We start from the raw sequence: 57,671 nt of genomic DNA, 5'->3' as shown, positions 1-57,671 counted from the left end.
CCATTGTAAAAAGAGAAACAAATACCTGGAAATGGCCAACAGCGCAATTAGTATTTATGAGTGTATTTGCGTATATTGTTGCTTTAATAGCCTATCAAACTTTAAAATAATATGGATTTATTACAACACATATTAGTATACATCACCTTAGCTTTTGCTGTAGCATATATGGTAAAGAAATTTTTCTTGCCAAAGCGTTTATTCGTCTCCAAGAAAGGAAACGCCGCTACTAAAGCCTGTGGATCTGGAAATTGTGGATGCCACTAGGTTAAAATAAAATTCTCATTAGCACTATTACTACCATATTCTAAAATCATAAAATAAAGTTAAGTCTTATACTACAGACAACTATTTCTATAATGATACCGTCTTTTAGTTAAATGATATAATAGCTTAGAAAATTGTTTTCAGCTACTTCTTATCAATTTAAACCGTTAAAATATTAATAAATAAGTCTTAAGAGAATCAAAAAAATAGTGCATCATTATAACACTATTATTTGTTTTGCTTTAAACAAACTAACATTTCTAAAATGATTAAAAAAACTACCTTACTTAGCTTTACTTTTTTAGGATTTCTTTTTACTACTGGCTATGGGCAAACCATAAGCGCAAGAATTATAGATAGCACTTCTAAACAACCTGTACCCTTTGCCACCATACTACTAGCTAAAGAAAATGGAGTAATCTCTAATGATGAAGGCAAATTTACGTTGATTATAGAAAAAGAAAATACTAAAACAGATTCGATACACATTTCTTGTATTGGGTATAAAACCAAAGGCATTGCTATTGCACAATTTAAAGACAGCCTTATTTATCTAGCACCGCAGCCAATTGAATTAAATTCTGTTATTGTTTCTAACAAAAACTATAGTGCTGAGGAGATTATAGCTTTAGTAAAAGAAAATATGGCTAAAAATTACAATAATAGCCTTACTAAAAAACGAATGTTTTTTAGAGAAAGCTCTTATCAGAATATGAATAAGATTAAGTATTCTAAATTAAAATCTTCAATAGCTGCTTTTAATGGTTCTTTTTTAGATAGTGTTATTAGTTCTGTACCAAAATCTGGAGATCATTATACCGAAGTATTATTAGATCTATATGGAAATCTTGAACCCGAACCACAAAAAATTAAACTCATTAAAGCCTCTGAATTATATGATAAAAGCACAGAATTAGATTTTGAGGATTTAGAAGAAAAATTTAATGACATTATAAAAAAGAACGTAAAAACAGATTCGTACTTTAAAATAAAGTCTGGTTTATTTGGTACAAAAGTAGATTCGGATGAGATTTTTGAAAAAGAAGTAGATTCCTCTGATGTTGCTGCATTAAACAAAGAGCTAGAAAAGAAAAAAGAGCGAAAAGAAAATTGGCAAAAAAACTTCGCAAAATATAGAAAGCAACGTGTATCTGGCTTATTTAAAGAGTTGTTTTTAAATGAAAAAAGCAAGCTTAATTTTATACGAAAATCTGGCAAGTATGTATTTTCAGTACGCAACTTAACCTATCTAGGAAATGATGCGGTATATATTCTTGACTTTGTTCCAGATGGTGGTGCAGATTATGAAGGTACGCTTTATGTAAATGCAGATGATTTTGCTATTATGAGAGTAGACTATGATAATGTAAAATCTGTAAAATCTTTTAAGCTACTAGGCGTTTCTATGAACCAATACAGAGCAAAAGGAAAAATAATTTTCTATAAAGATCCTATAAGCGGTTTATACAACCTCAGGTATTTAGAAAAAGAAGAAGGAACGGCTATAGGCGTAAAAAGGCCTTTAAAAATTATTGAAAAAAATAAAAATGTAAAAGGAAGACGCAAACAAAACCAATTATCCTTAAAGATGGATTTGGCTTTTTCATCATCAAGTAAATTAGAAATTGTAGTGTACAATACAGAGAACATCAATACTACTGACTTTGATGCCTTTGCTGAAAAAAACAATGTATTGCCAAAATATATGCCCAATTACGATCCTGAGTTCTGGAAAGGCCATCAAATTATAGAACCCAATAAAGCTATAAAAGAGTTTACATCTACAGAAGAGATTGTTTTTACAGAAGACTAGTACGATTTTCTAAACAATATGTAAACCGCAGCAATACCTGATATTGCTGCGGTTTTTTTATGATAAAACAGCATACTTTAAAATATTTTTAATTACTAGTGTAACCTTTTGTAATTTTCTGACTATATACTAATAAACACCAACTAAAACAGTTTTGAAAACACTAACTGATGAACATGTAATGCAAGAGGTTGCCAATGGCAAATTAGATATGCTGAAGATTCTTTTTGAGCGGCATCATAAACATATCTTTAATTTTTTGTACAAAATGAGTGGCGACAAAGTATTGAGTGAGGACCTCACACAAGATGTTTTCTATAAAGTAATGAAGTATAGAACATCTTATAACAATGGTAAATTTATAGCTTGGTTATTTACTATTGCAAGAAATTGTTTGCATACACATTACAGAAGAAATAAAGAAGACCATGATGGGCTAGATACCATAAGTCATACATTAACAGCTCAGCAAGAAGAAGAACAGGAGAACCATTCTCATCTAAAAATAGCATTAGATAAATTAGAAGCATCGGATAGAGAATTGTTAATCTTAAACCGATTTCAAGAAATTAAATATGCAGAATTGGCAGAAATTAAAGAGAGTACGCCAGGCGCTATAAAAACAAAAGTAAATAGAGCTTTAAAAAAATTAAGAACTGTTTATTTTGAAACTATATAATGATGGAGAAAAATCATATTACAGAATTATTACCAGAATACTTAGATAATCTCTTAGCACAATCAGATAGAGAACGTGTAAAATTACATCTAGAAGAGTGCGATAGCTGTGCAAAAGAATTGGAAGAATTAAGCAACATTTTTACTGCTTTTAAAACAGAAAAAGAGCTTGTACCACCTGATCATATCCGTACTAATTTCTTTGAACAAATTGAAATAGAAAAATTAAATACTACCGGAGTAATTCCGCTAAATAATGATTTAGATAAAAGAAAAAAATCATGGATAAACCCCTTTATGAAAATAGCTGCCAGCATTGCTTTAGTCATCAGTGGGTTTGCATTAGGAAAATACCAACAAGAACAAAAAGGAAATGATGCAATAGCGCTTTTACAAGAAGAAACGCAGCAGATAAAGCAAACGGCAATGCTGTCCTTAATAGGAAACAAATCGGCAAGTAAACGTATAGAAGGCGTAAATTATATTGATGAGTTTTCTAATCCAGATAAAGCTATTGTAAGCGCTTTAATAGACAGGATGCTTTATGACGAAAATAATAATGTACGCTTAACAGCAGTAGAGGCCTTATCTAATTTTACCAATTCTGAAGAAGTAAAAAACGCTTTCATTAAGGCTTTAAAAACAGAAAAAGCGCCAGCCATACAAATTATTATTATTCAGGTTTTAGTCAAAATCCAAGAGAAAAAAGCAATCCTACCATTGCAAAATTTAATGGAACAAAACGACACCCAACCTTTTATAAAAGAACAAATTAAATCATCAATAACAACAATTATATAAACATCAAAAAACGAAAAAATTATGAGAAAAATAATACTATTAACGCTATTACTAGCTGCTACCAATGCCATTAATGCGCAAGATTACACGCAATCTTTAAGTGGAATAGAATGGGTTAAAATAGAATCTAAAACTGATATTATTGTAAAAACCCATGATAAAAAAGAAATTTTAATTAAAGCGAATGCAAATAGTACCAGACTTACCGAAAAAGCAAAAGGTTTAAAGCTTGTTGGTGAAGGAGGAACTGCCAATACAGATATTGGCTTCTATGTAATAAAAGAAGGAAATAATTTAATTGTTAGAAATTTAAGAAAGTCTAAAAAAGCAATTATTTATTTGCCCGCTTCGCAAAATATATCTGCAAAAACAACTTGGAGTGGCGATATTAAAATATATGATTTTAAAAGCGAAATTGAAGCTACAGCAGAATTAAATGGCAGTATTGAAATAGAAGATGTTAATGGCCCGGTTACAGCAAGCAGCCTAAACGGGCAAATAAACGTGATCTTTACAAAAGTAAATCAAAAATCTCCCATAACGATATATTCTACTAATGGAGAACTAGATGTAAGCCTACCCAAAAGTACAGCTGCCGATTTACAACTGTATTCTACCAATGGAGAGATCTATACCAATTTTGAAATAAATACGCCAAGCAAGGACGGTATGAAATCCGTTTCATCTAAAAAAACAAGTGGAATCATTAATAATGGAGGCGTAAAAATTAAACTAAAAACTACAAATGGAAATATCTATTTAAGAGAAAAATAAGCAATTACACAATCAAAAATCAATAAAACAAACAGTCATGAAAAACCTAAAAGTTAGTCTTTTATTAGGCTTTATTTGCCTAAACATAAATGCCCAAAAAGTAATTGAAAAAAATATTCCCTACAAAAACCAACGTATTACAGTAGAAGTAAAATTTGCATCAAACATAGCCGTTAAAACATGGAATAAGTCTACCGTATATTTTAAAGTCGATGTTAGGACTAAAGAGGGGAAATATCTTGATGCCTATCAGTTAAACATTGAAGAAAACAGCAATAGGATTACTATTAATTCTGAGGTAGAAGGAGTATTTAAAAAATTTCAGGACGAATGGAATAAAAACCATCCTAATAAGAAAAAAAGATATTATAATACTGGCGATACCTATGAATTTAATTATGTAATCTACATTCCTAAAAATGCTGAATTTAAAATAAATAGTATTAACGGAGATTTAGAATCTGAATATATAGCGGGTAATTTTACCGCAGATTTAATTAATGGAGATATTGATATTGCTACCTATGAAGGTACTTTAAATCTGAAAACTATAAATGGCGAAATAGATCTTACTGTACGCAATACAAGCCTAAAAGCAGAAACCATACATGGCGATATCTATGCTGACGAAAAATTGAATTTTAGCGCTAAAAAACGTCATGTAGGGCAAGAAATATACGGAAGCACCAAAAATGCTACAAACAGCCTAAATTTAAATACTATTAATGGCAATATGTATTTAAGAATCTAATGATACTTAAAGAAACTCGTTGTGCGTTTAAGATTTTTAATGGTCCTAAAATGTCGGTTCGAGTGCTTTTAAAGTACGAAAAAAGTGTATCGAGAACTGTTTTGGAACTAAAACTCTTATTCTCGATACAATTTTTACTCATTTCATTCCTAAAAATTAATCGAATTGACAGCATTTTGTTCTAAATGAATAACGAGTTAAAAGAACTCTTTTCTTAGCCCTTTGCACCTATGTGCAAAGGGCTATTTTAAGTTTAAAATATACCAATTAAACAAACTCTTTGATAAAAGAGAACATTAAAAGCCCCCAACCAATTACTAAAAACAAACCTCCAATTGGTGTTATAGGCCCTAAAATTTTTATTTTCTTTCCTTTAGAAGCACTTAAACACAAACCATAGATACTAAATGAAAATAGAAAAATACCTATGATAAAACAGTAGCCAATATAGCTTTCATAGGAGGTTTCAAAATTGAGGTTAAAGCCTAAAACAATTAGTAAAATAGCATGATACATTTGGTATTTTACCCCAGTTTCAAAACTTTTTAATAAGTCTTCCGTAAAGGTCTTTTTAAGTGCATGTGCCCCAAAAGCACCAAAAATCACGGCCAACATACCGTATAAACCACCCATAAACTGTACCCACAAGACCATATTTTTTTTGCTAAAGATAATTAATCTATATTCCTCATGTTAGATATGATTTTAAAAAAATAGAATTATTGACATCTACAATGTATTACAGAAAATACCTTTATATGCATTGTTTTTTCTTACAGAAAATACGTACTTTGGATGCGTAAAATTAACTGCACTTATATATGTGTTAGCAACAACCCGAAATGAAAGAAATATGTGCTTTATATAAAACAGAGGAACCTTTAAGAGAAAGTCATATATATCCTAAATTTTCAATAAAACACAATTCTAAAACAGGCTCTAAATACTTAAGAAAGTTTGAAAAACCGAATAAAAGATTACAAGATGGAATTAAGTTTAAATTATTAGGAGCAAAAGCAGAGCAAGAGTTCGGAGACAGAGAAAAATGGTTTGCTGAAAATATTTTCAGAAAGTATCTTAAGGAAAAAGGTAGTTTAGAATATAATGAGAATTTATATTATTTTATTGTTTCGTTTTTATGGCGAATTATCCATTTAGAATTGTACTCAAATAAAGATTTTGATAATAGATGGTTCTATGATTTAATTAAATCTGCTGAATCTGATTGGAGAAGTTTTTTGGTTAATCCTAAAATTAAAAACAAATACAATAAAGTATATTTATTATTAACAGATAGAGTAATAAACCCTCCTGAACATTTAAAACAAGTTGATTTTTATCTGACAAGATGTTTTGATGCAACGATTATTAGTAACAAAAATCAAAGTTTTGTCGCTGTATATGGAAAATTCAACAGATTTATAATGTTTAGTATTTTAAAAAATGAAGGACATCAAGAAGAACTTTCTGATTTAAAAATTATAAATGGAAAAGGTGTCTTAAAGATTCCTCAAGATTGTTTTTGTTTTCCTTTTAATTCATTTATAACAAATAGAATAGAAGGAATGAATAAATTCGATTCACCAAATGAAAAACAAATGGAGAAAATTGAAAAAGAAGTACTAAATGATTTAGACAACTTCATAAAATCTGATTCATATGAATCGATTAACAATGAATACAAAAAAGGCAGTTGCTAATAAGGGCTATAATTAATACGGGCTTGGTGTTTAATCCAAAGTTTAGTGTATTTTTATAAAGTCCGCCAAATCTTTTGATTTGGCTTTTAAAATGAAAAATAAAATAAAAAGTTTTGGCTAAGTGCTTAATCCGAAATTAATCGCTAATCAATTCCCGTACTAATCATAGCCAGAGCCGTTGTAGCAGATTATGACAAAAATAAATAAAAATGTATATAAATTGTTTTTGAAGTACGGAAGCGAATGTCATTGAACTAGTGATTCTCGAGTTTCTAGGCCTAAAGAAACATCAGCTGAAACAGACGAAATGTTTACTATTTTGGAAGCAGTAGATCATAGGTTAGAAATGATCGCAACTGGAAACTATAGCTCGGAAATGGTGAGCTCTTTCCAAAAAGAAATTGAAAAGCTTAAGACAAAAATATCGGAAGAAGATAAGTTAAGCTATACTAAAGATCTTCTTATTAATAAGAATCTAGGATAAGTGTTAAACACTACTGTATTAAGATTGCTGCTAAAAACCTAGTTACAAGCACCAAAATACCACTTAAATTCTAATATTAACCGTAGCTGTATTTTATTTAGGACATGACATAAATTCTTCAATTAACGGTAGCAATACTAGTTAATTGATAAATAATAATTTGGATTAATTTTATTTATCCTTAAAATCTATCCAATTTATTGTTTTAGAAATTTTTATCTTTTCACTCTCTAAATAGGATTACGTTTAACTCTCTGGTTGAATGATATTTTACAAACGTTGCCTTTCTACTAATTAAATATCAACAACCATTGTTTGTCTCAACTAACTAATTTTGTTTATATTTAAACCAATCAGTGACCAATAGTAAACCATGAAAAATAGCATAAGTCTACTAATTACCTTTTATTTTCTTTATATCAATTCTATTTGCGCACAGGATACCAAATTAATAGACAGTTTAAAGGCATCAATACAAAAAACAGATAACGTTGTTGAAAAGATAGATGATTTTATTGCTCTAGGAGAAGCTTATAATAAGATTCAAAACAGAAACTTAGATAGTGCTCAATATTATGTAGAACAGGCAATAAAGTATAGTGAAAAACACAAAAAACCTCTTAAAAGAATAGATGCTCAGTATGTATTAGGTTTGGTTAAAATTAATATGAGAAACTTTGAAGAAGGCACTTCTCATATGGAAGAAGTCCTCTCTAAATCAAAAGAGCTATCTTATGAAATTGGAATACGTAAGGGAAATCAGGGTATTGGACGTACTTTTGCGGCAAAAGCGGAACCAAAAAAAGGGATACCCTATTTTGAACGCGCCTATGAGTTAGCCAATAAAAATAGAGAAGAACAGGGTATAATTGTAGACGTGGCAGTTGCGTTAAGCTTGCAGTACAAAATTATAAATGAATACAATAAAGCCTCTGAACTTCTCGAAAATGTAGCTGGACTTGTAGATAGGGAGTCCATTTCTACAGATACCAAGTGTATTTTTTATATGAATGCAGCTTTAATTAATTACGATCTAGAACGTACTAAGAAAGCTTTAGAACAATTTATTAAAGCGTTAGATTTTGCAGAAAAAAGTGGCCATATTATATACGAAGTACTAGCCTGTGCAAATATTGGAAACATCTACACCTCAACAATAGAAAATAGAGATTATAACAAAGCTTTGCCTTATAATTTACGAGCTATGAATCTTGTGGACGCAGACCCTTCTATGGCAGGATTCAAAGGTCCTATTTTAAATTACTTAGCATTAAATTATTATTGTTTAAAAGAATACGACAAAGCAATATCTTATTATGAAAAAGCTATAGAATTTTTGCAAAATGGTGATTCCAGAAGATATGGAGAAGCACTTCTTAACTTGGGTTATGCCCAATATGAAACAAAACAAATAGCTCTGGCAAATACTAATTTTAAAAATGCTTCACAACAATTTTTAAAGGCTATTAAGTTCGAAAAAAATAAAAGGGAAAACAGTTCAAAAGAAGATATTAGTTCTTCATACAAAAAACTATCCGAAATTGATTCTATTCAAGGGAGATTTGAAAAAAGTCTGGCATATTATAAACTACACACTGTTTATAAAGATAGCTTAGACGCTGAGACTAATATAAAGATTACAGAACGCCTAGAGTTTGAGCAGCAAAATGCAGAGAAAAATACAGAAATTTCGCAATTAGCATTAGAAAATACTAAACAAAGAAGCCAACGCCAAATCCTACTGATTGGATTAATTTTTATTGGTATACTCTTAGCTGTACTTTTTAGTAGATTTCAATTAAAGAAAAAGGCCTATAAAATCATTAAAGAAAAAAATGAAGAGAATATCTTATTGATGAGGGAAATTCATCATAGAGTAAAAAATAATCTTCAGATCATCTTGAGTCTCCTAGGCACTCAAATAGACAATCATAAAACTAACAAAGAATTGAAAAATGTTTTGGTAGAGAGTCAAAACAAAATACTGTCTATGTCTATTATTCATCAAAACTTATATCAAGAAAATAACTTTACAAAAGTGCAGGTAAATCCTTATATCAAGGAGCTTGTTAATAATCTACAAAAGAGCTTTAATGATTCATTAAAATTTGAAATGGATATTGATCAAAAAGAAATTAAAATTGGCCTGGCCATACCCCTTGGGCTTATTGTAAATGAACTCATTACTAATTGTTACAAATATGCCTTTTCTGATCATCAAAAAGATAACAACAATGTTAAAATTAGTTTTAAAGAAACCGATGATCCTAGTAAATTTCAACTTTTAATTCAAGATAACGGCAAGGGTTTACCCAAAAATTTTGATTTAAATATGCCCTCTTCTTTTGGGATGCAGTTAGTACAAGGCCTAGTTAAACAATTACATGGAAATATAGAGGTATTACAGCAAGAAGGAACTGCATTTAAAATTTATTTGAAAGAACCTTTGGCAGCCTAATAATTTGAATTTTCATCCACTACTGTATAAGATAATTTAAGAAATGTATTGCGTTAAAATCAAAATTTAATATAAATATATAAAGAAACGTTGTACAACATTTTGAAAAAATTAATTTACATATTGACTTTTGTGGTTTTCGGGATGGTTAATTCTCAAGGAAACAAAGATTCCGATTGCGCTTTAAAAACTGAAAATGAAAAGTGGAAACTAGAATTTTCAAGAGTAGACTCCAAATCTGAACAGATTGAACTAATAAAACAAAAGCTAATTTCAGATCCTATATATAGAGAAATAAAACCTGTTATTAAAACCGAACATGGTCCTATAAATGCCCACGAGGACAAAAACAGAAATTATTGTGGATGTAAAATTTTATTTTTGTTAGTTCCTATAAGAAAAGGCAGATTTTATGAACTCAATTTAAATTCTAGACCGCATCTTTTAGAAATAATAAAAAGCTTCAATAAAGAAAATATAAATCGGGTTTTCTGTGTTTTAGAAAACAATAATAATGCGCTTGGACCATCAGGTAAATGTGGTATGATAAAACTAACTACTACAGACGAAGAATTAATCAAGCGAATAAAAAACGTTTGGTAACAAAACCCATAAACATTATGAACTAAGGTCAGCATATCAACACTTTTTCATTAACTTGCTTCCATACAAGAGTAATAACACATTTTACAAAATCGCCAACCAATAATTTTTAAGCATTGAAAAATAAAATTCTGAATTACATAGCTTGTGGAATAATCACTCTGAATTTAGTCAATTGTGGAAATAAAACTGAATCAAAATCGGAAATAAAAACCGATAACAAAATTGAAAGTCAATCAAAATTTGTTTCCTCAAGTACAGATAAAAAAGTTGAAATGGTTTTGGAAAACGATGTGGAATTTTTAGTTGTTGGAAAACCGACTAAAGCAAATTTTGAAACAGAAAATATAGACGACAAAAAGCTTATGATTTTTGGACCTGGAATTATGGTACATCAAACCGATAAAGATGGTTTCCGATATACAATAACACCAATTAAAAATACTCTTGTGAATGGTAATTTGGAAATTCAAGTAACTGAACGAATTGAAAATGGAGAGGATTTTACTCATAAATTTTTAGTTCCTGTAAAATTGCAAACGGAATAAAAACTAATGGAACACCTTTTATAGCTCATTGCAGCTGAATTCCCTATCGGAATTCATTACAATTACTTATTTTCTAGTCACGGCGGAATAACACTATGTGGGAATCCCACAGCTAATCATACACAAATACTTTTGCAACTATGATAAGAACTCTATCAATAATTTTGATTTTTTCGCTTCTAAGCTTATCATGTAAACAGTATAAAAATTTCCAAGAAATCACCAATATCAGTGTTGAAACTCATCCTTTAAGGAATATTACTCATGAAATAGACACATTGAATATAAGGGTAAAGAGGGTTTTAAGTAATCTAGGAAATAAAGAGAAGAAGGATTTCATAAACAAAATTAAAAAATCTAAAATTGAAAGAATTAAGGACATCAAAGCAGACACCTCACAAATAACAAGGATATTCTTATCAGGAAACGAAAATCATGTAGTTTTCTATGGGAAAAACAAAACAGATCTAAATAATCTAAGCGCTAAGTATAAAAAAGTGGATTTTTATTTTGAATCCATGGATAGTATTTATCAAAAAATTGAAGTAGGATTATTAGATCGGAATACAGGTAATCAAAAGGTTAAAATTATTTATCCAGATTTAAAAAGGTTTGCAATTTTAGATTTGGATACTAAATATTCTTCAATCCATATTTATGCATCATCAATCAGACCAAAATTAAAGTTGCAGAATAACTCGCTTAAGGAAGAAGTTATAAATAGCGCTCTTTCTACTCCTCCTGATACTATTGAAATACTACGTGAGGAAGGAATCCATATTTATTATGAAATCCCTAAAAGAAATAATAATAAGTAATACAAACTATAAAAAAATATGAGCTTCGGACTTAATTGAAAAGTTTTGAGTAAGGTCAGCATATCAACACTTTTTCATTAACTTGCTTCCATACAAGAGTAATAACACATTTTACAAAATCGCCAACCAATAATTTTTAAGCATTGAAAAATAAAGTTTACCATTTTATCAATAAAAATACCATATTCCTCAAATTCATATATGGTTTAATCATACTAAATGTTCTTGCGATCATTTTAATTTCTTACAAAGAAATAAGGGCAGATTATGGTGAATTTTTGGAGTATTTTGAGATTTTCTCGGTTATCATCTTCTCCATAGAATATATCTTAAGATTCTGGACTGCGGACTTAGCCTATAAAAAAGGGAATGCCTTCTCAAAAAAAATTAAGTTTTCAACCTCAACATATGGACTCATAGATTTGTTGGCCATACTCCCCTTTTATTTGCCATTATTCTTCCCTTTTGATTTAAGGGTTCTACGAATGCTACGTCTTTTTAGATTATTGCGGATTTTTAAATTAGGGCGACTTTCTAAATCCATGAAAACCATCACAAGTATTTTAAAAGATACCAAAGCAGAATTGTCTATTACAATATTTGTGGCCTTTGTGCTGCTCATCTTATCTTCTACACTAATGTATCATTTTGAAAATGAAGCGCAGCCCGAAAAGTTTGAAAACATTGGACAAGCCTTATGGTGGTCTGTTGCAACCTTAACAACTGTAGGTTATGGAGACGTTTATCCAGTAACTGGGATTGGAAAAATTTTAAGTGCCATCATTGCACTAATCGGAATTGGCTTTGTAGCGCTACCAACCGGAATCTTAAGTTCTGCCTTTATTAATAAAGTGCAGACCGATAAAAAAAGAAAAACCGATAAATTAGAGCAATGCAAATGCCCAAATTGCGGGGCTATGCATGCAAAAAACGTGAATTAAAATATAGTGATTAGTACGAGTGTATTCGTATTTTTTGATTTGACTTATTAATAAGAAAAGATTACATATATCTTTAGACTATAAAACATTTGATTATGCGTGTTTAGTCATTTAATTTAAGTGTTAATCTTTAGTTTTTTTGGACGAGACAGCCGTAAAAACAATCTAAATGAATACCATTTCTACACAGTATTTAACTCTTTTACCAAATATTAAGGACTTTAAAAAGTTATGTAAATCATTAGCTGCTTTAGACGCAATTATTTCTCCTGATTGGGAATCTCGATATTATTCTTACCAAAAAGAATGGGGTGAAAATGAAGAATTTTTTGGGATGCGAGATGGTTCTGGAGATGAAATGAACATCCTATTCTCTCCAAATGGTTGTGTAATAAATGGATTTGCACACGAAAGTGAAATGTGCGATTGGAAAGAGGTTAAGATTAAAGAACAAAAATCTTTTTTAAAGAAACTATTTGGAAACCATAAAAAGAAAACTAAATTAGTTCATAATACTGTTCAAGGAGTTGTAGATAGTTTACCTCTTGAGTTTCATGATTTTATTTTTGGAGAACCAGTTAAAAGTATAGGAACAACATTTTGTATTTGGCGAAAAATGAGCGATTCTAAATGGAATATTGGACAACTAAAATATCCCAATAATGATTATTCAGATGGCTCGTCTGATTTAATGTACATATTTGATAATAATCCAAATACCTATAAAATTTGGGCAGAAGCATATTTTGATGATACATTTGAAAATCGAACTTTAGATATAAAGTTGGTTGAATACGTTTATGAGGGTAATTTAATTACAAAAGAAATTGTTAGGAAAATAAATCCTGAACTTCAAGATTTGGAGCAACTTAAAACTGATTTAAATGAAATTGGATTTGAGTATCATATTTAGTAAATGTCAATAGCAAATAAAAACTTAATAAATATTAAAAATGAAACATATCAGTCAATTAATCAGAGAAACTATTACCGTAATAATTGGGATTTTAATTGCTTTATTTATCAATAATTGGAATGAAGATAAAAAGGATAAAAAGTATTTGGACCAAATATTTATCTCTATCGAAAAAGAATTAGAAGAAAGCATTGTAGATATAAAAAATGTAATTCCTAAACAACTTGCATCTTTAGATAGCATACAAACTCACTTTAATAATAAAGAAGCTTCTATATATGATATCATTATAAAGTCTAATGGGATTCATTTTCCAATTATAAAAACAAATTCGTGGAATGCTATTGCCAATTCTAAAATTGAATTAATAGCATATGAAAAACTATCTACTTTAGCTGATATTGAAGAAAGAAAAGAAAATCTTATGATAAGAATTGAAAGACAAATGGATTTTATATTCCAAAACATGGAAAAAACTGATGCAGAAAAGAAGAAGGTTCTTATGATGATAATTACAGATATAGTTAATGCAGAAAAAAGATTACTAACTACAATTGAAGAGTTTTTGAAAAACGAAACAGTTATTAATTAAGAGTATTAAAACCTTGTACGCACTATAAGAAATTAACCTTAGGATAGTTGAAGTATAAAAACAAAACCTTTATTTTTTAGCGAGATTAGTTTTTCAATATTGAGTTTCACTAATAAAACTGCTACTAGATGCCTATTTTAAAGTATCCTTCATTATAACACAAAATGTATAACGAATGAATTATAAGTTTAAATTAGCAAAAGGTAAAGGCTTATTGGTCTTTAATAGGTATCGTTACAGATTAGTTTCATTAATCCAAAAAACCTATGCTGTATTAGTTGTTATTTTGCTTACTACCATAAATACCTATGCTCAGGATGGGCACAAATTATGGTTACGTAATACAAAAGCGGCGGCTATTGAAGTTAAAGCTTCTATAGCAACACCAACCATAGAAATTGCAAAGCAGGAACTTAAAACAAATTGGAAAGGAGTTGATGGAGGAAAAATTTCTTTGAAAATTGTAAAGGATAAACGTCTCAAAAGCGATGGATTTATCATTGGTTCTAATAGCATTAAAGCAAATTCAGATAAGGGCATATTATACGGTGTTTATGAGCTACTTAGGCAGCAACATACCGGAAAAAAGATTGAAGAAAAGATCTATAATCCCTCTTATAATTTTCGCATTCTAAACCATTGGGATAATCTGGATGGCACTTTGGATAGGGGCTATGCAGGTCCTTCCATATTCTGGAAAAATGATTTGAATGTATCCGAAAAAGACCGAAAGCTTTGGAAAGCATATGCCAGAGCAAATGCTTCTATTGGCATAAATGCTTCTGCAATTAATAATGTGAATGCCTCCCCAAACATATTAAAGAGGGAGACCTTTATACGCGTTAAAGAAATTGCTGATGTATTAAGGCCTTACGGAATACGCACCTTTATTTCCATCAATTTTGCTTCACCTAAAGTAATTGGTGGCCTTAAGACGGCAGACCCACTCAACAAAGAGGTTGTGAAATGGTGGAAAACAAAAATTAAAGAAATCTATAAGACCATTCCAGATTTTGGAGGATTTGTTGTAAAAGCCAATAGCGAAGGGCAACCTGGACCACAAGATTACAACAGAACGCATGCCGATGGTGCCAATATGCTGGCAAGATTACTAAAACCTTACAACGGACTTATCATGTGGAGGGCTTTTGTTTACGGTCATAAAGGAGACGACAGGACTAAAGAAGCCTATGATGAGTTTATGCCATTTGATGGAAAATTTGATGCTAATGTGTATGTTCAGGTTAAAAACGGACCTATCGATTTTCAGCCTAGAGAGCCGATCAGCCCTCTTTTTGGTACCATGAAAAAAACAGCTATCGCTCCTGAATTACAGATTACGCAGGAGTACTTAGGCCACTCAACACATTTGGTATTTTTAGCACCTATGTGGGAAGAATTTTTTAATACAGATACCCATCATAAAGGAGAAGGGAGTACCGTAGCAAAATGTACAGATGGCAGCTTATACAATTTCCCTACAGCTATTGCAGGTGTAGCGAATATAGGGAAGAGTAATAACTGGTGTGGGCATGATTTTGCACAAGCGAACTGGTATGCCTTTGGAAGAATGGCTTGGAACAATCAATTAACAAGTGAGCAGATTGCTGAAGAATGGATAAAGCTAACATTTAGCCCAAATGAAACCGAAAAAGTTTATTTCTCGGATAATTGGGTTTCAAATTTTATGAATCCAATTAAAGAGATGATGCTCTCCAGTCATGAAACAACTGTGAATTATATGATGCCTCTTGGCCTTACTCATATCTTTAAAGAGGGACATCATTATGGGCCAGGTCCTTGGTTTGGAGAAAAAGGAATTGAAAAGGCTTGGAAAAGCACCTATTATCATCGTGCTGATGCTATTGGTGTTGGTTTTAACCGAACCGCTTCTGGATCTAATGCCGTTGCCCAGTACCAACAACCACTTAGATCTACATATGGCACATTGAAATTATGCCCAGAAAAATTTCTGCTTTGGTTTCATCATGTGCCCTGGGATTATAAGCTTAGCAGTGGAAGAACCCTATGGAATGAAATCTGTATTCGCTATGATTTAGGTGTAAAAAAAGTGCGTCAATTTCAAGTAACTTGGGATAAAGCAGAAAAATTTGTTGATCCAGTTCGGTTTAAATCTGTTCAGCAAAGACTGCGTTACCAAACACAAAATGCGCAAATATGGAAAGATGCCTGCTTACTCTACTTTCAAACCTTTAGTAAGCAACCAATCCCTATAGAAGTGGAGCGTCCTATTTATATGTTAGAAGAATTAAAAAAACTTGATACCAGAAAGCTTTAGGACAATAAACGGTATACCTTAATTACTAAGTAACACCAAATATAGATTAATTTGGAATGAAATCGGGCATCATTAACTTAGGTATTAATAAAGTAAAAATTATTCTTTTTCAATTTTTAATTATTGTTTTTCAATAATTTTTTATACATTTACAATAATTAAAAATTTAAAGTAATGAAAACAACCACAAAAACAGAAAAAGGAATTAATGCCTTTACTATGATTTATATTATCGGTGTTATTTTTGCAACCACAAAACTAACTGACTATCTACAATGGACTTTTCAACTCGCTAAAAAATGGCGTTTACCGGAAGAGCCCTTTTTCTCTAAAGTTAATCTAATGAATAGCGATGCTGAAATATCAATAACAGCATATCTTATTTTAGCTATAGCATATATAATCGTTTTCGGTTTTATACTATTAGGGCTTTATCAACTGAATAGCACAACAAAATTATTGACAGAAAAAAAGGTTTTTCAAAAAGAAGTTGGTTCTGCTTTTAGAAAAGCAGGAAAATCATTCCTTGCTTTCGCATTTGGTACACTGCTTATAGATATTGCATTTTTAGTTTGGGCACAAACTTCAAGTAGAATAATTGATCTTTTATCAACCGAGCTATTGGTTTTTTTAATTTTAGGATATTTAATGCTCTTTTTAGCAGATATTTTTAAAAAAGGAATAACGCTACAAGAGGAAAACGAATTAACTATTTAAGTATGGGAATCATCGTTAATTTAGATGTAGTGCTTGCCAAAAGAAAAATGCAGTCTAAAGAATTGGTTAAAATTCTTGGGATTACACCTGCAAATCTCTCCATATTAAAAACAGGTAAAGCAAAAGCAATTCGATTTACAACACTTGAAGCCATATGCGATGCTTTGGAATGTCAGCCAGGTGATATTTTAGAGTATAAAAAAGAGTGAGAAAAATTACTTTCATCAAAAGCAAAAAACACCTGAACAAAAATTAAAATATACATTTTACAATTCAACCCTATTTAACGATGATTCAACTCAAAGTCATTTCATAAACTATTTAAAAGTTTCATCTTTACCCTGTTACTATAGTGATATTGTTCCTAAATTTAAGTCTTATAGCATTAATATAATTTATACATTTAACTTATATGTATTTAGGATTATTAATAGTCTTAAAATGTCAGTTAGAGTGCTTTTGAGGTACGAAAAAGTGTATCGAGAACTGTTTTAGAACTAAAACTCAGATTCTCGATACAATTTTTATTCATTTCATTTCTAAAAATCACTCGAATTGACAGAATTTTGTGCTAAATACACAAAGGTTAAATTTAGATAAGGTGAAAAAGTAATTTATCATAATGCCTACTTACATTACAATAGAATTAAAATGACAGTTAAAAAAAAGAAACAGTTAAAATATATAGGCTTTAATGACTTTTGGTTTTCGGTTATTGGTATTGTTATTTTAAGCTTTTCCGTTATCTATGTCTTTAATAATCCATCAGACCAACTTACTCTTGCCGAGACTATTGCCACTTGGGTAATATCCTTAATTTTTTCTGCTAGTGATTGGTTAATTAATAGAAGCATCATGATCCGCTTACGGAAAAAATATCCTAATCTAAAGGATAGTGTTCAGCGTATTGTGTTTCTTTTCTTAGCCACTGTTAGCACAGTAGTGGTGGTTGATTTTATTGGCGTTACTATAGTTTCTTACCTCTCAGAGAACATTAGTTATAATTTCCTAGAACGATCCAGAGCATTAGTATTTGTAATTTTACTCACTATAATGATCATGGCGCTCTACGAAGCTATTTATTTTTTTGTATTACTAAAATCATCAATTAGGGAAGAAGAACAGGCAAAGCAAGCCATTATGCAAGCGCAACTTGATGCCCTTCGAAATCAGGCTCAGCCCCATTTTTTCTTTAATACACTAAATACCTTACGTGATATTATAGACCAAAACCCTAAAGAAGATGCTAAGCAATTTGTAGACAAGCTATCAGAAATATATCGTTTTCTCTTAGAATCTGGTAATGCCAATCTAATTTTATTAAAGGATGAACTAAAATTTGCCAAAGCCTATATTCACGTACAAAAAGAACGGTTTGGAAATAATCTAAAATTGAATTGGAATATTCCAGAATCGTCACTGAATACTACAATTATACCCATGGGCATACAGTTATTATTAGAAAATGCAATTAAACATAACGTCATCTCTAGGGCTAAACCCTTAGAGATAAGTATACGTATTAAAGAGGATTATATTGTTGTAGAAAATCAAATTCAAAAAAAATCAACTCAACTACCTTCAACAAAAGTTGGTTTAAAAAATATTGAAAAACGGTATGGGTTAATTTCTAACAAATTGGTTAAAATAGTAAACGATGGAAATCTATTTTCTGTTTCCTTACCCTTATTTAAAAAAACAGCACTAAAAGATTAGCTATGAAAATTTTAATTATTGAAGATGAAACTCGGGCAGCTAACCAATTACAACTTATGTTAAAAGCTTGTGATTTTAATTTTGAATTGTTAACTATTATTGATACGGTGGAAGATGCTGTACTATGGTTTCAACAAAATAGCACTCCAGATTTAGTATTTATGGACATTCAATTAGCCGATGGATTGAGTTTTGAGATTTTTCAAAAAATAGAAGTAGACGCTCCAATTATTTTTACAACTGCTTTTGATCAATATGCTATTGAAGCATTTAAAGTAAATAGTGTTGATTATTTATTAAAACCCATTCAGAAAGATGATTTAAATAGAGCGCTCAATAAATTCAGCAAGTCCAATAAACCCAGTGCTGTGGATGCTACTATTTTAAAACAACTGCTTAATAGTATGCAAACACCTCCTACAAGAGAAGGGCTATTGGTAAAAGAAGGAAGCGGATTTGTCCAAATTAAAATTTCAGAACTACTGTATTGTTATTCCGAAGATAGCATCACTTTTGGCATTAGCGCTAATAAACGTTTTATTATAGAAGAAACTTTAGATGAATTATATAGCTCTTTAGATCAAAATAAATTCTACAAAATCAATCGCAGTCAAATTGTTGCCAAAACTGCTATTGGGAAAATAGATCCTTATTTTAATCATAGAGTAAAACTTACAATGACCAATACACGAAGTCAAGAATTTATTGTTAGCAGGGCTAAGACAAGTGATTTTAAAAAATGGATGAACCAGTAATATAGCCTATTACAATTCAACCAACCTAAACGATACTTCAGCAAAAACAGCTGTTGTAGCAGGTAGATTAAATTGATATTGCACCCATATTAATTTAATTTTTAAAAAAATGACACTTACAAAAAAAATAATATTCGTATCTATCTTATTCGTATTTCTTCTACTATCAAACGGGCAATTTGCAGTTTTTTATGCCATTTGGATTTCCACAACAATGCTTCTTTATGCAGTTCGAAAATTAAAGAAATGGCAAGGCTTCTTATTTGCATTTCTAAGTTTAGGAATTGGCTATTATATTGGTTTTGATGTGGTACCATTTTTACCCATTTCTGCATCAATTAGTATTGCTGCTATTTTTAGTGTATTTGCTTCTTTACCCTATTTAATTGATTCCTTTTTTTCAAAAAAACGAAATTCATTTCTAAGCACCTTACTCTTTCCTGCTGCTGCTGTTTTATTTGAATATTTATATCATCAATTTAATGCTTATGGTACTTGGGGTCACATAGCATACACACAACAATCGCAACATGTTTTACTACAATCTATTTCTGTTTTTGGATTAGGTTTTATTACATTTTTAATTACTTGGTTTGCAGCAGTATGCAATTGGGTCTATGAGCAAAGAAATAAATGGGCCACTGCAAAAAAAGGAGCACTTATCTATAGCTTTGTTTTAGGTACTACATTAATTTATGGAATATACCGAGTGCAGTTTCAAGAAACCAAAACGGAAACAATTCGTATTGCTTCAATTTCTGCACTAGATACTTTTAAGGTTAGTGTGGATATTAACGGATTAAATAATAAAGAAACTGAAACTGAAGTTAAAATAAAAACTAGAAAAAATACAACAAGGTTAAATAATGATTTATTTGAACGAAGTATAAAAGAGGCAAAAGCTGGAGCAAAAATAGTTTTTTGGGCAGAAGGCAATGCCGTAATATTAAAAGAAGACGAAAATAAATTATATGAAAAGGCCAGTAAAATAGCTTTGGACCAAAACATATATTTAGGTTTAGGAATTGCTGTAATTGATTATACAAACACTAAATTTCTTGAGAATAAGTTTGTTCTATTTGATAAAAATGGAAGTAAAGTTATTGATTATTGGAAAGGTATTTCTGTTCCTGGTGTAGAAGCTCCAATTAGCAATAATAAAACGAATAGAATACCAAAAATAGACACAGAATATGGAACTATTGCAGGAGCAATATGTTTTGATTTAGATTTTCCTAATTTTTTAAAACAAGCTAGTGGTTCAGATATTTTACTATCACCTAGTAATGATTTTAAAGAAATTGATCCGTTGCATACAGATATGACACGGTTTAGAGCTATAGAACAAGGGTTTAATTTTATTAGGCAAACAAGCAATGGCTTATCGGTTGGAACAGACTATACGGGGAAAGTAATTAGTGAAATGGATCATTTTACGGACAAAGCTAAAGTACTGATAACACAATTACCAACAAAAGGAGTACCTACCGTTTATGCTACCATTGGAGATAGCTTTATTCTATTTTGTTTGTTCTTGTTTATTTTTGTTATTGTAGCAATTAGAACAAAAATAGCTAAAAACAATTCTAATTTAGTTCCAATAATTCCGTAATGCTTATGAAGTTTAATTGCAAGGTGAATTCCTTTTTTAGGATAAAACTAGATTTATACAAGTTATACATGAAATAAAAATGTATAATAGTATCCTATAAAACAAAGGGATTAAAAAAGGAATTTAATTTCAGGGGTTTACAGTAGATGCAATAATAGCAATACGATGTGCATTACGCTATAGCTTCATTAACCAAATTTACTCAATACTATATTATTGTGCTTGATAAATAGCCCTATACCTGCCATTAGTTACCGATCTGGTTGAACCATCTTCTGCAACACCAACAAACTCAAATCTGCCACTTGTTGCATCAATTTCATCAGTTTCTACAGTAATAGTACCCATGCCTCCTTCGTTTTGAGTACTCCATGCAGTATTTTGATCAGAAAACTGACCAGAAGTACCATTGCTCTGGTCACTAAAACTAAGATCATAAGTACCTACACCATCATAAGCATTGATAAATAAAACAATGGCATTGCCATTAATGTCAGTACCTTGCAATAAATACGTTGTTTGGAATGTACTCTCTATTAGACCTGCGGTAACTGCCATTGGGGTACCTGTTGATTCAAAATTTAAAGTTTCAACTTGCGCAACAACAAATTCTCCTGCAATATCAGCAGCAATATCACTTTCAGCATCTGAACTACAGGCTGTTGCCAATAGGACAAAAATGGAAAAGCAGAAAAATCGTAAGGATGTAGGGTTAAACTTTTTCAAAATAATTTATTTTTAAAACAAATATATTACTTTTTAAAAATAGAAACGAGATAACATAGATCATTTAGTGATATCTAGATGAGTTATACAAATAGATGGGATTTTTTAAGTTAGAAGGATAACTCAAAACAGAAGTTTTAAGAATCATTAGTTTAATGATTTTAAAAACAAAACCGTCCTTATCAATTTTACAAACTTCCCCATAAACAGGGTAGGAATGAACAAAAAAACTATTGAAATTTGTAAGCAAATTAGTTAAATAGAATTAAAATGAATACTATTTTTATAACTGCTATTTATTTTGTTTTGCCACTATTAGTAGTAGGGCTAATTATAAAATATATATTTAAATTAAATAGTATGATCTTATTGCCTTCGGCAATTATGTTATTACTTTATGTACTTCTAGTGATTTGCTCCCTATTGACCCCTAAAGAATTTGAATCAGGATTGTTTACAATATTTTGTATGCTGCAATTATTAACACTTACAGGAGGACTCATATTAATGGCAAAACAAGAAATAGTATGGAAACACTTCTTTGTTTCCTTGCCATTTCAACTTTTTTATTGGTTGCAGCTTTTTTATTATGGAGGTTTACAGTTTACACATAAATTTGGGATATAAGCATTTTACTTCTTTATGAAGTACATTTTGAACACCTTATACCACCCATCAGCATTAAAAAGATGAAGAGAATACTGAAAATTACGCTTTGGATATTAGGAATTTCGGTAATTTCTTATATTGGCTTTATCATCTTTGGATTCTTTACATACCACAGGCTGTATGGAATTGCAATTGGAGCTTATGATGGACCTTATCCTGAAGATATTAATGATGGTGATATCATTTTTCAGACTTCAAAATCCAGTCAAAGTAAAGCAATTCAATTAGCTACAAATTCCAAATACAGTCATATGGGAATTATTTATAAAAATAATGGGCAGTATTTTGTTTACGAAGCGGTTCAACCAGTAAAATTAACACCGCTTACAGCATGGATAAATCGTGGTGAAAATAGACACTATGTTATTAAAAGACTTCGTAATGCGGGTCAGGTTTTAACCAGTTCTACTTTAAGTAAAATGAAAGAAATTGGGGATCAATTTAGTGGAAAACCATATGATATTTACTTTGAGTGGTCAGACGAGAAACTCTACTGCTCAGAACTTGTTTGGAAAATTTATAAGCAAGCAACTGGTATTGAAATAGGAAACCTTAAACAACTTTCGGACTTTAATTTAACAAACGATACAGTTAAAGCTAAAATGAAAGAGCGATACGGAGATAACATTCCTATGAACGAAAAAGTAATTTCACCAGCAGAAATATTTAACTCAGATAAATTGATTCTAATAAAAGAAAAATAAGGGCAATATGTTGATTTAGCTTTTAAAATGAAAAGGCAAATTATTTAAAATCTATAACTCATCATAGAAGAGCAAAACATTTTAAATGGTACTAAAATATGAGAACATAAAAATTGTAATTGAAAGCGATACGATTCACTTTCCTAATGGATATTTTTTTAAACAAAGTGAAGTAAACCGAATTAAAAAAATTGAATCTAAAAATATTACTGAATTCAATTTAGAAACATTTCCTCCATCATTAGTATATAACGAAAATGAAATCATATTTTTAAAGCACGAATTGAAGTCAGAAATTGAAAAATTTGCCGCACACAATGAAATTCCTATCATTGAAAGGCTTGATATCTGGGAACATATCAACCATCCTTTCTTAGATACGGAGTTTAACGAAAATGAAAAAGCAGCAGCATTACAACTTTTGGCTGATCATGGTATTTCAAAAATTAAGTTAGGCAAAATCCGAAAAAAAGCAGCTAAAACCATGTTCCTAAATTTGTTTGTATGGGAGTGGATTTATCTTGGTTTATTTGATTATCTGAGTTGGACTTTTTTAACGAAAAAGAAATATTGGTGGGCAATGGAAATTGGATTACGCAATTCTAGAAATACAACTTAAAGTAAATCACCTCGGAACAAGCATCGGGGTATTTTAAATCTCGATTATCGAGTAAACCAGATAATGATCTGAAGTATAGTTCATGAAAGAAAAAAAAGAAACTTTTACATTTAGCATATTCACAAAAGAAGCCGAAGTAGGAAGGTCTCGTTCACTAACATCTCAAGAAGAAAAATACCTTAAGCGGGCTAATTGGACCCGATTAATGCAATTATTAGGCTATCTGTTTATTTTAGTTTTTTGTATTGTTGGGATATTTGCTGCATTGGTTGTACTTACCTCTCTTATAGATTTAGAGGGCTACCCGCTATTTGCAAAATATACTATACGTATTGGACCACCATTACTCGTTACTGGATTAGTTCTTTTTTTATTGAGAAAAAAAATTCCTTGGAAGATCTCATTATGGTTAGCTGTAAAAAACCTAGAAGCAGTAGAACTTACTGGTGCTCTAGGAGCAGAAATTAGTGGGTTTGCTAATGAACCCAGTGTTTACCTGCTCAATAAGACCTATTTTTTAATGCCAGAGCATTGGCAAAAATCTATCCCAATGCTATATCCTGATAAAAATAGACTCCCTACTGTTACCCTATGGGCAGCAAAAAGGAAAGATGCTACAAATAAAGTATATTCTTATATTTCTAATAACCCTGATACCGGGAGTAGATTTAGAAATCGTTTTCAAGACTATCATTATTATGCACTTTCTTGTGGCGCACTCAAAATAGATGAAGACGGTAAGCAAAAGCTTCCCTATTTTAGGACACATTCTTTTTGGATTGGGTTAAGCATTCTTTTCGGATTTGTAGGGGTATTTTTATCCATTTACTTTTCTAATGAATTAGACCAAAATAATGCAGCTGTAGCACGTATAGATCGTACCATTAATGTATTAGAGAAAGAATTAAATTTAGGCGATAATATAGATCCTTCTCTTTTTACTTTACGAGGAATTCCTTTATTTTCAAACACTGAGAATTATGGAAACAATGTATTAATACATAAAAAATCTTTTGATTATTATGAGGTGAGTATGACTAAAGACACCGCTCCATTTTTACTCATGCCACAAGAATATAAAATGATCATGCGTTTGTCTTTGGTAAGTCCAAAAGTATTGCTTGGTTATAAAAAGCCGTCTGTTAAAACACTCAATGAGTATAGGAGTCAAATTAAAAAGGTTATTCATAAAAGTACAGATATTAGTAAACGCATACGGAATAATGCCTTAGATGCCTTATTAACTGTTAGTGATACTGTTTTAGAACAGCAAATGAGAAGTTATGGGAACAACTTTAAAGTAGCTACTGCTTATGCGCAGCAATTTTTACCAACTCCATTTTTATATCTTTCCACAACTAATAATTATTCGCGTACATGCCTCAATCGTAGATTATTCTGCTTTGCAAACAAAAACAGACAATCAGATGGTGAACTTATGGCAATTATTCATACCAAAAATAGTGTAGATAATGCGTCTACAGGTTTTCAAATTATTAATGGCCAAAAATTAAATACCATAAATGACTATAAACATCAACGCAGTGCATTACAATACAAAAATCCAAGGGTGTATTGGACACAAGATATTGGTGTAATAGGTGTTCTATTTGTCTTAATCGCTACTGGTTTTGCAGCATCGTGCATCCAAGCAAACATAAAGCTTTCTAAACATTACGCTAGAAAGTATAATATTTAATAAACAAACTCAGAGTAACCTCTTGAGGTATTTAGAATTAAAAATAAATTAGATCAATAGGCTAGTCATGGAGTAATTAAATCTTGCTTATAGAATAAAAATGAATACTTAAAGTTTAAAATTTCATGTATTTTTAAAATAAAATCTCAAAATTAGAGTCAATGGAAAACTAAATTAATTTATAGAAAATAATGAATAGCATAATTTTAGAGAATCGATTTACTACTCATCAAAAAATTACATTCCTTCTATATATTGGAGGTCCCTTTATCGTTGGAATCGCTGCAATATTAAAGGCTCTACTAGATTTGAGTCTCATTCTAAATTACATAACTCGTGTAATTTTAATAGTAATACTAATCCTATTCCTATTCGTTTATACTTTCTTAATCATAATAGCATTTTTAAAAAGAGGTTTCCTAAAAATTAATTCTGACCTTTATAGAGGTTCATTTTTTTGTAACAAGCTATTTTTTAAAAAAAGAATTGATATTTCTAAAACACCTAAAATTGCTGTATTAAAATTTAAAAAATCTCAAAAATTTGGTTGGTTTAGTGCTGCAAAACCAGATTTAGCAACCGAATTTAATAGTTTTGAAATAAATATTTTAAATCATAAACATACTAAACGTAAACCGATCATTATTTTAAAAAAAGAAGATAACATTAAACAAACAATACATTTTTTAACTTCCAATTTTAATTTAGAAAATGAAGTATATCGCCCAGATTTTAGTTAAAAACTATAACCATATCCTTAAAAAAGTTGAGTCTTTTTTCAAAGATTATTTTCTTGAATTTATACTTTTAGAAAATAAAAAATTGAATATGTATCTTTAATAAGTTTATGTATTTTTATGTACTATAGACTATGGTCTAACTACCAATGAATACTATAAAACTATACCAATGAAAGTTACAGCAGAAAAAAATGAAAAAGTGGCTAATATGATATTTGCATCTGTTTATCCACATTACGTAAACAGATTAGAGAAAAATGGTAGAACAAAAGAAGAACTCCAACAAGTAATAGAATGGCTCACTGGTTTTAATAAAGAGGAATTACAAACACTTATTGAAGAGAAAGCTACTTTTAGAACATTTTTCCAAAAAGCAAAAATACATCCCAACGCACATATGATTAAAGGAGTAATTTGTGGTTACAGAATTGAAGAAATAGCAGATGAATTTGAATTGTATAGGCAATGTAGGTATTTAGATAAGTTAGTGGATGAATTAGCGAAAGGTCGCAAAATGGAGAAGATTATGAGAGCTTAAAAGAAATAATACTTTTGCTACTAAGACAGAAATAGTATTAAATTCTTTAGAAATTTTGGAATAGCACCCGCAATAGATAAATGATGGAATTAGTCTTTAAATACCTTTTAATTTATCATTTTTGAATTCCTAAGTCGCCAAATTCTTTAATTTGTCAGTTAAGAAAAAAGATGTGATAATAAAAAGTAATATTTAAATTAAAAAGCTCATGGACAACAACCAAACTTTAGATAAAATACAAACAGAATCTTCTGTTGGAAAAAGGTTTCTAGCTGGATTTATAGATTACTTAATTATATATGCTTTCTTTTTTATATACGGTTATCAATTTGGTCAACCAGATGGGGATGGAGGCTTTACAATTAGTGGACTTCCTGCTCTTGGTCCAGTATTATTTTGGGGACTTATGACAGTTGGACTTGAACAATTTTTTGGAGCAACTCTTGGAAACGGAATTGTTGGAATAATGCCTAAATCGATAAAAAAGGAATCGGGCGGACTAAATCGGAGTAACCATTTAGGCAAACTAACTTTTGGGCAATCTTTTAAAAGACATCTGCTTGACCCTATAGATATGTTCTTTTTTGGACTCGTTGGAATTATAACTATTAAAAACACAGAATTAAATCAAAGACTAGGCGATATGTGGGCAAAAACTGTGGTTATAAAAAGTAAATTGGACAAGAAATAAAAAATAAATGTTCATGGAATAGGGCAAAAGAGCTAGTAGAATAAAATAACTAAGCATACTAACTCTTTATTATTTATAGTGTATAAAGGAAATGTATATGATGCAATATTCCATTAGAATACAACCAAATTGAATATTTATATCCGTTTTCATTTTAAAAATAAATACAACTACAAACACTTTTGAAATATCCAGGAACCCAAATTACACAACATTCTACATGCTAATATCGTTATGCTAAACAGTTTGGTGGTTTAAATGAGTGAAACTATCAAACGCTTTAGTTTATCAATTTAAGTTGATCATGGGATTATCAAAAAAAATCAAAACGTGTTTATTATTGTTTATAACGATACAATTAGGTGCACAAGAAAATGTAATAGAAGAAAAAATAGCAGGTGTTTGGCAGCAAACTCAGGTTATATATAACTCCTCATCAGATCAAGCAATTAAGGAAATTTCTAATCCAAAATCTAAATTAACAATAGAAATAAAAAAGGATAACACTTTTGCTAAAAGTGTAAGTGATTCACCAGAAGTAATCTTAGGGAAATGGGAATTGGATATCGAAAAAGAAAAAGAAGTCTATTTCAGTTTTGCTACAAATTTAGCGTTATTAGCTGGTTACATAGAACGTAATAAAATTTTAAAAATAGACACTACTAGTCTTGTACTTGAAGAAAAAATTAATGATGATGGAAAAATCTATTTTACGCAATATCATTATAAGAGAATAAATGATAAAAAAGAAAAGCAAGAAGAACTTTTAGAAAAAGAGAACTTAGCTAAAAAATTAGAACTAATTAAAGTTAGAAACAGTATTGTTACTGAAAATCAAATAGTTGATTTCTCAAATACCTTTATCAACTATTTAAAAAATAAAAACAGTAAAGATTTTAACTCCCTTGTTATTTCTAAAGAAGATGTATTAGCTATCTTACATGAAGAAATAGCCTTAAAAAAATCAGAAGAAAAAGAAGCGCTACTAAAAGAAGTGCAACAATTTTTCAGCGAAAAAAGATCTAAAATAGCTGAAAAGATTAAAGAATTAGATGAAAATCTTTTTAAAAATAACACCTTTAAAATAGACCAAAAGAAATTAAATTTATTAGATAAATTTATAATTAACACTAAGTTTCTAGAAAAAAAATCTGATAAAACAGGTCATCGTTTCTCTATAATATTAGTTTATACGGATAGCCAAAGATGCATCCTTATTCGTTTTAAAAATACTTTAATGTACGATGGTGCTCTTAAAATTTTTGAAGAAGATATGTATTTTCAAGATTATGATGATGTTGATAAATATAATCAAGTAAGACCATTTTTAATTAAGAAAGAAATTAAAGACTTAGAAAATATAAAAGAAAAATTAACTGCAGAACAACAATAAAACATTTTCTGTTTGTTAAAGTTTTATCATATTTTAAAATATAACCAAGAAAGGCTTTCACTTTAAATTATTGTGAAAGCCTTTCTTATCTAAAAGTTATGATACTATTCTTTATAAAAAAACTGCTCTTTTATAATTTTACCATCTTCTACTTCATAAACAGCAATTTCTGACATTGTAGAACGTTGCCCAGAAGGTTTGTGCGTAGTATCCATTTTAAACCGTACCGAAAACCAATTGTCAGCAACTAAAGGTTCTGATACTTCGGTACCATGAACTTCAAAATTTTCTTGCCACCACTCTCCTTTTTTCTGAATGCCTTCAAAACCTTCTACATAAGCTCCTTCATTTTTTCCATCATTTTCAATACTTACAATCTTAGGACTGTATAATTCTTGATACGGTTTTTCAAAATCACCTTGTTTACACCATGCTACTAATTTGTTTGCAATTTCATTTGTTTCCATGTCTATTGTTTTTTATTGATTTAGGCAAAAAAGATACAACTTATTCAACTGAAAGTCAATAGCTCTATCATTTTAAAACTGCTTCCTAATACTATTGTTTATGGCAATATTATTCGTTAATTTCATAGCCATAAATCATCAATCAATATAAACAACTCAACACAGCCTTAAAAATGAAAAAAATAATCACGTTAACACTACTCACATTACCTTTATTTCTATTCGCACAAGGAACAATGTTGCTAAGACAGCCAACTATTTCTAAAACAGAAGTAGTATTTGTATATGCCAATGATTTATGGAAGAGCCCTATAAATGGTGGTACGGCTATCCGTTTAACCAGTAACGAAGGCTATGAGTATTCGCCTCATTTTTCTGCTGATGGAAAAACCATCGCATTTACAGCACAATACGATGGTAATACAGATGTGTATATTATTCCTGCTCAAGGAGGCGAACCTAAACGCCTTACATGGCATCCTGGCGTAGACCTCGTACAGGGGTGGTCTCCAGAAGGCGAAGTTGTTTTTAGATCAGGAAGGGAGTCTAAACCCACACAAACCAACAAATTATATAGTGTATCTGTAAATGGAGGTTTACCTAAAGAAGTAGGTGTACCTAGAGCTGCATATGGAGAAATTTCTCCTGATGGGAAACATATTGCCTATACCCCTATTTCTTCTTGGGATCCAGAATGGAGAAACTATAGAGGTGGACAAGCAATGCCTATTTGGATTGTAGATCTAAAAACAAAAGAACTTACTACTACCAAACAGGCAGATAAAGAACGTCACTTAGACCCTGTTTGGTTAAACAACAAAGTATATCACCTCTCTGAAAGAGATTATACTAGTAATATCTGGTCTTTTGACCCAGTTACGAAAGCAGAAAAACAAATTACCTTTCATAAAAAATTTGATGTAAAAAGTTTAGACGCAAGTAACTCACAAATTATATATGAGCAAGGAGGTTATTTACATCTCTTGAATCCCGAAAATGGCACTACCAAACAATTAGCAATAACGGTTAATGGTGATATGAATTTTGCACGCTCCAGATGGGAAAATGTAAGTGCAAGACGATTAAGAAATGCCAGATTATCACCTACTGGAAAACGTGCTGTTTTTGAATATAGAGGCGAAATTTTTAGTGTACCAAAAGAAAACGGCACATGGCGTAACCTTAGCAATACTTCTGGTATTGCAGATCGTGCACCTGTGTGGTCTCCCAAAGGAGATAAAATAGCTTGGTTTTCAGACGCTAGTGGAGAATACAAATTAGTTACCGCAGATCAAGATGGAAAAAATCAAAAAAGTTATACCCTTCCCAATCATACTTTTTATTTTAGGCCAGATTGGTCACCAGATGGGACACATATAGCCTATTCTGATACCGATTATACTATTTGGGTGCTTAATTTAAGTACTGGAAAAGCAGAAAAAATAGCTTCTGATAACTATGCGCATCCAAACCGTACTTTAAACCCCGTTTGGTCCCCAGATAGTAAATGGATTGCCTATCCAAAACAGTTAAAAAGTCACTTTAAAGCTATTTTTGCTTACAACATTTCTACTAAAAAAACAGTGCAAATTACAGATGGTATAGCAGATGCTATAGCTCCAATTTGGGATGCTAATGGTAAGTATTTGTATTTTCTAGCCAGCACTAATTATGGTTTACAATCGGGCTGGTTAGATATGAGTTCTTTTGATGCTAGTTCAACAAGAAGTTTATATGCTGTTGTGCTCTCAAAAAATGACAAAGCACCTAACTTACCCAAAACTGATGAAGAAAAGGCTGAACCTGTAGTAGAAACTCCAAAAAAGGGATCAAAAAAAGGAAAAAAAGATAACAAAGAAATAGCTAAAAAAACACTGCAGGTTACAATTGATGAAGATGGTATTTATAAGAGAATTATAGCTTTAGAATTAGAAGAACGTAACTATGTAGAATTGTATAAAGGACCCGAGCATACTATTTTTATCAGTGAAGCGATTCCAAATGAAAGAGGTACAAAAGTATGGAAGTATGATGTTGAAAAAATGAAAGCAGACGATTATGTTTCTGGTATTTTTGATGCTACGGTATCTTTTGACCGTAAACATATTCTACTAGACCAAGGTAACTCATGGATGCTTTCTAGTACTTCTGGAAAACCAAATCCAGGAGAAGATGGATTAGAAATTAATATCAAAACAAAAGTAAACCCTACCAAAGAATATGAGCAGATTTTTAAAGAAGGATGGCGTTATATGCGCGATTTTCTTTATGTATCTAATACACATGGTGCCCCATGGGATGATGTTTATGCTTGGTACGCTCCTTGGATAAAGCATGTACGCCACAGAACGGATCTTAATTATGTGGTGGATATTATGAGCGGAGAAATTGCCATAGGACATTCTTATGTTTCTGGTGGTGATTTTCCAGATGTAAACAGCGTACCTGTTGGCTTACTCGGCTGCGATTTTAAAGCTGAAAATGGCTATTATAAAATTGCTAAAATTTATACTGGTGAAAGTTGGAACCCAGACTTAATTGCTCCCTTAGCACAACCTGGTATACCTGTAAAAGAAGGTGATTTTATTACTGCAATTAATGGACAAGCCTTAACTGTAGACCAAAACCCATATGCATTATTAGAGCAGGCTGCAAATAGAGAAATTACAATTACTGTTAATACAAAAGCTGCTCCTGGTGGAAAAGATATTCTCATAAAACCTATTAGGAGTGAAAGAGGTCTGCGCACAATAGAATGGGTAGAAGGCAACCGTAGAAAAGTAGACAAACTTTCTAATGGAAAACTCGCTTATGTGTATGTTCCTGATACTGGCGGGGGTGGTTTTACTTCTTTTAATCGGTACTACTTTTCGCAACAAGACAAAAAAGGGGTAATTGTAGATGAACGTAATAACGGTGGTGGTGCCGCCGCAGATTATATGATTGATATTATGTCTCGTGAATTATTCGGATATTTTAATAGTAAAACGGAAAGCAATCGGCCATGGACAACCCCTATAGCTGGTATTTGGGGACCTAAAGTAATGCTAATTAACGAGCGTTCTGGTTCTGGTGGAGATTTACTCCCATATATGTTTCATGCAAAAAAAATTGGGCCTCTCGTAGGCACTCGTACTTGGGGTGGCTTAGTAGGTACTTGGGATACGCCTCCTTTTATAGATGGTGGTAGAATGGTGGCTCCTAGAGGTGGATTCTATGATATTGATGGAAAATGGGCCGTAGAAGGTGAAGGTGTAGCACCAGATATTGAAGTAATCCAAAACCCAAAACTAGTATTAGAAGGACATGACCCGCAACTCGAAAAAGGGGTTGAAGAAGCCATGCGTTTATTACAAACACAAGAGTTTAACCTAAAACCTGAACCCGCAGCACCTATACGCTCAAAAAGACCTGCTGGGTATGAGAAGGAATAAGTATATCATTCAATAATTAAGTTTTGGAGAAAAATACTTCTATAGTACATTTTTCAATAGTATATTTAATCAGTTTTACAACTACTTATGTATATCTATATTTTGATTTTATAGGGTTTTTAGTCATATTGCTTTTATTGTCTTTTATTAGTTTGCCCTCATTACTAGTAATTTTAACACTCCAATATTTAAGTTTCAAGAAAAAAATTACTGTTTACAAAATAGTTTATATTTTATTGTCTTCATCTGTATTTATCGTGTCATTTATAACTTATAAAAAACTAACATATGATCCTCGGAACATTTTTCCAATTTTTGAAGAACCAAATTATATCATTTTTGGTTTGTGTTTAGGAGCTAATTTATTGGCAATTCTATACTTAGAATCCATTAAGAAAATTATCTTTAAAAGATAAATGATTATCTCATTCTAACCTTATTTAAAAAAAGCCATTTGAATTAATTCAAATGGCTTTAATATCAATAAGCATATTTATTTTAAGCAGCTAAACTCTCTGAAACTGTTTCTGCTGTAATTGATTTTTTAGAACCTCTAATTCCTAATTTTATTCGGTATACAATATTAAATAATACTGGTACAATAATTAAGGTTAGGAAAGTAGCTACGATTAAACCAAAGATTACGGTCCACGCCAAAGGTCCCCAGAAAATTACATTATCACCACCCATGTATATTTTAGGGTTAAATTCCGAAAATAAAGAAAAGAAATCTATATTTAAACCAATTGCCAAAGGTATTAAACCTAAAACAGTAGTTATGGCTGTTAAAATTACTGGGCGCAATCTTGCTTTGCCCCCTTTAATAATAATCTTAGTGACTTGATCTAAACTTAGTAAAGCTTTATCTTCTAAACCTAGTTTTAGCATTTTTCTATCGATAAGGATTTGCGTATAATCTAAAAGTACCACACCATTGTTTACCACAATACCAGCTAAGGAGATAATACCCATCATCGTCATCATAATAACAAAAGACCATCCCGTAATCATTAAACCACCAAATACGCCAATAAAGCTTAAAAATATGGCTATCATAATAATTAAAGGTTTAGAAATACCTCCAAATTGAAAGATTAAAATTAGCATGATTAGCGCTAGTCCACCAAAAAATGCGCCTACTAAAAATTGTAATTGCTTCTTCTCTTCTTCTATTTGACCAGTAAAATCTATTTTCACATCATTTGGAAGATCTTTATAATTTTCCATTTCTTTTTGAATCTCAGTCACAATAGCGCCAGCATCACTAAAGCCAGGTTTTAGCTGCGAATAGATGGTAACTACTCTTTTCTTATTCTTATGTTTAATAGCACTAAAACCAGACGAGTTTTTTTGTGAAGCTACAGATGAGATAGGGACTTCTTTGATCTGACCATTTGCGGGATCTCTAAATATGATATTTTGGTTGAATAGCGCATTTTTATTATACCTATTTTCTTGATTAAAACGTACATTAATATCATAATCTTCTCCATCAATTTTATAGACCCCTGCTTTTTCACCAAATAAAGAACGTCTTAATTGTTGCCCTACTTGCCCTACTGCCACACCTAGTTCTCCCGCTTTTTGACGATCTACTACCACTTGCATAGAGGGCTTACTTTTGTTTACATCAATTTTTAATTCCTCAATACCTGCAATATTTTTAGTATTGATAAAATTTCTGATGTCTTCGGCCGCATTAATAAGTTCTGTATAGTCTTTTCCTTCTAACTCCAGGTTTATAGGATACCCAGCTGGGGGTCCATTTGCTTCTTTCTCAACAGATATTGCTACGCCTGGGTATATCCCAGTTAAAGCTTCTTGAATTTCGGCTCTTAACTGTTCCGTGTCTCTACCTTCTCTGTATTTATATTCTTTCATAGAAACAGTCACCTTACCCCTATGTGGCATTTCTGCTACAGAACCGCCATCGGTTTGTGGGTTACCAGCACCTTCACCTACTTGAGATACGGCAGACTCTATGAGATAATTCTCTTCTCCATTGGTATATTTAGCACCATTGGCTACTGCATAAACGCGCTCTTCAATAATTTTAGTAAGCTCATTGGTTTTTTCTATAGAAGTTCCTTGCGGATATTCTATATAAGCATATATCTCATTGGGTTTATTATCAGGGAAAAATTCAATTTTAGTACGCCCATAACCAACAGACATTCCAAATAACATAAAAACGGCAATGAGCATAAAAAAAGTAATCCCAAAATACCAATACACATTTTTACCTCTTAAAGCATGTTTTATTCTTCTTTCGTACCAATTTTCAAAACGTACCATAATAGTATCTTGAAAATAATTAGCCCATTTTTTTACAGCATATTTGTATACCCAAAATAAAATGGCTGTAAAAATCAGTACAGTTCCCAAACCTCTTACAGCTCCTCCAGCAACTAAAATTAGAATACCAAAAAAAACAAGGATAGCGCTAATTCTAATTAATTGTTTTAGACTTATTTCTTTTTCTTTAATATCCATAAATTGAGATACTAACATGGAGTTCATAAAAATGGCAACAAATAATGAAGACCCAAGTACTACAGACAGGGTAATAGGGAAATAAATCATAAATTGTCCAAAAATACCAGGCCATAAACCTAAAGGTACAAAGGCCGCTACCGTAGTAAGCGTGGAAATAATGATAGGATAAGCAATTTCTCCAATACCTTTTTTAGCAGCTTCTGTTCTAGACATTCCTTCGCTCATTAAACGGTACACATTTTCTACTACAACTATACCATTATCTACAAGCATACCTAAGCCCATAATCATTCCAAAAAGAATCATTGTATTTAAGGTAAAGCTCATCCCATCAATGAATACGCCTAGGGTATCTAAAACAAAAAATGAGATAAACATAGACATTGGTATTGCAAAACCAACAAACAAAGCATTACGGAAGCCTAAGAAAAACATGAGTACCGTAACAACCAGAATAATTCCGAAGATGATATTGTTTACCAAATCATCTACTTGATTTAAGGTTCTTCCAGAAGAGTCATTAGCAATGGTAATATTAAGATCTTTAGGAAAATAATTAGTTTGAGCTTCTTTTACCAATGCTCTAATTTTTGTAGTCGCCTCTATCATATTACTACCAGATCTTTTTTTAATATCTAGCATTACTACACTTTTGCCATACTCACGTGCAAATGTTGTTTTCTCTTCTTCTTTAAAACGTACCTCAGCAATATCTTTTAGGTACACTGCACCGTTTTCAGATTTTACTACAAAATCATTTAACTGTTTAGGATCTTTTATTTCTCCTAAAATTCGAATAGTACGTCGTTGTTCACCAGATTTAAGGTTACCAGCAGACATGGTTGTATTCCCATTTCTAATGGCATCTAAAACACTTTGGAAACTAACTTTAGCCGCCATCATTTTATAGATATCTACTGCAACTTCTACTTCTTTATCTTGTGCTCCACGTATACCTACTTCTTTAATTTCAGACAAATCTTCAATTTCATCTTGCATGTATTCTGCAAATTCCTTGAGTTTTTCTACTGGGTAATCACCAGTAAAATTAACGTTCATGATAGGGAATGATTCAGATAAATTAAGATCAAAAACATTAGGTTCTACTTTAGCATTATTAAAAACAGGCCAGTCTTCACTTGCTTTTTCACTATCTACCTCGTCTTTTACTTTTTGTTTTGCTAATTCTACCGTAATACTTTCGTCAAACTCTACCGTAATTATAGAATAATCTTCTTGCGAGGTAGAGGTAACTTTTACCACATTACTGATATTTTTTAACTTATCTTCTAGCGGATCTGTAATTAAGCGTTCTACATCTTCTGCTGTATTCCCAGGGTATAAAGAACTTACATACACCTTAGTTTCTACGATCTCAGGAAAATCTTCTCTTGGCATAGACTGGTAAGAAGAATAGCCTATCCATAATAAAATAGCAATCATCACATAGATAACCGATGAATTATCTATAGACCAAGAAGAGGGCTTAAACTCTTTATTCGCATTTTTTTTCTGTTTGCTCATTTTTATAAGTCTTTGGTCTTTATTATTTTAAGACGTTTGTTTATTATTTTCAGAGATTTCAACATTTTGTCCATCTTTCACCGTTCTTGCCCCTTCTTTAATCAGTTCATCTCCATCTGCTATCCCAGAAAGAACCTCTACTACACTACCTTGCGTTTTTCCTGTAGTTATAATATGTTTTTTAACTAATGCCTTATCCTCTGCTTTTTCTGCAACATAAACATATTGTTGTCCTTCTGCATTTTCAGAAATAATACTTTGTGGAATTACAATGGCTTTTTCTTTGCTGTAATCATTAATGCTAACTCTGGCTGTTAAATTAGGTTTAATAATCCCTCCTTTATTAGGAACTGCAATCTCAGCTGTAAAAACACGATTACTAGGGTTGATAAAATTCCCTGTTTCACGTATTTTAGACAGGATTGAATCGCCTAAAACAGGAAAATATACAATTGCTTCTTTTCCTTTTTGTATGCCACCTAAATAGCTTTCTGGTACATCTACAGTAATATACATATCAGATAAATTAACAATTCGGAATACCTCTGAACCTGGGCCAGGGGCAACTACTGTACCCTGATCTTTAATAATATCGTCTATAATTCCAGAAAAAGGAGCTCTAATAGTTGTTTTTCCTAACTGACTTTGGATTTGAGCGACACTATTTTCTGTAGCTTCATAGGTTGCTTTTGCCTGTAAGTACTGTATTTCTGATCCTATTTTTTGTTCCCATAACCTCTTTTGCCTTTCAAAAGTAGTTTTTGCTAATGCTGCTTGTGTTTTTACCTGTTGTAATTGGCTACTCATTCCACCATCATCAATTGATGCTAATAATTGTCCTTTGGTAACTTTTTGCCCTTTTTTTACATAAACGCGTTGCAAAGTACCAGCCATTTCTGGATATATTAATACATTTTGCTTGGTTTTTACGCCTCCTTGCAATTCTACATAATGATAAAACGGAGCTGCTTTTGCGGTAATAGTAGTCACTAAAGGCAGTTTTTCATTACCATCTAATTTAGCAATGTTAGAATCTAATTGTTTTATTTGACTTTCTAAGGTTCTCAATTTTTCAGAAAGTGTAGCTTTTTTAGCGCGAATTGCTTTGATATCTTTAGATGCAATAATGTCTGCAACCGTTTTTTCTCCTTCTCCACAGGATACTACGAAAAGGGATAGGATTATGATGTGTATTATTTTTTTCATCTGTTTTTTTAAGTTTATGTTTAAAAGGTTATGAGGCTATAAGTTTATATTACTTAGTTGCGATTTTCTTAATTTATCAAGCATTAGTGTTATTTCAGAAATTTGTTGTCTTATTGATATTACTTGTTCACAAGTAATAAATTTTAACTTTTCTGATAAAATACTCTGGTTTAAAAGCTCTAAAGCCGAGCTAAAAGCAATTTCTGTGAAACGTGCTTTATCTTTCCATGAATTTCTTCCAGAACCTTCAGCTATGTTAGAAGGAATAGAAATAGAACACCTTCTCATTTGACTTGTAAGATTAAATTTTTCTTCATTAGGAAATGTTTTTGTTAACTTATAAATCAATTCTGATAATACAATTGATTTTTCCCAGACTATTAATTTTTCAAAAGAAAATGTTTTCATAAGTATAAATTTCTAAATGGTTATAAACTCATAAACTTTATAACCTATTATAAACTATCTATTCGTTTAATATCGTTTCTAATGCTGCTTTATTATTAATTACTGTTACCATAGACTGCAGGTAAATATTTTGTGCATCGTATAATTGTAATTGTGCCTGGCGGAGTTCAAAGCTACTTGCGATTCCTTCTTCATATTTAATCTGATTCTTTTTTTCAATTCGTTCTGCAAGCGCTAAATTCTTTTTGTTTGTTTCGTACTGCTCAATAGAGAGTATATAATTACTCTTAGCTTGTTCTAATTGTAATCTAATTTGTTCTTCTGCTTCCGAAAGTTGTGTTTTTGCTTTTTCTAAAGCTATTTTAGCCCGTTTTGTACTTGCGCTTCTTCTTAAAGAACTAAAAATTGGAATGTTTAAATCAAAACCCAATGTAGAAGCTTGAAACCATTCTTGACTTCCAAAATCAAAACGATCACTGAAAGCAAATGCCCCGTAATTCACATAGGCATTTAAAGTAGGTAGCGCTCTACTTTTCTCTAGTTTTAATTCAAAATAACGTTGTTCATTTAAATTAGTTGCTAATTTATAATCTACATTGTTTTTTATATTAAATTCAGTTGCCACAATAGTTGGGTCTATTTGTCTTTGTGCTAATGCATCTAGGTCTTCTGTTAAAGTTGTTGGAGAATTTATGGCAATTCCCATGGTTAAGTTTAGTATTTGTACTGTAATCCCTTTTAATCGTTTAGCATTTTTAAGCTGACTTTCTACATTAGACAATGTAATTTGTAATTGTTCTACACTTTCTTCATCTCCCAAGCCATTTTCAAAAACTTTTTGAGCTTCAAATAAATTCTTTTCTAGATTAGCTTTGTTTTTTTCTGCTAAGGCGATACTTGCTTCGGCTAATAATACATTACCATAGGCTTGTATAACAGCTTTTCTAACTTCTAGATCTGTTTTTTCTTTATTGTTAGCACTATAACTAATAAAAGATTTAATAGCTTGTACGCCTACAATATAAGATCCGTCAAAAATTTGCTGACGTACTGTTGCTGTAGCCCTTGCTTGTTGTGCTTGTCCAAAAACAATAGGAACAAAAGTATCAGGTCCTGGCACAACACCATCAGGTAAAAATTCTGGTGGAATAATAATAGAAGGAAACTGATTAACAGGTTGTTTTAATTGGTTTTGATAACTGATATCTCCACTAATTTGTGGTAAGCCTGATGCTATGGTTTGCCATTTCTGCTTTTGCGCATCATCTTGATCCCTTATAGCATTAATTACTTTATAATTATTTTGCAATGCAAAAGCAATAGCTTCTTCTAATGTGTAGCTAGTTGCTGGTTGCTCTTGAGAAAACAGTACGGTAAAACTAAAAAAAGAGAAGATTGTTATTATGATCGTCTTCATTTATTCTTGGTTTGAATTAATTATAGTGTTTAAAAATTTTCTTCCAGAAGGCGTTACAATCCCTCTTAAATGGTATTCTAAAAAATGATCCTGTAGTGCATCCATAGCAAACAATTTGTTTGGAAAAAGTTTCTGGTCTTTTATACTAGTAACCCCAGAAAAATAAATTCTAGCAATAAAATTAATATCAATATTGGCTCTATAAATACCCATTTCTATACCCCTTTTAATATTCTCCAAAACACATTCATGCATTAATTCAAATTGTTTGTCTTTTACAGAAGAATACACTTTAGGATAATATTTTTGCAACTGATATTGAGGGGATGATTTTTCATTATTTAAAGATTGCATTACAAACTTTTTAATTTCATACAATTCCTCTATAGGGTTTTTATCAAATGCTCTAATACAATCAATACCATCCGAAATAGACAGTAATAAATACATCGTGCTCTCTTCTACAAGCTTTGTTTTATTTTCAAAATGTGTATAGATCGTTTTTTTTGATATCCCCATTTCACTGGCTATATCATCCATAGTAACACTTTTAAACCCTAGATCTAAAAATAGCGCTGTGGCTTTTTGCAATACTTTCTCTTTCATAGCGATACAAATATAATCTAGGAAACTTTAGAAACAAAAAAAGTTTCCATAGTTTAATTTAATTTAACATTTCTTTAAGATTTACTTAAAGTAGTCTGTTTTTCAACTCAGTTTTTTAGTTTGTTTATCTTATTTTTGTGGAAAATTTTGCAGATGCATTCCATAGAACAGTACAGAGTAGAATTCGTAAGCTATTTAGAGGAAAAAAACAAAATAAAAGACCCTGTTCATCTATACGAGCCCATCAACTATATTTTAAATTTAGGAGGTAAACGTTTACGCCCTGTTTTAACTTTAATGACCGTAGAAATTTATGGAGTAAATTATAAAAATGCACTAGATGCTGCTTTAGCAATTGAGGTTTTTCATAATTTTTCTTTAGTACATGATGATATTATGGATGATGCTCCATTACGACGAGGAAAAGCCACTGTTCACGAAAAATGGGACATTAATACCGGAATACTTTCTGGCGATGCAATGCTTATAAATGCCTACCAACTATTCGAAAATTATGAAGGTGATATGTTTCGGAATCTGGCAAAACTATTTAGTAAAACAGCATTAGAAGTTTGTGAAGGACAACAATATGATGTAGATTTTGAGACGAGAGATGATGTTACCATACCTGAGTATTTAAAAATGATTGAGTACAAAACTGCTGTGCTTGTTGCAGCAGCTATGAAAATGGGAGCCATAATAGCTAAAGCAACTCCTAATGAGCAAGAAGGTATCTATAATTTTGGAAGAAATTTAGGAATAGCATTTCAATTACAAGATGATTATTTGGATGCGTTTGGAGATCCAAAGACTTTTGGCAAGCAAGTTGGTGGGGATATTATAGAAAATAAAAAAACCTATTTGTATTTAAAAGCCTTAGAAAATGCTTCAGCTGCACAAATACAGGAATTAGAACATCTATTTTCTATTCAGCCAGTTGAACCTGAAGATAAAATTACTACCGTAAAAAATATTTTTTTAGAAAGTGGTGCAGCTACAATTACAGAAGAAGCTATAGCAGATTATACAAACAAAGCCTTTAGTATTTTAAATTCTTTAGCTATTTCCGAAGACAAAAAAGCACTACTTCAACATTTTGGAGAAAGTTTAATGACTCGGAAAGTGTAACCAAAAATTGTTTTGCATCACGCAACCATTTACAATTAATGCATCTTTTTAAAAAATATAAATTCCAAAATTATGATACGCTTTAGCTTCTTTTTATTAATTCTTTTTTTTATTTCTTGTGATAACGAAGAAGAAAACACACCTCTTTTATCGTTAGAAGAATGTAGTACTACAGTAATAGAAAATGCTACTGTAGCCAATAGTATTCTTATTGGAGATTGGAAGCTCTCTCAAGAAGGTTGTAGTTTTTGTGCAAATCCAGGAATTTTTGTTACAGATCAACAAGTAAACATTTCATTTAACTCGGATGGTAGTCTTGTAGCTATTGTAAACAATGAAACTATAGAAAATGGGACTTGGGAGCTCGTACAGGCAAATGATAGCATTAGCCTGGTTGTAGATGACACATCTGGTTTTTTATCAGGTGGTATTTCATTTTGCGAAACCATGCTTACCTCAGATTCTAGTCCTTGGGATGGTCCTATTTATGTTTTTAATAAAGAAAATTAGTGTCCTCTATACTTAAAACAAAGCGTATCCTATCAAAAGAAATACTTCTTTTTACATATTAAATAGCCTTTTTATAAGTGCTTTGATAAAAGGAATAGCTTTAGGTGCTCCAATAAATCTAATATCTTCCCAAAGATTTGTTTTTTCATCTAAAAATTTAAAAATAGCTTGTGGTGTTCTTTTTTTAAATAAAGCTTCAAAAATTGACCGCCCTAAATGATTGTTTTTATAGAGCACATCTAAAAGAAGTAAGTCATAAAACCAAAATTTATCTTTTTTAGAAAAACGATCTAATGGTTTTCCTGTTTTTAAATAGCTTATTAATGCTTTTGTCTTTTTATGCGTATTTAAAAAAGTATATCCGGTACTTGGTTTTGCCCATCCACCAGACATCCCAATATGCAATAGTGTAGCAGTGTTATTTTCTGTAAACCGATAACAGGTCATAGGAATACTACCTTGTTCTTTTTCAGTAATGGTATAATTGCTACACTTTAATTGATCTTCTAAATAATTTTTTATAGCATCTTCATACTCTTGTTTAGGTAATTGTTGTTCCGAAAATAAGGTGTATTCTACTAAAGCTTCATTTGCTGAAAGAGGAAGGACATACATAAAACGAGTATTTCCTTTTTGAAGAATAGAAAAATCCATAAAAGTTGCTATGTGTTCATCAAAAATATTTTGCTCTGTTTTTACAAACCAACCTATAAAATGCTGTTGTAAAACGGGGTATTTTTTTTGCTGTAGTGCATTTTTATAATCAAAAATACTATTAAAAACCTGCTTGGCTTTAAAAGTAGTACCTGCCGTAATAACGGCCACAAAATTTCTTTGATCATCAACCTTAGTGACCGTTTCTTGTACAAAAGTTATATTGGAATATGATTGTATTTGCTCTAAATATAAAGTGTAAAAATCAATACCTTTTACCATTTTATAGGCATAAGGAGCAATTGTATAATTTTTAGATAATTCTTTTCCAGCAAAGTGAATGGTTTCCCATTTTTTATAGAGAATAGCATCAAAAGCACCAGTTCCTTCTTCCCAAAAACACCAAGTTCTATCGTTTGTATTTTTAGCATCTTTATCTATCAGAAGAATCTTTTTATCATTAAAAAAAGCATCTTTCCCTAAAGCATCTGCCAGCATTAAACCAGACGCACCAGCACCTATAATAATATAATCGTAAACATCCATTAATCTATAAGATAAGGAACTTTATAACTGGTAATGATCGGTATTGTAATTTTTTCTCGTTTTTTATCTAATTTTTCAACTAATGCTACAATTTCTATCGCAATATGTATCCCATATAAATTATCAGGGTTCCGGATGCCTAAATAGCTCTTAGAATTGGTGGTAACTGTAACAATACCAGATTTGAAATTTTCTCTTGAAGCATCTAAATCAAATTTAAAGTCTTCTTTCTCTTTAAATAAATTAGCGTCTTTTTGACTTTCAATACGATATATATCACAAATATGAGCCCCAGGAGGAGGACTTAAATTACTTACTGCATTTTGTATGGAAGCATCATCTTTTGCAAATTTGGTAAGTTGTGCCGCAAAATTAAATGAAGATAAAGTATTTTTTATATCATTTTCTTCTCTAGATGCTGTAAAAGTATAATACCATTCTTTTGTATTTCTAGGAAGGTTTACAGGAATTAAAATTCTATTTTTCCCACCTTTTAATAGGGCGTTAGAAGTACTATTTAAATAAAATTTTTCTGTCTGTACTTGCTCAGTTTCCGTTTTTGTAATGGTTCTTAAATATGAGGTTTCAAAACCGTATGTAGTATCTCTTTGTGTTTTATACCCAATAGCAGGTTTCTTCTTTCTTGTAGAATTAATAGTGTATGCAATAGTATAGTCTACTGTTTTAGAATTGTTATTTTTTAGAATTAGCATATAAATTCCATCTTTTTGCGCAGTTATTGATTTTATGTATGTTCTAATTTTTTCTGCTTTAGCAATAAGTTTATTCGGATATTCAAAGATTTGAATGCTACTAATTTTTGCTTTTTTAATTTTACGGATTCCGATCTGAAAATTAATAATATCGTCTTTATAAACTGGAATTAAAAATTCTTTTTCTGAAGAAGGCTCTATGGTTATAATTTCTTCGTTTTGATATTGCGCATTGCTAAAAACAAAAAAGAACAGTATTGAAATGGTTAAAAATCGCTGCATAGTTCAATAGAATTTATTCAAATATACCAATTCTCTTTTCATCAAACTTTTTTAATAGATAGAATATCGTAAGCCTAAAAAACCACGAATTCCTTGATTTGGAGCATAAGAATATCCATCAGGGTCAAAAGTTAATGCGTTAGGGTTGTTAGCTGTTGCTACAGCATTTCCATTAGCATCAAAAGTTACTTCTCTATCAAAAGGATCATTAGCTCTTGCAATAATAAACGGGTTACCACGGTTTGGTGTCCAGTTTAGTAAGTTTTTAATTCCGCCATAAAACTCAAAATTACCAAGTCCTTTATGTGTAAATTGTACATTTTGAAGACTGTAGGTGGGTGAAAATTCTTTTCGTGGATCGGTCTCACCTAAAGTAGATAATCGCATGGGACCGTATATATTACCAGTGTAATCTACTGCTAAATTTATGCCTCTAAAGGTATAAGATAAGCTCCAGGTTCCCGTAAAGCCTTCCGTACGTATTTGGCGTTGGATAATATTATTTTCTGTAGTACTAACATCTTGAATGGTGGTGCCAGCCAAAATATTAAATCCGCTAGGGAAAGATATATTTACATTGGCACTTATGCCTTGCGATACTGCTTTGCCATTTAAATTATCATAAATAATTTGGTTAGGATTGGTATCATAATCTGGAATAATTGCATTACTGAATCTGGTGTAAAATGCAGCGGCATCAAAACTTGCAAAAGTTCCATTATCCATATAAAACTTCTTAAGGTAATTTACATTAAAATTCCAAGAGCGTTCTGGTTCTAATTCTTCAGTAATAAGAACTTCTCTGGAACCTGTTAATGCCGCATGATCTTCAGTAAATAAGTTTACTACTCTAAAACCCGTACCTGAATTAATTCTTAAAACTGCATTTTCTGATGTTTTCCATTTAAAAGCAATTCTAGGAGTAAAAATATTTCCATGTCGGTTATCATAGTCGTAACGTAAGCCACCTAGGAGCGAATATTTTTTAGAGAACTTATACTCGTTCTGAATAAAAATCCCTGGTATCGCAAGCTCATCAGGATTATTTTCCAAACCATCTGTGGTTGCCGTAGTATTATCATCATAGTAATTGTAACGTAATGTAGTACCAAATAAAAGATCATTTTTTCCTATAGTTTTATCCCATAATAATTGGGCAAAACCAATGCGTTGGTCTGCAAGATAAATTTCAGGACCGTAAGCAGAATCTTGATTATGGTCATTATACGATAATGATAAGGTAATATTTTCTTCTATAGGTAATTGATATTTCCCTATGACTTCCCATCTACGGGTAAAAATACTTTCTGCATAAATATCTTCGCCTCCACGAAATTCTGGAGTCCATTGTAACTCGCCACCCCATCTATCTTCGTAAAAATAGCGCCCTGCCAGCGTAAACAATTTACCACTACCTCGTTTAAAATTCCATTTTTGAAAAAGTGAAACTCGTTTTTGCAGTGTTAAATCTGTAAAATTATCATTGTTATTATCTATAAGCTCATCATAATTAAAGTAATTTACGCCAAGCAATAGGTCTGACTTTTTACCTACATTAAATTTTGTGCCAATATCTAAATTGTATTCTCCCCAACCTGTTAAAAAACTATCTGCAAAGAATTCTGGAGCAGATAGTGTGTTTTTTGTAATTACATTTATGAGTCCTCCAACTGCTTCACTACCATAAAGTGTAGATGCAGGTCCTTTTACAATTTCAATTTGTTCTATTAAAGAGTTAGGAATTCCAGAAAGGCCATACACGGTACCTAATCCACTAACAATGGGCATACCATCTATCATAATTAAAGTATACGGACCCTCTAAGCCATTTATATGAATATCTCCCGTGTTACATACATTACAGTTAATTTGTGGTCGTACACCATTAACGTTTTGTAGTGCATCAAAAAGTCCAGAAGTAGGATTTTTTTTAAAAAAACTTGGTTTATATACCTCTACAGGTACCGCACTTTCTAATCTGCTTACTGCTTTTAAAGTTCCTGTAACTACAGTTTCTTCTAAAATTTCTAAAGAAAGCTTTAGTGTAATATTTAGTAATTTTATTTCACTATTCTTTATGCTGATTGTTTTTTTATAAGGCAAATATCCTACAACAGAGGCTATTAGTATATAATTTCCTTCTTTTAAATTTGTAATAGTATAATCTCCATTTTCATCTGATGAAGTTCCTATTTTAGTGTCCTTTAGATAAACATTAGCAAAAGGAATAGGGCCATTTTCATCAGTAATTTTGCCACTTATAGTTGTTTGCGCGTTTACACCAAAGCAAAGGAGCATAAGAATTAATACTATTTTAGTAGTAGGCATACTATTGATTTTATATTTAAGCAATTCAAAAAATAAATTTAGGCAAAGCTAAAAATATGTTTTTATATATAAAAATGTATTTTTGTTTAAATTCTAAGATTATAATGACACTTTCTGAAGAAGATTATTTAAAAGAAATTTATCACCTAGGGAAATCTAGTGATGAGGCTGTTTCTACTAATGCAATTGCAGAGCAGATGAATATGAAACCATCTTCTGTAACAGATATGGTTAAAAAACTAGCCGAAAAAGACTTTGTAAAGTACAAGAAGTATCAAGGTGTTTTTTTAACTGAAAAAGGACGAGTCATTGCGCTGTCTATTATAAGAAAACATAGACTTTGGGAAGTTTTTTTGGTAGAAAAATTAGCTTTCTCTTGGGATGAGGTACATGAAGTTGCAGAACAATTGGAACATATAAAAAGTGATAAGTTAATAGATCGATTAGACAAACATTTAGGCTTTCCAAAATTTGATCCGCATGGAGATCCAATTCCAAATAAAAATGGGGTTATAACCCTTGCGTCTAAACAATTAATAGAAAATAGTGCAATTGGTTTAAAGGGAATTTGTGTTGGAGTTAAAGATTCTTCTAAAGCATTTTTAAAGTTTTTAGATAAACATGGTATTTCTCTTGGTGATGAAATTAGTATTGTAGAAAAAGAAGAATTTGACGGCTCTTACATAATACAAATAAATGGTAAGAATTTATTTATATCCAATCAGATAGCAGCAAATCTATATGTACAGGTTATTTAAAATATTATTTTTTTCATTAGCACCATTTATTTGTTTCAGCTATGCGCAAGATGCTACTGAATCTCCAACAAGCACCGTTAAAGGATCTTTTCAAGGAGAATCGGGAGTATTCTATGAATCTTTTAAAGAAGGATCACGTATATATGAAAGTTATGCTTTGGGGCAAACCTTATTATTGTATGGCATTGCTTCTAATTTTGAAGTACGTTTAGGTTTTGATTTTCAAGAACAGTTCGTTAAAAACAATGGTTTCAAAGAAGAAAATGTTTTAAGTGGTTATTCACCATTACAATTAGGTTTTGGCTGGGATATTTTGCCAGAAAAGGGCATTTTACCTCAGCTAACATTTATTACTGATGTATTTTTCCCTTTTACAGCAAGTACAGATTTTAAACCAGAAAGTGTTACAACAGAGATGCGAAGTGTTTTTTACCATACCTTAAATGAAAAAGCAAATCTATCCTATAATTTAGGCTTACAATTAGGAAGCGGAACAGCATATTTATATACGCTAGCCTACAACCATAATTTTAATCAAACATGGGGATTCTATGCAGAATTATATGGCGATTTTGCCAAAGGCGTTACAACTAATCATTTTTGGGATTTTGGAATTACGTATATGATTATTCCAGAATTAATGTTTGATTCCGTTGTAGGAACAGGAATTAATAGTGAACAAGATTTGTATTGGGGTACAAGATTAACCCTAATGCTACCCAATCAAAATCAATAAAAAATTAGAACTAGATAAAACTTATATGAAACATACAATTTTAGCAATAGTAACACTATGTATTTTTGCTTGTAAATCAGAGCCTAAAAAAGAAAACAATAAATTAAATGTAGTAACCACAACCTCTATGATTACTGATTTAGTCCGTAATATAGGTGGTGATGCTATACAGGTTGAAGGTTTAATGGGGAGTGGTGTAGATCCGCATCTGTATAAAGCTAGTGAAGGAGATGTTAGTAAATTATTTAATGCAGATATTATTTTTTATAGCGGTTTACATTTAGAAGGAAAACTAGTTGAGGTTTTTGAAAAAATGGATAAAAACAATAGTAAAACCCTTGCTCTAGCTGAAGTCCTTGAAAAGGATAAATTAATAGGTTCTGAATACTTTGCCTCTAATTATGATCCACATATTTGGTTTAATATTGATTTTTGGAAGAAAATAACAGTATATACCACTCAAAAATTAATAGCATTAGACCCTAAAAATACCGACCTATTCAAGGAAAATAGCAAAAAGTATTTAGAAACTTTAGACCAATTACAAACAGATCTAAAAGTAATTATAGCAACATTACCCGTAGAAAAACGTGTATTAGTAACCGCACACGATGCCTTTAACTATTTTGGAAAAGCTTTTGGTTTTGAAGTGGTAGGCCTACAGGGACTCTCAACGGCAACGGAAGCTGGAGTACAAGACGTACAGGAATTGGCAAAATTTATTATTGAAAAAAATGTGAAAGCCATTTTTGTAGAAAGCTCTGTACCTAAAAGAACCATAGAAGCACTGCAAGCATCTGTACGCTCTAAAGGTCATGAAGTAGCTATAGGGGGTACTTTATATTCAGATGCATTAGGAACAGCAGGAACAGTAGAAGGCACTTATACGGGCATGTTTTTGTATAATGTAAATACTATTGTTAACGCATTAAAATAAAGAGGTATGAGTGATAAAAACATAGCTATAGCTATAGACGATCTTACCGTTGCTTATAACTACAAACCTGTTTTATGGGATATCGATTTAGCTATTCCAGAAAGTGTTTTAATGGCAATTGTTGGTCCTAATGGCGCAGGAAAATCTACCTTAATAAAGTCAATTCTAGATATCATAAAACCTATTGCAGGTAGTGTAAAGATTTTTGGAAAACCCTATAAAAAGCAACACCAAGAAGTGGCTTACGTACCCCAAAAAGGAAGTGTAGATTGGGATTTTCCTACTACTGCTTTAGATGTGGTTATGATGGGTACATATGGGAGTTTAGGGTGGATAAAACGCCCAGGGCAAAAACAAAAAAAAGCCTCTTTAGAAGCATTAGAAAAAGTTGGTATGCTAGCATTTAAGTCCAGACAAATAAGTCAGTTAAGTGGCGGCCAGCAACAACGTATTTTTTTAGCTAGAGCATTAGTACAAAATGCTAACATTTATTTAATGGATGAGCCCTTTCAGGGTGTAGATGCTACAACAGAAAAAGCCATCATTAATATTTTAAAAGAATTGCGAAAGGCCGGAAAAACGGTTGTTGTGGTACATCATGATTTGCAAACGGTACCTGAATATTTTGATTGGGTAACTTTCTTAAACGTAAAAAAAATAGCAACAGGACCCGTGAAAGACATTTTTAATGATGATAACCTCACAAAAACATACGGAATTAATTATAAAGTAAGTGTGCAACAATAGAGTTCTTGGTCTTCAGCATAGTGGTTAGTGGTTAGTAATTTAGAAAATTAAAATATATGAGAGAGAATAAATTTAAGTTTGAAGATTTAAAAGTCTATAATAAGGCTTTAGATTTTATAGATCTCGTATATAAAACTTGTAAAATTTTTCCAAAAAAAGAACGTTATGCACTTTCTTCTCAATTTACAAGAGCATCAGTTTCTATTGCATTAAATATTGCTGAAGGTTCGTCTGATACTGACAAACAATTTAATAGATTTTTACAAATGGCTTTAGATTCTGTAAATGAATGCGTTGTTTGTTCTACTATTGCTAAAAGACAAAACTATTTCTCATTAGAAATAGAGAATACACTAAGAGAAAAACTTGTAGAATTATCTAAAATGATAACAAGTCTTCAAAAATATCTTAAAAATAAAACTATTGTCTAACCACTAAAAACTATCAACTATAGAACTAACAAAATACATAGAACTCCTTTTTACAGATTATACCTTGCGTACTATTACATTAGGCACTGCAGTTTTGGGTGCAGTTTGTGGCATGCTAGGTAGTTTTGCAGTCTTACGTAAGCAAAGCCTTTTAGGAGATGCCATTTCGCATGCAGCATTACCAGGGATAGCCTTAACTTTTTTAATCACTGGAGCAAAAGACAGTAATACGCTACTAATAGGTGCCTTGATCAGTGGATTAATAGGAACTTTTTGGATTAGAGGTATTGTTAAAAACACACATTTAAAATCTGATACTGCTTTGGGATTAATTCTATCCTTATTTTTTGGTTTTGGAATGCTCTTACTAACCTTTATACAGAAAATACCAAATGCCAACCAAGCTGGTTTAGATAAATACCTATTTGGGCAAGCAGCAACTTTAGTAGAGAGTGATGTTTGGTTAATGTGCATTGTAACAGGAATAAGCTTGCTGGTACTACTTATCTTTTGGAAAGAACTAAAACTACTTCTTTTTGATGTAGACTATACAAAATCATTAGGTTTTAATACTCGCTTTTTAGATGTGTTAATTACTTCTTTTATTGTTTTAGCAATAGTAATTGGTTTACAAACTGTTGGAGTGGTTTTAATGAGCGCTATGCTTTTAGCACCTGCTGCTGCTGCAAGGCAATGGACAAATAGCTTAGGCGTAATGGTATTTTTAGCAGCGATTTTTGGAGCTTTTTCAGGTGTCTTTGGAACAGCAATAAGTGCCACTTCTAACAATCTTTCTACAGGACCCGTTATTGTATTAATTGCAGCTGCTTTTGTGTTATTCTCGTTTATTTTTTCACCTGGGAGAGGGCTTTTATTTAAAGAAATTCGCTATTGGAAAAATCGTAACGATTTAGAGCTTTTTAAAACCTTAGCTTTTATGCATAATATTGCGATGACACATGAGGATATTACACATCCACATGCTGTTAAGATTTTAAATAACTTTCAGGGCTACACCAAAAAATCACTAAAAAAACTAGAACGATTAGAATATGTAAAGATTACTGGTTCGATGTGGTCCATGACTAAAAAAGGCTATCAAAAAGCCGCCAATTTGTATAACCAACAAGAAGAAGTGTATGACTAGTATGCAAATAGAAATTCAGCTTATAGCCTGTTTAGTGGCTATTGCATGTGCTATTCCTGGTACTTTTTTAGTACTTCGTAAAATGGCAATGATCAGTGATGCTATTAGTCATTCTATTTTACCCGGAATTGTTATAGGTTTTTTTTTAACAGAAGATTTAAATTCGCCTTGGTTAATATTATTAGCTGCGCTAACTGGCGTAATTACTGTAATTCTAGTAGAATTTATTCAAAAAACTGGCTTGGTAAAAGAAGACACCGCTATAGGGCTTGTTTTCCCTACATTATTTAGTGTAGGAGTACTATTAATTGCTAAAAATGCAAATGATGTGCATCTAGATACTGATGCTGTATTATTAGGAGAATTGGCTTTTGCACCTTTTGATCGTTTGTTTGTAAATGGAATGGATTTAGGACCTAAATCGCTATGGGTAATTGGCAGTATTTTGATGATAACACTGTTCTTATTATTTACTTTTTTTAAAGAATTAAAACTAAGCACTTTTGATAAAAGTTTAGCCGCTACGTTAGGGTTTTCTCCAGCAATAATCCACTACGGGCTCATGGCTACAGCCTCAGTAACTACTGTTGGTGCTTTTGATGCTGTTGGCGCTATTTTAGTTGTTGCTTTAATGATTGCTCCACCTGCTATGGCCTATTTACTAACAACAGATTTAAAAAAGATGCTTATACTCTCAAGTGTTTTTGGGGTTATATCTGCAATATCAGGTTATTGGGTAGCACATTGGTTAGATGCTTCTATTGCTGGTTCTATAGCCACTGTTTTAGGTTTTTTATTTTTTGTGATTTATCTATTAGCGCCTAACAAAGGGTTGCTATCAGTATTGTATCGCCAAAAAAGACAAGGCGTAGAAGTACATTTACTAACGTTTTTATTGCACTTGCAAAATCATGAGGAGCCATCAGAACGGCATGTAAAACATTTAAATGAGCATATCAATTGGCGCAAAGTACGCTCTAAATCGGTCTTAGATTTAGCACTAAAAAATAATATGATTTTAATTGAAGATGATATTATCTCCTTAACCGAAAAAGGAAAAAGTTTTACTACAGAAGCAATTACGTATATCATGACAAATAAGAGTGGAGCAATAGAAGAAATGAAAGAACGTTTCTTTTTATTTAGAGGTTAAGTTTTTATTAAAGTTCTTTTTGGGCAAGATAGTTGTATTAAATTTATAGTATTATTAGATCATACATATCATGAGAAAAACTCTTTTTTTAGTGTTATTATTTCCGTTATTCGGAGTATCACAACATACATTAACTGTTCATGTAGAAAATATAAAAACAGCAGATGGTAAAGTTAGTGTTGCCCTATACAATACCGAAGATGGGTTTTTAAAATTTGATCGTGTTTTTACCTCTAATACAGCCACTACAAAAAAAGATACTACTGCCGTTGTACTAAAAGATTTACCAGCTGGAACCTATGCTGTAGCTGCTTTTCATGATGAGAATGCTAATGATGCATTAGATACTAATTTTTTTGGTATTCCTAAAGAACCTGTAGGCTTTTCTAATGCTAAAATGAAAACTTTTGGCCCTCCCAGTTTTAAAGAGTGTTCTTTTAAAATAGAAGGAGATAAAGAACTTAAGGTTAGGGTTAAATAATTTTGTGTTTTTGTTGCATTAATTTTGAACAGTTGCTCTATCCATACTTCATAAACTTTTGTTTAATAAAGTTAAAAAATTAATGCATCACATGTAAATTATACTTTTTTATGATTGTTATGATATAACTCTAAAAGATTCATAATCTCCTCAATAAGATCTTTTGTTTCTAACAATATCCCAAAATACAAAGTAGTATTCTTAGGACTAGATTCTTCTGAACGAGTACGTTCTACTTGTTTCTGAATTTTTTCTGTTACACTATTGTAAAGTGTTTCTTTTTGTCCTAGGAGATCATCAATCTGCCCGTAGTTTCTTGAGGTAAACGCTATTTCAGTTGCATTTAAAAAACTGTCTAATTTATCATTAATATCTTGTAAATCACGTATCTGATTAAATCGTAAATGTTTGTGATTGTTATTTACATGTTTGTAACTCGCTTTTGCAATGTATTCTAAAGACTGTGTAATATCTTCTAAATAGCCTAAAATCTGAATATAAAAATTACTCCCACTAACACTTGTTTCTTCTAAATTCTTAATAAAGTAAAAGATATTATCTCGTAATTCATCTATCTCATCATTTAATTTTTCTACACCTGCCCTACTCTTTTTAAGGCTATTTACTTTTCCTCTTGCAAGCCCTTTAAGTACATTGGTATAAATTTTATTTGTTCTAGAAACTGTTTTTGCAATATTATCGGCACTTTCTTCAATAATACCTTGGATGGTATTGCTCTCAGATTTGCTTAAATTAGATTCTTCTTTAGCAATAGCATTATTCTTTTTGTGTGCCAGATAGTTTCGTACTAATAAGGCTCCCGCAACAATAAGTAAGATTGTAATAATAACAAAACGCCCTTTAGGACCTCCTAAGTGAATTAAAAATACAAGTGTTCCTGCCGCAAAAAAAGCACTAAATGCTGTAAAAAACCATCCTCCTATTACATTTAAAACTCCAGCTACTCTATATACTGCACTTTCTCTTCCCCAAGCCCTATCTGCTAAAGAGGTACCCATAGCCACCATAAAAGTAACATAGGTAGTAGATAAAGGTAATTTCATTGATGTGGCTATAGAAATCAATATCCCCGCAACAACAAGGTTAATAGACGCTCTAATCATATCAAAAGCAGGCAGCTCATAACTCTTAGATCTTGGTAAGTTTATTACTGGTTTCTCAAATCTAGAATTGATATTCTTTAATGTTCCTTGAGGCACTATGGTTGTTAAACTATCGTTTAAAATTGTTACTATTTTAACGATACCTCTGGATAATGCATTGGGTTTAAATTTTTCTTTTCCTTCATCTTGCCGAGAAAGACCTATTTCTGTGTCGGCAACAGTACGTGCTTTTTTAGAAGTCCATAAGGTAACCACCATAATAGCACCTGCTATAAAGAGAATTAGAGGTTCGGCAGGTACTTTTTCACTTAAAATTTCCATAGAAAACTCAGAAGGTAAAATTCCAGAAACTGACCAAGCTTCATACGAATGCCATGCCGCCATTGGAACACCAATAAAATTCACCAAATCATTTCCAGAAAAAGCTAAAGCAAGTCCAAATGTTCCCATTGCTATAACGACAATGAGAACCGTTTTTTTAATTATTTTTTCAAATGCAAAGGAAAACAGTGTCCAAAAAATAAAACTCCCTAACATTACATATATTTCGTTTCCTTCTAGTACTCCTTGTATGTCTTTATACTGAGGGGTTCCTTTTAGACCTTTCATGAAGATAAAATAGGTAATTGACGCCAGGGCAATTCCTCCAAAAATAGCTCCAAAGTTTTTTATTTTCTTCTCGTAGTTAAACGTAAAAATCAATCGAGAAATATATTGCACTACAGCTCCTACAGAAAAAGCTATTAAAACGGATAATAAGATCCCCCTAATGATGTCAATTGCTTTTTTATGGTTGATGTAGGTCCATATATCACCTATGGTTTGGCTATCATTAGCCATAATTTTAATAACGGCCATCACCACTGCTGCACCTAATAAGTTAAATACAATAGATACCGTTGTAGATGTAGGGAGGCCAAGCGTATTAAAAAAGTCGAGTAGCAATATATCTGCTATCATCACAGCCATGAATATGACCATAATTTCTTCAAAAGAAAACTGGCTTGGAACAAAAATACCTTTACGAGCCACTTCCATTAGACCACCAGAATATACAGCCCCTATAAAAATACCAAGGCTGGCAATAATCATAATGGTTTTAAAACTAATTGCTTTTGATCCTATTGCGGAATTTAAAAAGTTTACCGCATCGTTACTTACTCCTACAATAATATCGAAGACAGCCAAAGTAGCAAGAGCTCCGATCATTAAAATGTATAAATTATCCATAAACATAGGGTGTAAAAATAATGTAAAAATAATCTTCAAGACACCTCTAATGTTACTTTTATGTTATTATTGATTAAAAAATATCTAGTTGCATACGATAAATCCGATTAGCACTATTAGTCTTTATACTTCTTATATTAAAATAGATTATATTTTAAGTCTAAGAGCTATACTAAATTTTGAAATTCTTGAAAGTATATACACCACAATTCTTAACATTTAAATAATGGAAACTCCAGAAATAAAGGCATTAAAAAATTTAAATTTCAGGAATAAAAAAACCTCAATGCGTTAACATTGAGGCTATATATAATATTTATATGATATTAAGCTTATTTATTCAATACCACAGCTTCAGAATTATTCCACTTCGTGATATTAACAATCTTACTCTCAACAAAATCTACTTCTTTTAATTCTGTACCTTCCCAGAAGAACCACTTTCCTGTTTTCATTCCATTTGTGTATTCTCCAAGCGCAATTTTTTTACCATGCTCATTATACATTTTCCATTCACCATCTAATTCACCATTTAAGAAAGTACCAACTTGGGCAATCTTTCCATTATCGTGATAATATGTTGCCTGTACTTTTTCTCCTTCTTTCTTAAAAGTTGGTTTTTTATCTTGTGCTGATATTGCTACTGTTAAAAACAGTGCCAAAAAAAATGTTATTGTTTTCATATCTTTTGTAGGTTTTACTAAATTCTTATTGTTTTAACGATATAAATATACATTTATTTTACAATAAAGCAACAATTAAGCAACATATAATTTACATTAAATTTACATTAGGATTTTAAATTACTGATTATCAATTATTTAAATAAATAAAAATTATTAATATTAGCAACCAAAACAATTTATTTATGCGTTATTTTTTAACTTTTATCATACTAACACTACTTATTGCTTGTAAAGAAAAAAAACCAAATATGTATAAAACTAATGCACCTGTATGGGAGCAATTAGTTGATAAAGACCTAAGCAAATGGGATATTTTTATGGGAATCCCTCATAAAAGCTCTCATATTTCTGGTTATGAAACTGTAGAAGACGTCCGTTTTAACCATGAACCCCTTGGCTTAAATAAGGATCCAAAACATGTTTTTTCTGTTATTGAGGAAGAAGGAGAACAAGTGATAAAAATAACAGGTGAAATTTTTGCGGGTTTAGTAACCAAAAAGCCGTACAAAAACTACCATTTAAAAACACAATTTAAGTGGGGAGATAAAAAATGGGAACCTCGTTTACATCAGAAACGCAATAGCGGAATCTTATACCATAGTAAAGGTGATCATACCGATTTTTGGAATGTTTGGATGACTAGCTTAGAGTTTGAAGTACAAGAAACAGACTGTGCTGATTTTATCACTATTAGCGAAACTAGTGTAAGAGCAAAATGCCCTGCTACAAAAAGAGAAGATGGAAAGTATTATTTTGATGAAAAGGCTTCTCTAAAAGATTTTGCCTGGCGTAAGAATGATATTTTTGAGACTGGTCGATGTTGGAAAAACAATATCCCAAAAGATCCAGAATTTGCACATGGAGAATGGAATACTTTAGAGTTAATTTGTTTTGAAGATACCGCCATCCATATTGTAAACGGCGTGGTGGCAATGACAGTTCATGAACCTCAATTTTTAGACGAAACCAATACATGGATTCCTATGATAGAAGGTAAAATACAGTTACAGTCTGAAGCAGCAGAAATTTATTATAAAAATATTGAAATAAAAACATTAGAAAAAATGGATCCTAAATACGTAAAATACATCCGTTAATATAAATGCTCCTCTTCAATAAAGGAAAATAGAATCTTTTCCTAGAGTATATTCACAATGTATCATGGTATTATCTTGATACTTCTTACTTTTGCATTTCAAATTTTACAAAATGTATAGAAGTCATACAAACGGGGAATTAACATTAGCGCAACAAAATAAAGAAGTTACCCTTTCTGGTTGGGTACAAGGGGTTAGAGATAAGGGGTTTATGGTATATATAGATCTAAGAGATCGTTATGGTATTACCCAACTTTATTTTGATGAAGAACAAACTTCTAAAGCACTTTTAGAACAAGCGCAAAAGCTTGGACGTGAGTTTGTAATACAAGTTACGGGTACTGTTATTGAACGTGCTTCTAAAAACCCAAATATCCCAACTGGTGATATAGAAGTATTAGTC

At 31.3% G+C, this 57,671-nt stretch carries 55 protein-coding genes (2 of these 55 running past the window's edge); 42 read left to right on the top strand and 13 right to left on the bottom strand.

Annotation, left to right across the window (positions count from 1 at the left end; genetic code table 11):
* From feoB to ACZ451_RS07260, 6 genes are all read left to right on the top strand, one after another.
* Window positions 1-110: the 3' end of a ferrous iron transport protein B gene (gene feoB / locus ACZ451_RS07285; protein ID WP_464216456.1), read on the top strand. The gene continues 2,128 nt to the left of window position 1, outside the view; 110 of the gene's 2,238 nt are visible here — the last part of the coding sequence; its start codon lies off the left edge, out of view; the stop codon is at window positions 108-110.
* A gap of 422 nt (window positions 111-532) precedes the next feature.
* Window positions 533-2,080: a carboxypeptidase-like regulatory domain-containing protein gene (locus ACZ451_RS07280; protein WP_464216455.1), complete on the top strand. Its 1,548-nt coding sequence runs from the start codon at window positions 533-535 to the stop codon at window positions 2,078-2,080.
* Between the two features lie 154 nt (window positions 2,081-2,234).
* On the top strand, window positions 2,235-2,759 hold the full coding sequence (locus ACZ451_RS07275) for an RNA polymerase sigma factor (RefSeq protein WP_464216454.1): 525 nt from the start codon (window positions 2,235-2,237) through the stop codon (window positions 2,757-2,759).
* On the top strand, window positions 2,759-3,559 hold the full coding sequence (locus tag ACZ451_RS07270; RefSeq protein WP_464216453.1) for a HEAT repeat domain-containing protein: 801 nt from the start codon (window positions 2,759-2,761) through the stop codon (window positions 3,557-3,559). Before ACZ451_RS07275 ends, ACZ451_RS07270 begins: the two co-directional genes overlap by 1 nt.
* Before the next feature lie 21 nt (window positions 3,560-3,580).
* On the top strand, window positions 3,581-4,333 hold the full coding sequence (locus ACZ451_RS07265; RefSeq protein ID WP_464216452.1) for a DUF4097 family beta strand repeat-containing protein: 753 nt from the start codon (window positions 3,581-3,583) through the stop codon (window positions 4,331-4,333).
* 37 nt (window positions 4,334-4,370) lie between these two features.
* Window positions 4,371-5,084, top strand: coding sequence for a DUF4097 family beta strand repeat-containing protein (locus ACZ451_RS07260; RefSeq protein ID WP_464216451.1), 714 nt, complete (start codon window positions 4,371-4,373; stop codon window positions 5,082-5,084).
* A 267-nt stretch (window positions 5,085-5,351) separates the two neighbouring features.
* On the opposite strand, the gene ACZ451_RS07255 is transcribed toward ACZ451_RS07260, so the two are convergent.
* Window positions 5,352-5,738, bottom strand: a complete 387-nt coding sequence (locus tag ACZ451_RS07255; protein WP_464216450.1) for a DUF423 domain-containing protein — start codon at window positions 5,736-5,738, stop codon at window positions 5,352-5,354.
* A 188-nt stretch (window positions 5,739-5,926) separates the two neighbouring features.
* Here ACZ451_RS07255 and ACZ451_RS07250 point away from each other — a divergent pair, with 188 nt between their 5' ends.
* The 15 genes from ACZ451_RS07250 to ACZ451_RS07180 all read left to right on the top strand — a co-directional run bounded on the left by ACZ451_RS07250 (window position 5,927) and on the right by ACZ451_RS07180 (window position 21,243).
* Window positions 5,927-6,784: a hypothetical protein gene (locus tag ACZ451_RS07250; protein WP_464216449.1), complete on the top strand. Its 858-nt coding sequence runs from the start codon at window positions 5,927-5,929 to the stop codon at window positions 6,782-6,784.
* A 307-nt stretch (window positions 6,785-7,091) separates the two neighbouring features.
* A complete protein-coding gene (locus ACZ451_RS07245; RefSeq protein ID WP_464216448.1) occupies window positions 7,092-7,268 on the top strand; it encodes a hypothetical protein in 177 nt (58 codons plus the stop codon).
* 373 nt (window positions 7,269-7,641) lie between these two features.
* The gene (locus tag ACZ451_RS07240) at window positions 7,642-9,726 is read left to right on the top strand and encodes a histidine kinase dimerization/phosphoacceptor domain -containing protein (protein ID WP_464216447.1); all 2,085 of its coding nucleotides are present in this window, start codon (window positions 7,642-7,644) and stop codon (window positions 9,724-9,726) included.
* 102 nt (window positions 9,727-9,828) lie between these two features.
* Window positions 9,829-10,329: a hypothetical protein gene (locus ACZ451_RS07235; RefSeq protein ID WP_464216445.1), complete on the top strand. Its 501-nt coding sequence runs from the start codon at window positions 9,829-9,831 to the stop codon at window positions 10,327-10,329.
* Window positions 10,330-10,445: 116 nt separating this feature from the next.
* Window positions 10,446-10,877, top strand: a complete 432-nt coding sequence (locus tag ACZ451_RS07230; protein ID WP_464216444.1) for a hypothetical protein — start codon at window positions 10,446-10,448, stop codon at window positions 10,875-10,877.
* A 140-nt stretch (window positions 10,878-11,017) separates the two neighbouring features.
* Window positions 11,018-11,695, top strand: coding sequence for a hypothetical protein (locus ACZ451_RS07225; RefSeq protein WP_464216443.1), 678 nt, complete (start codon window positions 11,018-11,020; stop codon window positions 11,693-11,695).
* 143 nt (window positions 11,696-11,838) lie between these two features.
* Window positions 11,839-12,636 (top strand): ion transporter, encoded by a 798-nt coding sequence (locus ACZ451_RS07220; RefSeq protein WP_464216442.1) that lies wholly within the window; start codon window positions 11,839-11,841, stop codon window positions 12,634-12,636.
* 169 nt (window positions 12,637-12,805) lie between these two features.
* Window positions 12,806-13,549, top strand: a complete 744-nt coding sequence (locus ACZ451_RS07215; protein ID WP_464216441.1) for a hypothetical protein — start codon at window positions 12,806-12,808, stop codon at window positions 13,547-13,549.
* Between the two features lie 40 nt (window positions 13,550-13,589).
* Window positions 13,590-14,144 carry a hypothetical protein gene (locus ACZ451_RS07210; RefSeq protein ID WP_464216440.1) on the top strand — a complete coding sequence of 185 codons (555 nt, stop codon included), beginning with the start codon at window positions 13,590-13,592 and terminating at the stop codon, window positions 14,142-14,144.
* Between the two features lie 175 nt (window positions 14,145-14,319).
* The gene (locus ACZ451_RS07205) at window positions 14,320-16,443 is read left to right on the top strand and encodes an alpha-glucuronidase (protein WP_464216439.1); all 2,124 of its coding nucleotides are present in this window, start codon (window positions 14,320-14,322) and stop codon (window positions 16,441-16,443) included.
* A gap of 174 nt (window positions 16,444-16,617) precedes the next feature.
* The gene (locus tag ACZ451_RS07200; RefSeq protein ID WP_464216438.1) at window positions 16,618-17,160 is read left to right on the top strand and encodes a DUF2975 domain-containing protein; all 543 of its coding nucleotides are present in this window, start codon (window positions 16,618-16,620) and stop codon (window positions 17,158-17,160) included.
* Between the two features lie 2 nt (window positions 17,161-17,162).
* A complete protein-coding gene (locus tag ACZ451_RS07195) occupies window positions 17,163-17,369 on the top strand; it encodes a helix-turn-helix domain-containing protein (RefSeq protein WP_464216437.1) in 207 nt (68 codons plus the stop codon).
* Between the two features lie 442 nt (window positions 17,370-17,811).
* A complete protein-coding gene (locus ACZ451_RS07190) occupies window positions 17,812-18,876 on the top strand; it encodes a sensor histidine kinase (RefSeq protein WP_464216436.1) in 1,065 nt (354 codons plus the stop codon).
* Window positions 18,877-18,878: 2 nt separating this feature from the next.
* Window positions 18,879-19,631 (top strand): LytR/AlgR family response regulator transcription factor, encoded by a 753-nt coding sequence (locus ACZ451_RS07185; protein WP_464216435.1) that lies wholly within the window; start codon window positions 18,879-18,881, stop codon window positions 19,629-19,631.
* Between the two features lie 109 nt (window positions 19,632-19,740).
* The gene (locus ACZ451_RS07180; protein ID WP_464216434.1) at window positions 19,741-21,243 is read left to right on the top strand and encodes a nitrilase-related carbon-nitrogen hydrolase; all 1,503 of its coding nucleotides are present in this window, start codon (window positions 19,741-19,743) and stop codon (window positions 21,241-21,243) included.
* A 213-nt stretch (window positions 21,244-21,456) separates the two neighbouring features.
* Here ACZ451_RS07180 and ACZ451_RS07175 read toward each other — a convergent pair whose 3' ends face one another.
* A complete protein-coding gene (locus ACZ451_RS07175) occupies window positions 21,457-21,969 on the bottom strand; it encodes a hypothetical protein (RefSeq protein ID WP_464216433.1) in 513 nt (170 codons plus the stop codon).
* A gap of 270 nt (window positions 21,970-22,239) precedes the next feature.
* Here ACZ451_RS07175 and ACZ451_RS07170 point away from each other — a divergent pair, with 270 nt between their 5' ends.
* The 8 genes from ACZ451_RS07170 to ACZ451_RS07135 all read left to right on the top strand — a co-directional run bounded on the left by ACZ451_RS07170 (window position 22,240) and on the right by ACZ451_RS07135 (window position 29,022).
* Window positions 22,240-22,596: a hypothetical protein gene (locus ACZ451_RS07170; RefSeq protein ID WP_464216432.1), complete on the top strand. Its 357-nt coding sequence runs from the start codon at window positions 22,240-22,242 to the stop codon at window positions 22,594-22,596.
* Window positions 22,597-22,658: 62 nt separating this feature from the next.
* Window positions 22,659-23,342, top strand: a complete 684-nt coding sequence (locus tag ACZ451_RS07165; protein ID WP_464216431.1) for a YiiX family permuted papain-like enzyme — start codon at window positions 22,659-22,661, stop codon at window positions 23,340-23,342.
* Between the two features lie 85 nt (window positions 23,343-23,427).
* Window positions 23,428-23,961, top strand: a complete 534-nt coding sequence (locus ACZ451_RS07160; RefSeq protein WP_464216430.1) for a hypothetical protein — start codon at window positions 23,428-23,430, stop codon at window positions 23,959-23,961.
* Between the two features lie 82 nt (window positions 23,962-24,043).
* Window positions 24,044-25,660, top strand: a complete 1,617-nt coding sequence (locus ACZ451_RS07155; RefSeq protein WP_464216429.1) for a DUF2721 domain-containing protein — start codon at window positions 24,044-24,046, stop codon at window positions 25,658-25,660.
* Between the two features lie 191 nt (window positions 25,661-25,851).
* Window positions 25,852-26,400: a hypothetical protein gene (locus tag ACZ451_RS07150; protein WP_464216428.1), complete on the top strand. Its 549-nt coding sequence runs from the start codon at window positions 25,852-25,854 to the stop codon at window positions 26,398-26,400.
* Between the two features lie 169 nt (window positions 26,401-26,569).
* A complete protein-coding gene (locus tag ACZ451_RS07145) occupies window positions 26,570-26,938 on the top strand; it encodes a DUF2200 domain-containing protein (protein ID WP_464216427.1) in 369 nt (122 codons plus the stop codon).
* Window positions 26,939-27,146: 208 nt separating this feature from the next.
* Window positions 27,147-27,629, top strand: coding sequence for an RDD family protein (locus ACZ451_RS07140; protein ID WP_464216426.1), 483 nt, complete (start codon window positions 27,147-27,149; stop codon window positions 27,627-27,629).
* A gap of 304 nt (window positions 27,630-27,933) precedes the next feature.
* On the top strand, window positions 27,934-29,022 hold the full coding sequence (locus tag ACZ451_RS07135) for a hypothetical protein (RefSeq protein WP_464216425.1): 1,089 nt from the start codon (window positions 27,934-27,936) through the stop codon (window positions 29,020-29,022).
* A 104-nt stretch (window positions 29,023-29,126) separates the two neighbouring features.
* On the opposite strand, the gene ACZ451_RS07130 is transcribed toward ACZ451_RS07135, so the two are convergent.
* Window positions 29,127-29,489, bottom strand: coding sequence for a SnoaL-like domain-containing protein (locus ACZ451_RS07130; RefSeq protein ID WP_464216424.1), 363 nt, complete (start codon window positions 29,487-29,489; stop codon window positions 29,127-29,129).
* Between the two features lie 173 nt (window positions 29,490-29,662).
* On the opposite strand from ACZ451_RS07130, the gene ACZ451_RS07125 reads away from it, so the two are divergent.
* Entirely contained in the window at window positions 29,663-32,923 is a 3,261-nt protein-coding gene (locus tag ACZ451_RS07125; protein WP_464216423.1) for a S41 family peptidase, read from the top strand.
* Between the two features lie 498 nt (window positions 32,924-33,421).
* Here ACZ451_RS07125 and ACZ451_RS07120 read toward each other — a convergent pair whose 3' ends face one another.
* Genes ACZ451_RS07120 through ACZ451_RS07100 form a run of 5 tightly spaced genes read right to left on the bottom strand, consistent with a single transcriptional unit; the run spans window position 33,422 to window position 40,580 of the window.
* Entirely contained in the window at window positions 33,422-36,943 is a 3,522-nt protein-coding gene (locus ACZ451_RS07120; protein WP_464216422.1) for an efflux RND transporter permease subunit, read from the bottom strand.
* A gap of 27 nt (window positions 36,944-36,970) precedes the next feature.
* Window positions 36,971-38,149: an efflux RND transporter periplasmic adaptor subunit gene (locus tag ACZ451_RS07115; protein ID WP_464216421.1), complete on the bottom strand. Its 1,179-nt coding sequence runs from the start codon at window positions 38,147-38,149 to the stop codon at window positions 36,971-36,973.
* 36 nt (window positions 38,150-38,185) lie between these two features.
* Window positions 38,186-38,557, bottom strand: coding sequence for a four helix bundle protein (locus ACZ451_RS07110; protein WP_464216420.1), 372 nt, complete (start codon window positions 38,555-38,557; stop codon window positions 38,186-38,188).
* Window positions 38,558-38,615: 58 nt separating this feature from the next.
* Window positions 38,616-39,974: a TolC family protein gene (locus ACZ451_RS07105; RefSeq protein ID WP_464216419.1), complete on the bottom strand. Its 1,359-nt coding sequence runs from the start codon at window positions 39,972-39,974 to the stop codon at window positions 38,616-38,618.
* Window positions 39,975-40,580, bottom strand: coding sequence for a TetR/AcrR family transcriptional regulator (locus ACZ451_RS07100; protein ID WP_464216418.1), 606 nt, complete (start codon window positions 40,578-40,580; stop codon window positions 39,975-39,977).
* A 153-nt stretch (window positions 40,581-40,733) separates the two neighbouring features.
* On the opposite strand from ACZ451_RS07100, the gene ACZ451_RS07095 reads away from it, so the two are divergent.
* Together ACZ451_RS07095 and ACZ451_RS07090 are read left to right on the top strand one after the other, a co-directional pair.
* On the top strand, window positions 40,734-41,708 hold the full coding sequence (locus ACZ451_RS07095) for a polyprenyl synthetase family protein (RefSeq protein ID WP_464216417.1): 975 nt from the start codon (window positions 40,734-40,736) through the stop codon (window positions 41,706-41,708).
* 72 nt (window positions 41,709-41,780) lie between these two features.
* Window positions 41,781-42,218 carry a hypothetical protein gene (locus ACZ451_RS07090; protein ID WP_464216416.1) on the top strand — a complete coding sequence of 146 codons (438 nt, stop codon included), beginning with the start codon at window positions 41,781-41,783 and terminating at the stop codon, window positions 42,216-42,218.
* A gap of 51 nt (window positions 42,219-42,269) precedes the next feature.
* Here ACZ451_RS07090 and ACZ451_RS07085 read toward each other — a convergent pair whose 3' ends face one another.
* From ACZ451_RS07085 to ACZ451_RS07075, 3 genes are read right to left on the bottom strand one after another with little or no spacing between them, the layout of a single operon-like run.
* Window positions 42,270-43,418 (bottom strand): lycopene cyclase family protein, encoded by a 1,149-nt coding sequence (locus ACZ451_RS07085; protein ID WP_464216415.1) that lies wholly within the window; start codon window positions 43,416-43,418, stop codon window positions 42,270-42,272.
* Complete coding sequence (locus tag ACZ451_RS07080) at window positions 43,418-44,413, bottom strand: hypothetical protein (protein WP_464216414.1); 996 nt, start codon at window positions 44,411-44,413, stop codon at window positions 43,418-43,420. The genes ACZ451_RS07085 and ACZ451_RS07080 overlap by 1 nt, the downstream gene beginning before the upstream one ends.
* A gap of 51 nt (window positions 44,414-44,464) precedes the next feature.
* Entirely contained in the window at window positions 44,465-46,741 is a 2,277-nt protein-coding gene (locus ACZ451_RS07075; protein ID WP_464216413.1) for a TonB-dependent receptor, read from the bottom strand.
* 104 nt (window positions 46,742-46,845) lie between these two features.
* Here ACZ451_RS07075 and ACZ451_RS07070 point away from each other — a divergent pair, with 104 nt between their 5' ends.
* From ACZ451_RS07070 to ACZ451_RS07035, 8 genes are all read left to right on the top strand, one after another.
* Window positions 46,846-47,499 carry a metal-dependent transcriptional regulator gene (locus ACZ451_RS07070; RefSeq protein ID WP_464216908.1) on the top strand — a complete coding sequence of 218 codons (654 nt, stop codon included), beginning with the start codon at window positions 46,846-46,848 and terminating at the stop codon, window positions 47,497-47,499.
* Window positions 47,483-48,235, top strand: coding sequence for a transporter (locus ACZ451_RS07065; RefSeq protein WP_464216412.1), 753 nt, complete (start codon window positions 47,483-47,485; stop codon window positions 48,233-48,235). Before ACZ451_RS07070 ends, ACZ451_RS07065 begins: the two co-directional genes overlap by 17 nt.
* A 25-nt stretch (window positions 48,236-48,260) precedes the next feature.
* A complete protein-coding gene (locus ACZ451_RS07060; protein ID WP_464216411.1) occupies window positions 48,261-49,172 on the top strand; it encodes a metal ABC transporter solute-binding protein, Zn/Mn family in 912 nt (303 codons plus the stop codon).
* Window positions 49,173-49,178: 6 nt separating this feature from the next.
* Window positions 49,179-49,919: a metal ABC transporter ATP-binding protein gene (locus ACZ451_RS07055; RefSeq protein WP_464216410.1), complete on the top strand. Its 741-nt coding sequence runs from the start codon at window positions 49,179-49,181 to the stop codon at window positions 49,917-49,919.
* Window positions 49,920-49,975: 56 nt separating this feature from the next.
* On the top strand, window positions 49,976-50,350 hold the full coding sequence (locus ACZ451_RS07050) for a four helix bundle protein (RefSeq protein ID WP_464216409.1): 375 nt from the start codon (window positions 49,976-49,978) through the stop codon (window positions 50,348-50,350).
* A gap of 64 nt (window positions 50,351-50,414) precedes the next feature.
* Window positions 50,415-51,497 (top strand): metal ABC transporter permease, encoded by a 1,083-nt coding sequence (locus tag ACZ451_RS07045; protein ID WP_464216408.1) that lies wholly within the window; start codon window positions 50,415-50,417, stop codon window positions 51,495-51,497.
* Window positions 51,490-52,650, top strand: a complete 1,161-nt coding sequence (locus ACZ451_RS07040; RefSeq protein WP_464216407.1) for a metal ABC transporter permease — start codon at window positions 51,490-51,492, stop codon at window positions 52,648-52,650. The genes ACZ451_RS07045 and ACZ451_RS07040 overlap by 8 nt, the downstream gene beginning before the upstream one ends.
* 70 nt (window positions 52,651-52,720) lie before the next feature.
* Window positions 52,721-53,131, top strand: coding sequence for a DUF2141 domain-containing protein (locus ACZ451_RS07035; protein WP_464216406.1), 411 nt, complete (start codon window positions 52,721-52,723; stop codon window positions 53,129-53,131).
* 98 nt (window positions 53,132-53,229) lie between these two features.
* On the opposite strand, the gene ACZ451_RS07030 is transcribed toward ACZ451_RS07035, so the two are convergent.
* Together ACZ451_RS07030 and ACZ451_RS07025 are read right to left on the bottom strand one after the other, a co-directional pair.
* Window positions 53,230-55,485 carry an anion permease gene (locus tag ACZ451_RS07030; RefSeq protein WP_464216405.1) on the bottom strand — a complete coding sequence of 752 codons (2,256 nt, stop codon included), beginning with the start codon at window positions 55,483-55,485 and terminating at the stop codon, window positions 53,230-53,232.
* 332 nt (window positions 55,486-55,817) lie between these two features.
* A complete protein-coding gene (locus tag ACZ451_RS07025) occupies window positions 55,818-56,168 on the bottom strand; it encodes a toxin-antitoxin system YwqK family antitoxin (RefSeq protein WP_464216404.1) in 351 nt (116 codons plus the stop codon).
* 185 nt (window positions 56,169-56,353) lie between these two features.
* Between ACZ451_RS07025 and ACZ451_RS07020 the strand changes: the two genes are divergently transcribed.
* Together ACZ451_RS07020 and aspS are read left to right on the top strand one after the other, a co-directional pair.
* Window positions 56,354-57,268: a 3-keto-disaccharide hydrolase gene (locus ACZ451_RS07020; RefSeq protein WP_464216403.1), complete on the top strand. Its 915-nt coding sequence runs from the start codon at window positions 56,354-56,356 to the stop codon at window positions 57,266-57,268.
* A gap of 112 nt (window positions 57,269-57,380) precedes the next feature.
* A protein-coding gene (aspS, locus tag ACZ451_RS07015) for an aspartate--tRNA ligase (RefSeq protein ID WP_464216402.1) crosses the window boundary here: on the top strand, window positions 57,381-57,671 show its beginning. The gene runs 1,464 nt beyond the window's last position; 291 of the gene's 1,755 nt are visible here — the first part of the coding sequence; the start codon lies at window positions 57,381-57,383; its stop codon lies off the right edge, out of view.

This window comes from Allocellulophaga tsushimaensis, assembly GCF_055383085.1.
The sequence above is the reverse complement of the archived record's forward strand: the minus strand, read 5'-3'. Positions and strand labels throughout refer to the sequence as shown.

Excerpts from the sequence above, each read along its gene's own strand:
- ACZ451_RS07280 (WP_464216455.1), top strand. The coding sequence starts at position 533 with ATGATTAAAAAAACTACCTTACTTAGCTTTACTTTTTTAGGATTTCTT.
- ACZ451_RS07270 (WP_464216453.1), top strand. The coding sequence starts at position 2,759 with ATGATGGAGAAAAATCATATTACAGAATTATTACCAGAATACTTAGAT.
- ACZ451_RS07265 (WP_464216452.1), top strand. The coding sequence starts at position 3,581 with ATGAGAAAAATAATACTATTAACGCTATTACTAGCTGCTACCAATGCC.
- ACZ451_RS07260 (WP_464216451.1), top strand. The coding sequence starts at position 4,371 with ATGAAAAACCTAAAAGTTAGTCTTTTATTAGGCTTTATTTGCCTAAAC.
- ACZ451_RS07255 (WP_464216450.1), bottom strand. The coding sequence starts at position 5,738 with ATGGTCTTGTGGGTACAGTTTATGGGTGGTTTATACGGTATGTTGGCC.
- ACZ451_RS07250 (WP_464216449.1), top strand. The coding sequence starts at position 5,927 with ATGAAAGAAATATGTGCTTTATATAAAACAGAGGAACCTTTAAGAGAA.
- ACZ451_RS07245 (WP_464216448.1), top strand. The coding sequence starts at position 7,092 with ATGTTTACTATTTTGGAAGCAGTAGATCATAGGTTAGAAATGATCGCA.
- ACZ451_RS07240 (WP_464216447.1), top strand. The coding sequence starts at position 7,642 with ATGAAAAATAGCATAAGTCTACTAATTACCTTTTATTTTCTTTATATC.
- ACZ451_RS07225 (WP_464216443.1), top strand. The coding sequence starts at position 11,018 with ATGATAAGAACTCTATCAATAATTTTGATTTTTTCGCTTCTAAGCTTA.
- ACZ451_RS07215 (WP_464216441.1), top strand. The coding sequence starts at position 12,806 with ATGAATACCATTTCTACACAGTATTTAACTCTTTTACCAAATATTAAG.
- ACZ451_RS07210 (WP_464216440.1), top strand. The coding sequence starts at position 13,590 with ATGAAACATATCAGTCAATTAATCAGAGAAACTATTACCGTAATAATT.
- ACZ451_RS07205 (WP_464216439.1), top strand. The coding sequence starts at position 14,320 with ATGAATTATAAGTTTAAATTAGCAAAAGGTAAAGGCTTATTGGTCTTT.
- ACZ451_RS07200 (WP_464216438.1), top strand. The coding sequence starts at position 16,618 with ATGAAAACAACCACAAAAACAGAAAAAGGAATTAATGCCTTTACTATG.
- ACZ451_RS07195 (WP_464216437.1), top strand. The coding sequence starts at position 17,163 with ATGGGAATCATCGTTAATTTAGATGTAGTGCTTGCCAAAAGAAAAATG.
- ACZ451_RS07190 (WP_464216436.1), top strand. The coding sequence starts at position 17,812 with ATGACAGTTAAAAAAAAGAAACAGTTAAAATATATAGGCTTTAATGAC.
- ACZ451_RS07185 (WP_464216435.1), top strand. The coding sequence starts at position 18,879 with ATGAAAATTTTAATTATTGAAGATGAAACTCGGGCAGCTAACCAATTA.
- ACZ451_RS07180 (WP_464216434.1), top strand. The coding sequence starts at position 19,741 with ATGACACTTACAAAAAAAATAATATTCGTATCTATCTTATTCGTATTT.
- ACZ451_RS07170 (WP_464216432.1), top strand. The coding sequence starts at position 22,240 with ATGAATACTATTTTTATAACTGCTATTTATTTTGTTTTGCCACTATTA.
- ACZ451_RS07165 (WP_464216431.1), top strand. The coding sequence starts at position 22,659 with ATGAAGAGAATACTGAAAATTACGCTTTGGATATTAGGAATTTCGGTA.
- ACZ451_RS07160 (WP_464216430.1), top strand. The coding sequence starts at position 23,428 with ATGGTACTAAAATATGAGAACATAAAAATTGTAATTGAAAGCGATACG.
- ACZ451_RS07155 (WP_464216429.1), top strand. The coding sequence starts at position 24,044 with ATGAAAGAAAAAAAAGAAACTTTTACATTTAGCATATTCACAAAAGAA.
- ACZ451_RS07150 (WP_464216428.1), top strand. The coding sequence starts at position 25,852 with ATGAATAGCATAATTTTAGAGAATCGATTTACTACTCATCAAAAAATT.
- ACZ451_RS07145 (WP_464216427.1), top strand. The coding sequence starts at position 26,570 with ATGAAAGTTACAGCAGAAAAAAATGAAAAAGTGGCTAATATGATATTT.
- ACZ451_RS07140 (WP_464216426.1), top strand. The coding sequence starts at position 27,147 with ATGGACAACAACCAAACTTTAGATAAAATACAAACAGAATCTTCTGTT.
- ACZ451_RS07135 (WP_464216425.1), top strand. The coding sequence starts at position 27,934 with ATGGGATTATCAAAAAAAATCAAAACGTGTTTATTATTGTTTATAACG.
- ACZ451_RS07130 (WP_464216424.1), bottom strand. The coding sequence starts at position 29,489 with ATGGAAACAAATGAAATTGCAAACAAATTAGTAGCATGGTGTAAACAA.
- ACZ451_RS07125 (WP_464216423.1), top strand. The coding sequence starts at position 29,663 with ATGAAAAAAATAATCACGTTAACACTACTCACATTACCTTTATTTCTA.
- ACZ451_RS07120 (WP_464216422.1), bottom strand. The coding sequence starts at position 36,943 with ATGAGCAAACAGAAAAAAAATGCGAATAAAGAGTTTAAGCCCTCTTCT.
- ACZ451_RS07115 (WP_464216421.1), bottom strand. The coding sequence starts at position 38,149 with ATGAAAAAAATAATACACATCATAATCCTATCCCTTTTCGTAGTATCC.
- ACZ451_RS07110 (WP_464216420.1), bottom strand. The coding sequence starts at position 38,557 with ATGAAAACATTTTCTTTTGAAAAATTAATAGTCTGGGAAAAATCAATT.
- ACZ451_RS07105 (WP_464216419.1), bottom strand. The coding sequence starts at position 39,974 with ATGAAGACGATCATAATAACAATCTTCTCTTTTTTTAGTTTTACCGTA.
- ACZ451_RS07100 (WP_464216418.1), bottom strand. The coding sequence starts at position 40,580 with ATGAAAGAGAAAGTATTGCAAAAAGCCACAGCGCTATTTTTAGATCTA.
- ACZ451_RS07095 (WP_464216417.1), top strand. The coding sequence starts at position 40,734 with ATGCATTCCATAGAACAGTACAGAGTAGAATTCGTAAGCTATTTAGAG.
- ACZ451_RS07090 (WP_464216416.1), top strand. The coding sequence starts at position 41,781 with ATGATACGCTTTAGCTTCTTTTTATTAATTCTTTTTTTTATTTCTTGT.
- ACZ451_RS07085 (WP_464216415.1), bottom strand. The coding sequence starts at position 43,418 with ATGGATGTTTACGATTATATTATTATAGGTGCTGGTGCGTCTGGTTTA.
- ACZ451_RS07080 (WP_464216414.1), bottom strand. The coding sequence starts at position 44,413 with ATGCAGCGATTTTTAACCATTTCAATACTGTTCTTTTTTGTTTTTAGC.
- ACZ451_RS07075 (WP_464216413.1), bottom strand. The coding sequence starts at position 46,741 with ATGCCTACTACTAAAATAGTATTAATTCTTATGCTCCTTTGCTTTGGT.
- ACZ451_RS07070 (WP_464216908.1), top strand. The coding sequence starts at position 46,846 with ATGACACTTTCTGAAGAAGATTATTTAAAAGAAATTTATCACCTAGGG.
- ACZ451_RS07065 (WP_464216412.1), top strand. The coding sequence starts at position 47,483 with ATGTACAGGTTATTTAAAATATTATTTTTTTCATTAGCACCATTTATT.
- ACZ451_RS07060 (WP_464216411.1), top strand. The coding sequence starts at position 48,261 with ATGAAACATACAATTTTAGCAATAGTAACACTATGTATTTTTGCTTGT.
- ACZ451_RS07055 (WP_464216410.1), top strand. The coding sequence starts at position 49,179 with ATGAGTGATAAAAACATAGCTATAGCTATAGACGATCTTACCGTTGCT.
- ACZ451_RS07050 (WP_464216409.1), top strand. The coding sequence starts at position 49,976 with ATGAGAGAGAATAAATTTAAGTTTGAAGATTTAAAAGTCTATAATAAG.
- ACZ451_RS07040 (WP_464216407.1), top strand. The coding sequence starts at position 51,490 with ATGACTAGTATGCAAATAGAAATTCAGCTTATAGCCTGTTTAGTGGCT.
- ACZ451_RS07035 (WP_464216406.1), top strand. The coding sequence starts at position 52,721 with ATGAGAAAAACTCTTTTTTTAGTGTTATTATTTCCGTTATTCGGAGTA.
- ACZ451_RS07030 (WP_464216405.1), bottom strand. The coding sequence starts at position 55,485 with ATGGATAATTTATACATTTTAATGATCGGAGCTCTTGCTACTTTGGCT.
- ACZ451_RS07025 (WP_464216404.1), bottom strand. The coding sequence starts at position 56,168 with ATGAAAACAATAACATTTTTTTTGGCACTGTTTTTAACAGTAGCAATA.
- ACZ451_RS07020 (WP_464216403.1), top strand. The coding sequence starts at position 56,354 with ATGCGTTATTTTTTAACTTTTATCATACTAACACTACTTATTGCTTGT.